At 26.7% G+C, this 57,671-nt stretch carries 53 protein-coding genes, 1 tRNA gene and 5 pseudogenes (2 of these 59 cut by a window edge); 22 read left to right on the top strand and 37 right to left on the bottom strand.

The genetic code is table 11. The features are described from left to right. A protein-coding gene (locus CVOLT_RS05965; protein WP_039665898.1) for a sodium-dependent transporter crosses the window boundary here: on the bottom strand, positions 1-233 show its start. Its footprint begins 1,105 nt before the window's first position; 233 of the gene's 1,338 nt are visible here — the first part of the coding sequence; its start codon is at positions 231-233; the stop codon falls past the left edge of the window. Positions 234-242: 9 nt separating this feature from the next. After that, positions 243-1,595, bottom strand: a complete 1,353-nt coding sequence (locus CVOLT_RS05970) for a sodium-dependent transporter (protein ID WP_039665899.1) — start codon at positions 1,593-1,595, stop codon at positions 243-245. A gap of 192 nt (positions 1,596-1,787) precedes the next feature. On the opposite strand from CVOLT_RS05970, the gene CVOLT_RS05975 reads away from it, so the two are divergent. The 5 genes and pseudogenes from CVOLT_RS05975 to cetZ form a co-directional block, all read left to right on the top strand. Next, positions 1,788-2,111 (top strand): F0F1 ATP synthase subunit C, encoded by a 324-nt coding sequence (locus CVOLT_RS05975; protein ID WP_039665900.1) that lies wholly within the window; start codon positions 1,788-1,790, stop codon positions 2,109-2,111. A 25-nt stretch (positions 2,112-2,136) separates the two neighbouring features. Continuing rightward, positions 2,137-2,222 (top strand) — tRNA-Leu (locus CVOLT_RS05980). Between the two features lie 20 nt (positions 2,223-2,242). Continuing rightward, positions 2,243-2,677: a hypothetical protein gene (locus CVOLT_RS05985; RefSeq protein WP_039665901.1), complete on the top strand. Its 435-nt coding sequence runs from the start codon at positions 2,243-2,245 to the stop codon at positions 2,675-2,677. Between the two features lie 176 nt (positions 2,678-2,853). After that, positions 2,854-3,471, top strand: a pseudogene (locus CVOLT_RS08245) (PAS domain-containing protein); the annotation flags it as partial. 153 nt (positions 3,472-3,624) lie between these two features. Next, positions 3,625-4,047 (top strand): annotated as a pseudogene (cetZ, locus tag CVOLT_RS08250) (energy taxis response protein CetZ); the annotation flags it as partial. A gap of 13 nt (positions 4,048-4,060) precedes the next feature. Here the strand turns inward: cetZ and CVOLT_RS05995 are convergent. From CVOLT_RS05995 to CVOLT_RS06035, 9 genes are all read right to left on the bottom strand, one after another. Beyond that, on the bottom strand, positions 4,061-5,233 hold the full coding sequence (locus CVOLT_RS05995; protein WP_039665903.1) for a dihydroorotase, subgroup IIa: 1,173 nt from the start codon (positions 5,231-5,233) through the stop codon (positions 4,061-4,063). Further along, complete coding sequence (locus tag CVOLT_RS06000) at positions 5,230-6,132, bottom strand: NAD(P)H-dependent glycerol-3-phosphate dehydrogenase (protein ID WP_039665904.1); 903 nt, start codon at positions 6,130-6,132, stop codon at positions 5,230-5,232. The genes CVOLT_RS05995 and CVOLT_RS06000 overlap by 4 nt, the downstream gene beginning before the upstream one ends. Next, complete coding sequence (gene gatB / locus CVOLT_RS06005; RefSeq protein WP_039665905.1) at positions 6,132-7,550, bottom strand: Asp-tRNA(Asn)/Glu-tRNA(Gln) amidotransferase subunit GatB; 1,419 nt, start codon at positions 7,548-7,550, stop codon at positions 6,132-6,134. Before gatB ends, CVOLT_RS06000 begins: the two co-directional genes overlap by 1 nt. Before the next feature lie 100 nt (positions 7,551-7,650). Beyond that, on the bottom strand, positions 7,651-8,331 hold the full coding sequence (locus CVOLT_RS06010) for a F0F1 ATP synthase subunit A (protein ID WP_039665906.1): 681 nt from the start codon (positions 8,329-8,331) through the stop codon (positions 7,651-7,653). 65 nt (positions 8,332-8,396) lie between these two features. Further along, entirely contained in the window at positions 8,397-9,902 is a 1,506-nt protein-coding gene (locus tag CVOLT_RS06015) for a phytoene desaturase family protein (protein ID WP_069106941.1), read from the bottom strand. After that, complete coding sequence (gene radA / locus CVOLT_RS06020) at positions 9,893-11,224, bottom strand: DNA repair protein RadA (protein WP_039665907.1); 1,332 nt, start codon at positions 11,222-11,224, stop codon at positions 9,893-9,895. The genes CVOLT_RS06015 and radA overlap by 10 nt, the downstream gene beginning before the upstream one ends. A gap of 30 nt (positions 11,225-11,254) precedes the next feature. Further along, positions 11,255-13,147, bottom strand: coding sequence for a motility associated factor glycosyltransferase family protein (locus tag CVOLT_RS06025; protein WP_039665908.1), 1,893 nt, complete (start codon positions 13,145-13,147; stop codon positions 11,255-11,257). After that, on the bottom strand, positions 13,144-14,010 hold the full coding sequence (gene ftsY / locus CVOLT_RS06030; protein WP_039665909.1) for a signal recognition particle-docking protein FtsY: 867 nt from the start codon (positions 14,008-14,010) through the stop codon (positions 13,144-13,146). The genes CVOLT_RS06025 and ftsY overlap by 4 nt, the downstream gene beginning before the upstream one ends. Further along, positions 14,010-14,546: a TlpA family protein disulfide reductase gene (locus tag CVOLT_RS06035; protein ID WP_039665910.1), complete on the bottom strand. Its 537-nt coding sequence runs from the start codon at positions 14,544-14,546 to the stop codon at positions 14,010-14,012. The genes ftsY and CVOLT_RS06035 overlap by 1 nt, the downstream gene beginning before the upstream one ends. Before the next feature lie 66 nt (positions 14,547-14,612). Here CVOLT_RS06035 and CVOLT_RS06040 point away from each other — a divergent pair, with 66 nt between their 5' ends. Genes CVOLT_RS06040 through CVOLT_RS06055 form a run of 4 tightly spaced genes read left to right on the top strand, consistent with a single transcriptional unit; the run spans position 14,613 to position 18,545 of the window. Next, positions 14,613-15,233, top strand: a complete 621-nt coding sequence (locus CVOLT_RS06040) for a 5-formyltetrahydrofolate cyclo-ligase (protein WP_039665911.1) — start codon at positions 14,613-14,615, stop codon at positions 15,231-15,233. Then, on the top strand, positions 15,166-16,719 hold the full coding sequence (gene rny / locus CVOLT_RS06045; RefSeq protein ID WP_039665912.1) for a ribonuclease Y: 1,554 nt from the start codon (positions 15,166-15,168) through the stop codon (positions 16,717-16,719). Before CVOLT_RS06040 ends, rny begins: the two co-directional genes overlap by 68 nt. Before the next feature lie 9 nt (positions 16,720-16,728). Then, positions 16,729-17,292 carry a DedA family protein gene (locus CVOLT_RS06050; protein WP_039665913.1) on the top strand — a complete coding sequence of 188 codons (564 nt, stop codon included), beginning with the start codon at positions 16,729-16,731 and terminating at the stop codon, positions 17,290-17,292. After that, positions 17,289-18,545: a ComEC/Rec2 family competence protein gene (locus CVOLT_RS06055; RefSeq protein ID WP_039665914.1), complete on the top strand. Its 1,257-nt coding sequence runs from the start codon at positions 17,289-17,291 to the stop codon at positions 18,543-18,545. The genes CVOLT_RS06050 and CVOLT_RS06055 overlap by 4 nt, the downstream gene beginning before the upstream one ends. Here the strand turns inward: CVOLT_RS06055 and CVOLT_RS06060 are convergent. Genes CVOLT_RS06060 through CVOLT_RS06070 form a run of 3 tightly spaced genes read right to left on the bottom strand, consistent with a single transcriptional unit; the run spans position 18,489 to position 21,385 of the window. After that, positions 18,489-19,301, bottom strand: a complete 813-nt coding sequence (locus CVOLT_RS06060) for a ribonuclease BN (protein ID WP_039665915.1) — start codon at positions 19,299-19,301, stop codon at positions 18,489-18,491. The genes CVOLT_RS06055 and CVOLT_RS06060 overlap by 57 nt on opposite strands. Next, entirely contained in the window at positions 19,301-20,683 is a 1,383-nt protein-coding gene (locus CVOLT_RS06065) for a gycolate oxidase, subunit GlcD-related protein (RefSeq protein WP_039665916.1), read from the bottom strand. Before CVOLT_RS06065 ends, CVOLT_RS06060 begins: the two co-directional genes overlap by 1 nt. Before the next feature lie 3 nt (positions 20,684-20,686). Then, entirely contained in the window at positions 20,687-21,385 is a 699-nt protein-coding gene (locus CVOLT_RS06070; RefSeq protein ID WP_052243186.1) for a plasminogen-binding N-terminal domain-containing protein, read from the bottom strand. Positions 21,386-21,518: 133 nt separating this feature from the next. Between CVOLT_RS06070 and CVOLT_RS06075 the strand changes: the two genes are divergently transcribed. From CVOLT_RS06075 to tpx, 3 genes and pseudogenes are all read left to right on the top strand, one after another. Continuing rightward, positions 21,519-22,679 (top strand): M23 family metallopeptidase, encoded by a 1,161-nt coding sequence (locus CVOLT_RS06075; RefSeq protein ID WP_456263933.1) that lies wholly within the window; start codon positions 21,519-21,521, stop codon positions 22,677-22,679. A 1-nt stretch (position 22,680) separates the two neighbouring features. After that, on the top strand, positions 22,681-24,024 hold the full coding sequence (gene mgtE, locus CVOLT_RS06080; protein WP_039665918.1) for a magnesium transporter: 1,344 nt from the start codon (positions 22,681-22,683) through the stop codon (positions 24,022-24,024). 10 nt (positions 24,025-24,034) lie between these two features. Next, positions 24,035-24,520 (top strand): annotated as a pseudogene (tpx, locus tag CVOLT_RS06085) (thiol peroxidase); the annotation flags it as partial. 29 nt (positions 24,521-24,549) lie between these two features. Here tpx and CVOLT_RS06090 read toward each other — a convergent pair. From CVOLT_RS06090 to waaF, 6 genes are all read right to left on the bottom strand, one after another. Beyond that, positions 24,550-25,935, bottom strand: a complete 1,386-nt coding sequence (locus CVOLT_RS06090) for a replicative DNA helicase (protein ID WP_039665920.1) — start codon at positions 25,933-25,935, stop codon at positions 24,550-24,552. Between the two features lie 9 nt (positions 25,936-25,944). Continuing rightward, complete coding sequence (gene cysK / locus CVOLT_RS06095) at positions 25,945-26,847, bottom strand: cysteine synthase A (protein WP_039665921.1); 903 nt, start codon at positions 26,845-26,847, stop codon at positions 25,945-25,947. A gap of 83 nt (positions 26,848-26,930) precedes the next feature. Then, on the bottom strand, positions 26,931-27,233 hold the full coding sequence (locus tag CVOLT_RS06100; protein ID WP_039666305.1) for an HU family DNA-binding protein: 303 nt from the start codon (positions 27,231-27,233) through the stop codon (positions 26,931-26,933). 85 nt (positions 27,234-27,318) lie between these two features. Continuing rightward, the gene (locus tag CVOLT_RS06105) at positions 27,319-28,401 is read right to left on the bottom strand and encodes a hypothetical protein (RefSeq protein WP_039665922.1); all 1,083 of its coding nucleotides are present in this window, start codon (positions 28,399-28,401) and stop codon (positions 27,319-27,321) included. An 8-nt stretch (positions 28,402-28,409) separates the two neighbouring features. Then, positions 28,410-29,909, bottom strand: coding sequence for an MBOAT family O-acyltransferase (locus tag CVOLT_RS06110; RefSeq protein WP_149104689.1), 1,500 nt, complete (start codon positions 29,907-29,909; stop codon positions 28,410-28,412). Further along, a complete protein-coding gene (gene waaF / locus CVOLT_RS06115; RefSeq protein ID WP_039665923.1) occupies positions 29,899-30,825 on the bottom strand; it encodes a lipopolysaccharide heptosyltransferase II in 927 nt (308 codons plus the stop codon). Before waaF ends, CVOLT_RS06110 begins: the two co-directional genes overlap by 11 nt. 46 nt (positions 30,826-30,871) lie before the next feature. Here waaF and CVOLT_RS06120 point away from each other — a divergent pair, with 46 nt between their 5' ends. Continuing rightward, the gene (locus tag CVOLT_RS06120) at positions 30,872-31,681 is read left to right on the top strand and encodes a glycosyltransferase family 2 protein (protein ID WP_039665924.1); all 810 of its coding nucleotides are present in this window, start codon (positions 30,872-30,874) and stop codon (positions 31,679-31,681) included. A gap of 4 nt (positions 31,682-31,685) precedes the next feature. Here the strand turns inward: CVOLT_RS06120 and CVOLT_RS08255 are convergent. The 13 genes and pseudogenes from CVOLT_RS08255 to CVOLT_RS06185 form a co-directional block, all read right to left on the bottom strand. Continuing rightward, positions 31,686-33,617: pseudogene (locus tag CVOLT_RS08255) on the bottom strand (motility associated factor glycosyltransferase family protein). Next, positions 33,605-34,369 carry a flagellin modification protein PtmA gene (ptmA, locus tag CVOLT_RS06130; protein WP_039665925.1) on the bottom strand — a complete coding sequence of 255 codons (765 nt, stop codon included), beginning with the start codon at positions 34,367-34,369 and terminating at the stop codon, positions 33,605-33,607. Before ptmA ends, CVOLT_RS08255 begins: the two are co-directional and overlap by 13 nt. Then, positions 34,369-35,076 (bottom strand): flagellin modification protein, acylneuraminate cytidylyltransferase, encoded by a 708-nt coding sequence (locus CVOLT_RS06135; protein ID WP_039665926.1) that lies wholly within the window; start codon positions 35,074-35,076, stop codon positions 34,369-34,371. The genes ptmA and CVOLT_RS06135 overlap by 1 nt, the downstream gene beginning before the upstream one ends. Then, positions 35,069-35,953, bottom strand: a complete 885-nt coding sequence (locus CVOLT_RS06140) for a glucosamine-6-P synthase, isomerase subunit PtmF (RefSeq protein ID WP_039665927.1) — start codon at positions 35,951-35,953, stop codon at positions 35,069-35,071. Before CVOLT_RS06140 ends, CVOLT_RS06135 begins: the two co-directional genes overlap by 8 nt. Continuing rightward, complete coding sequence (locus CVOLT_RS06145; RefSeq protein ID WP_039665928.1) at positions 35,950-36,981, bottom strand: glucosamine-1-P guanylyltransferase; 1,032 nt, start codon at positions 36,979-36,981, stop codon at positions 35,950-35,952. Before CVOLT_RS06145 ends, CVOLT_RS06140 begins: the two co-directional genes overlap by 4 nt. Continuing rightward, positions 36,978-38,138 carry a UDP-N-acetylglucosamine 2-epimerase gene (gene neuC / locus CVOLT_RS06150; protein WP_039665929.1) on the bottom strand — a complete coding sequence of 387 codons (1,161 nt, stop codon included), beginning with the start codon at positions 38,136-38,138 and terminating at the stop codon, positions 36,978-36,980. Before neuC ends, CVOLT_RS06145 begins: the two co-directional genes overlap by 4 nt. Beyond that, entirely contained in the window at positions 38,119-39,123 is a 1,005-nt protein-coding gene (gene neuB / locus CVOLT_RS06155; protein ID WP_039665930.1) for an N-acetylneuraminate synthase, read from the bottom strand. The genes neuC and neuB overlap by 20 nt, the downstream gene beginning before the upstream one ends. 1 nt (position 39,124) lies before the next feature. Beyond that, the gene (locus CVOLT_RS08130) at positions 39,125-39,256 is read right to left on the bottom strand and encodes a hypothetical protein (RefSeq protein ID WP_256375838.1); all 132 of its coding nucleotides are present in this window, start codon (positions 39,254-39,256) and stop codon (positions 39,125-39,127) included. Between the two features lie 63 nt (positions 39,257-39,319). Continuing rightward, on the bottom strand, positions 39,320-40,234 hold the full coding sequence (locus tag CVOLT_RS06165) for a GNAT family N-acetyltransferase (protein WP_052243188.1): 915 nt from the start codon (positions 40,232-40,234) through the stop codon (positions 39,320-39,322). Then, positions 40,224-40,898, bottom strand: coding sequence for a class I SAM-dependent methyltransferase (locus CVOLT_RS06170; RefSeq protein ID WP_039665931.1), 675 nt, complete (start codon positions 40,896-40,898; stop codon positions 40,224-40,226). The genes CVOLT_RS06165 and CVOLT_RS06170 overlap by 11 nt, the downstream gene beginning before the upstream one ends. Continuing rightward, complete coding sequence (locus CVOLT_RS06175) at positions 40,895-41,617, bottom strand: class I SAM-dependent methyltransferase (RefSeq protein WP_039665932.1); 723 nt, start codon at positions 41,615-41,617, stop codon at positions 40,895-40,897. Before CVOLT_RS06175 ends, CVOLT_RS06170 begins: the two co-directional genes overlap by 4 nt. Positions 41,618-41,644: 27 nt before the next feature. Further along, positions 41,645-42,652 (bottom strand): NAD-dependent 4,6-dehydratase LegB, encoded by a 1,008-nt coding sequence (locus tag CVOLT_RS06180; protein ID WP_039665933.1) that lies wholly within the window; start codon positions 42,650-42,652, stop codon positions 41,645-41,647. 84 nt (positions 42,653-42,736) lie between these two features. Next, a complete protein-coding gene (locus CVOLT_RS06185; protein WP_039665934.1) occupies positions 42,737-43,840 on the bottom strand; it encodes a hypothetical protein in 1,104 nt (367 codons plus the stop codon). 68 nt (positions 43,841-43,908) lie between these two features. On the opposite strand from CVOLT_RS06185, the gene CVOLT_RS06190 reads away from it, so the two are divergent. From CVOLT_RS06190 to CVOLT_RS08175, 4 genes and pseudogenes are all read left to right on the top strand, one after another. Then, on the top strand, positions 43,909-44,832 hold the full coding sequence (locus CVOLT_RS06190; RefSeq protein ID WP_039665935.1) for a glycosyltransferase family 2 protein: 924 nt from the start codon (positions 43,909-43,911) through the stop codon (positions 44,830-44,832). Then, the gene (locus CVOLT_RS06195; protein WP_039665936.1) at positions 44,833-45,759 is read left to right on the top strand and encodes a glycosyltransferase family 2 protein; all 927 of its coding nucleotides are present in this window, start codon (positions 44,833-44,835) and stop codon (positions 45,757-45,759) included. Between the two features lie 18 nt (positions 45,760-45,777). Then, positions 45,778-45,969: pseudogene (locus CVOLT_RS08170) on the top strand (glycosyltransferase family 2 protein); the annotation flags it as partial. 1,029 nt (positions 45,970-46,998) lie between these two features. Continuing rightward, positions 46,999-47,973 carry a capsular polysaccharide synthesis protein gene (locus tag CVOLT_RS08175; RefSeq protein ID WP_039666308.1) on the top strand — a complete coding sequence of 325 codons (975 nt, stop codon included), beginning with the start codon at positions 46,999-47,001 and terminating at the stop codon, positions 47,971-47,973. On the opposite strand, the gene CVOLT_RS06205 is transcribed toward CVOLT_RS08175, so the two are convergent. Genes CVOLT_RS06205 through waaC form a run of 4 tightly spaced genes read right to left on the bottom strand, consistent with a single transcriptional unit; the run spans position 47,970 to position 52,562 of the window. Then, positions 47,970-49,124 (bottom strand): glycosyltransferase family 2 protein, encoded by a 1,155-nt coding sequence (locus CVOLT_RS06205; protein WP_039665937.1) that lies wholly within the window; start codon positions 49,122-49,124, stop codon positions 47,970-47,972. The genes CVOLT_RS08175 and CVOLT_RS06205 overlap by 4 nt on opposite strands. Continuing rightward, positions 49,121-50,674 carry a glycosyltransferase family 2 protein gene (locus tag CVOLT_RS06210; RefSeq protein ID WP_039665938.1) on the bottom strand — a complete coding sequence of 518 codons (1,554 nt, stop codon included), beginning with the start codon at positions 50,672-50,674 and terminating at the stop codon, positions 49,121-49,123. Before CVOLT_RS06210 ends, CVOLT_RS06205 begins: the two co-directional genes overlap by 4 nt. Positions 50,675-50,682: 8 nt before the next feature. Next, positions 50,683-51,543, bottom strand: coding sequence for a lipid A biosynthesis lauroyl acyltransferase (locus CVOLT_RS06215; RefSeq protein WP_039665939.1), 861 nt, complete (start codon positions 51,541-51,543; stop codon positions 50,683-50,685). Continuing rightward, a complete protein-coding gene (waaC, locus tag CVOLT_RS06220) occupies positions 51,540-52,562 on the bottom strand; it encodes a lipopolysaccharide heptosyltransferase I (RefSeq protein ID WP_039665940.1) in 1,023 nt (340 codons plus the stop codon). Before waaC ends, CVOLT_RS06215 begins: the two co-directional genes overlap by 4 nt. 67 nt (positions 52,563-52,629) lie before the next feature. Here waaC and CVOLT_RS06225 point away from each other — a divergent pair, with 67 nt between their 5' ends. The 5 genes in view from CVOLT_RS06225 to pglJ are tightly spaced (at most 51 nt apart) and all read left to right on the top strand, a layout consistent with a single transcriptional unit that may run on beyond the window. After that, positions 52,630-53,415, top strand: a complete 786-nt coding sequence (locus CVOLT_RS06225; protein ID WP_039665941.1) for a 3'-5' exonuclease — start codon at positions 52,630-52,632, stop codon at positions 53,413-53,415. 51 nt (positions 53,416-53,466) lie between these two features. Continuing rightward, complete coding sequence (gene galE, locus CVOLT_RS06230; RefSeq protein ID WP_039665942.1) at positions 53,467-54,453, top strand: UDP-glucose 4-epimerase GalE; 987 nt, start codon at positions 53,467-53,469, stop codon at positions 54,451-54,453. After that, positions 54,447-56,141, top strand: a complete 1,695-nt coding sequence (pglK, locus tag CVOLT_RS06235) for a BC-type lipopolysaccharide transporter PglK (protein ID WP_039666309.1) — start codon at positions 54,447-54,449, stop codon at positions 56,139-56,141. The genes galE and pglK overlap by 7 nt, the downstream gene beginning before the upstream one ends. Continuing rightward, entirely contained in the window at positions 56,138-57,208 is a 1,071-nt protein-coding gene (pglH, locus tag CVOLT_RS06240) for a GalNAc-alpha-(1->4)-GalNAc-alpha-(1->3)-diNAcBac-PP-undecaprenol alpha-1,4-N-acetyl-D-galactosaminyltransferase (protein WP_039665943.1), read from the top strand. The genes pglK and pglH overlap by 4 nt, the downstream gene beginning before the upstream one ends. Beyond that, positions 57,205-57,671 carry the 5' end (the start) of an N-acetylgalactosamine-N,N'-diacetylbacillosaminyl-diphospho-undecaprenol 4-alpha-N-acetylgalactosaminyltransferase gene (pglJ, locus tag CVOLT_RS06245; protein ID WP_039665944.1) on the top strand. The gene runs 640 nt beyond the window's last position, so only the first 467 of its 1,107 coding nucleotides appear in the window; the start codon lies at positions 57,205-57,207; its stop codon lies beyond the right edge, outside the window. Before pglH ends, pglJ begins: the two co-directional genes overlap by 4 nt.

A 57,671-nucleotide genomic window follows, 5' to 3' on the forward strand; every position in this document is an offset into this window, starting at 1 on the left:
GGCGCTAAAGAATGATAAGCATTTACAGGATCTTTTTCGCTTAATTTTCCTATGCTAAGTTCAGCTAAAAAAATCACAAAAGCTACCCCGATAGTCAAAAGCAAATATACTATTACAAAAGCTGAACCACCATTATTTCCCACCAAGGTCGGGAATTTCCAAGCATTTCCAAGTCCTACAGCAGAACCAGCTACAGCTAATATAAATCCTATCTTAGAAAATTTATCATTCATTTTTTATCCTCAAAGAAAAAGTTGTTTTATCATAATAAACACGACTGCCAAAGGTGAGATAAATCTCACAAAAAAATACCAAATTTCAAAAAATATTCCTTTCATATAAGGATTAAACAAATTTTGTAAGGTTTCTTTTTTAAGCACAAAACCTACAAAAATAGCTCCAAACAATCCACCCAAAGGCATCATCAAATTCGAAGCAATAAAATCAAGTATATCAAAAAAACTTTTTCCAAAAAATTCTAAAGAATCTTTACTCCACTCAATACCTGAAAATATACATAAGCTTCCTAAAATATAAACAATAAAACCTATAAACACCAAAGCTTTTTTACGAGTAAAATTATAAGAATTAATCAAATAAAAAGTTAAAGGCTCTATCATAGAAACTGCTGAAGTAATGCCTGCAAAAAATAAAGCTATAAAAAATGCTACTGCTAGGATATTACCCAATGGTAAAAATCCTACTGGATCTATATTTGCAAATAAGCTCAATAAAGATACAAAAATCAATCCTGGGCCTTGCTGAGTAAGATCAGCACCAAATTCAAAAATAAAAGTAAATACAATAAGTCCCATCATAATGCCGATGATAATATTTATAATAATGATATTAATTGTACTACTAATAAAATTTGTTTTATCAGGCAAGCTCGCAGAATAAGTAATAATCGAACCAACACCTATAGATAAACTAAAACACGCAAGTCCTAAAGCACTTAAAAAAGCACCCACTCCAAGTTTTGAAAAATCTGGTGAAAATAAAAATTCACTTGCTTTAGAAAATCCATCCATACTAAAAGAATATCCAAGCATTAAAATAAGCAATATAAATAAACTTGGCATCATCCAAACATTAAGTTTTTCTATACCACTTTTAACACCTTTTGATACTACATAAAAAATTACTATAAACACAAAAGTAAAACATATAAATTGAGACAAAACATCTTTAGAAAGTAAATTTCCAAAGATAGCTCCGCTCTCATCTATACTTTTTGGTAAAGGAAATAATCCCAAATAAGCATAATTAACAATCCACCCTATAATAACACTATAAAAAGAAACAATTAAAATTGCCCCTATCATGGAAAAACCTACAATTGACCATGCTTTTTTATTTTTTGGCGCTAAAGAATGATAAGCATTTACAGGATCTTTTTCGCTTAATTTTCCTATGCTAAGTTCAGCTAAAAAAATCACAAAGCCAACTCCAAGAGTTAAAAGCAAATATAACAAAACAAAAGCTGACCCGCCATTTTGCCCCACCAAGGTCGGGAATTTCCAAGCATTTCCAAGTCCTACAGCTGAACCAGCCACAGCTAATATAAATCCTATTTTAGAAAATTTATCATTCATAAAAACACCTTAATTTAGCAATGTAAAGGATTTAATTTAGCTAAAAAAAACTTTAATTTGTTTTAAAATATAATATTTTGACTAAATTTCAATAATTTTAAAGTTATATTTTTATATAATTAAAGCTTTATTAAATCTCGAGTAGGGATACGCAAGCCGAAAGGATTTAAAATCTAAATCAAAGGATTAAATATGAAAAAAATCGCATTTTTAATGTTAGCTATGAGTACTTTTGTATTTGCAGCTGATGCAACTATGAATCAATGGTTAGCATCATTTTCTATTTTAGCAGCAGGTTTAGGACTTGGTGTTGCAGCTTTAGGTGGTGCTATTGGTATGGGAAATACTGCAGCAGCAACTATCGCAGGAACAGCTAGAAATCCTAGTCTTGGTGGTAAATTAATGACTACTATGTTCATTGCTTTAGCTATGATAGAAGCTCAAGTTATTTATGCACTTGTTATAGCACTTATTGCTCTTTATGCTAATCCATTCCAAGCATTGGTAGCAGCTTAATCAAACCCTCTTAAGAGGGTTTTATGCGGTTATGGTGGAATTGGTAGACACGCCATCTTGAGGGGGTGGTGCGCTCAGCGTGTGCGAGTTCAAATCTCGCTAACCGCACCATTTTTTAAGGATTTTCATAAATGGCTTTTTATATTCTTATTAGTGCTATAGCTTTTTTAATACTTTTTTTCGCAATCAAAAAATATACTTTAAATTTAGATGAGAAAGCTTTATTAGAACCTATAAAAACAAATTTATATCCTGAATTTTGCGATTTAATCAATGAAGAAATGAGAAATATCAAAAACCAGCTTTTACAAGATGAAATCAAATTAAAAGAACAAGAGCAAAAAGAACAATTTTTAGAAGCATTAAGTGATATGAGCAGAAAATTAAATCACCTACAAACCATGAATTTAAGTAAAAAAGATGATGCTTTATGGCAAGAAATGTTATTTAATTTTTTAAGCGAACTTGAAGAACTTAATAAACAATATCTCTTAAACGCTCAAGAGATTAACGATGTTATAAGAAATTCCTTGCAAGAAAAATTTGCTAATTTATCAAAAATTTAATTTACATATGATTTTTATTGTTTCCTTTTAGTTAAAATCCAAACATACAAATTTATTAACAAGTAAAGGATTTACAATGTTTGGTGGCAAAAAAAATGAGAACAAAATTCTCCAATTAGAACAATCAAACCAAGGTTTTCAAGATATCTTAAAATGCTATAAGCCGTACCATGGCTATGATAGAATTTGACATAAATGGTAATATTATAAGTGCTAATGAAAACTTTTTAAAAACTATGAACTATACCATTGATGAAATTCGTAACAAGCATCATAGTATGTTTTGTCTACCAGAAGTTGTAAAGTCGCCAAATTATGCTGAATTTTGGAGAGATTTAAGAAATGGAAAATCCAGAAATGGTCTTTTTAAGCGTATTGCAAAAGGTGGCAAAGAAATCTTTTTAGAAGCTAACTACATTCCAATTATCAATCCAAATAATCAAGTTTACAAAGTCATAAAATTTGCAAATGATATTACACAAAGACATTATGAAATGTTAGATTTAAAAAATACCATTGAAGCGGTAAATCGTTCAATGGCTATTATCGAATTTAACCCTCAAGGTGAAATTTTAACCGCTAATGAAAATTTCTTAAAAACCATGGGATATTCATTAAGTGAAATTAAAGGCAAACATCATAGTATGTTCTGTGATGAAAAATTTAGAAATTCAAAAGAATATACTTTATTCTGGGAAGAATTAAGAAATGGAAAGTATCAGTCTGGAAAATTTGTCCGTTTTGGTAAAAATCATAAATTAATCCATTTAGAAGCAAGTTATAATCCTATAAAAAATGATAATGGTCAAGTTTATAAAGTAATTAAATTTGCAACAGACATTACAGATCAAGTTGTAAGAGATGAAGAAAAATTAAAACTCATTAGTCAGCTAGCAGAGCAAAATGATAATTTAACCCAAGAAGGCGATAGCGTCATAGAAAATACCGTGCAAAATATCCAAAATATCGCAGAAATGATGAGCAATAGTAGCAATTTAGTATCTTCACTTAATGAACAATCTGAAGAAATTAAAAACATCATCCAAACCATTAGCGATATAGCTGATCAAACTAATCTTTTAGCATTAAATGCCGCAATAGAAGCAGCTCGCGCTGGAGATCATGGTAGAGGATTTGCTGTGGTTGCTGATGAAGTTAGAAATTTAGCTGAAAGAACTGGTCACTCTGTAAATGAAATAACCACAACTATTAATTCAATTAGAAATGTAACTGCTGAAGTAGTTCAAAGTATTAAAGATGGCTTACATGGAGTAAATCAAAGCGTAGATTTAGCAAAAGATGCAAGAGAATGTATGGAAAAAATTAGAAATAGCTCTGCTCAAGTTGCACAAGCTATGCAAAATGATTAAAAAAGTTTTTAGCTTAAATGCTAAAAACTTCTCCATTAATTATATGCATTTTTACTTGCCCTTGTAACAAATCTTTGCTATATAAACCTTTGCCTTCAAATACAACCTCATCATCAAAAACAAATAAATCAGCATCATAACCAATATCAATTTTTCCTTTATTAAGCCCTAAAAACTGAGCTTGATTATAACTAGTAAAATCACAAAGTTGCTTCCAACTTAATAATTTATTTTTTACAAAATAAATAAAACATAAACTCGCATACATATTTATACTATCTATGCCAAATAAAGCATCATCAAAGGCTATATTTTTTTTAGAATCAGATATTGGAGAATGTAATGAGGTTAAAAATTTAATTTTTCCCCCTATAAAATATTTTTGTAGTTTTTCCTGCTCTAATGGATCTTTTAAAGGAGGTAAAATTTTAGCCTTAGTGTTAAAATTTTCACATGCATTGTCATTTTTTAATAAATGATGTATTGAAATTTCACTATTTAAATTTTCTAAAAGATCAAAAGATCTAGTTAAACTTAAAGCATCAAAACCAATCTTGCTTTGATAAAATTGCGAAATTTCTTTCATTTTAGCCACTTCACTGCTTTCAGCTATATCACTAATTCCTATAAGTCCTAACTCAAAACTAACTTTTCCATCATTCATCACGCCATGATCGTCAAAATTTTCATCAAAACATTGCACAAAAACTATACTATCTTTCATTTTAGCATATTGCATACTTTGTCTTATAAGATTAGCTCCTATATTGCTTTGAATTTGTATTGCCTTTGCACCACTATCAAGCAAAATAGAAATATCTTTTAATTTATTTTCATTATCTAAAGCCTTAATGCTAGGCAATACATTAATCTTTAAAGTTTTTAATTTTTCAAAATATAATTTATATCCTTGAGTATTTAATCCTAAATTATCTCTTAAGATAATAGAACCAACTCCACCTTTTAAACACTCTTGTTCTAAATTTTCAAGCTTATCAAGATCAAATTTAGCATCTAATAAATTTACATTTAAATCAATAAAAGAAGGTAAAAGAGTTTTTTCTTTTAAATCTATGCTTTTTTCTGTACTATCATTAATGCAATCGTTAATTTGAGCAATTTTTCCATTTTGAATTTTCACATCTACTTTTTTTTCACCATAAATTTTTGCATTTTTTAAGATCATTGCATTTTCTCCTTTGATGACATCAAATCAATTACACAATCTTGAACTTTTTTTCCATTAAGTATAGAAACAATCTCATTAACAATTGGTGTATATATTTGATATTTTTGAGCTAAAGAATGTATAGCAAACGCAGTTTGCACGCCCTCTGCAACTTCTTTTAAATCTTGTAAAATTTGCTCTAATGATTTATTTTGTGCAAGATTATATCCTACTCTATAATTTCTAGAAAGTGAGCTTGAAGCAGTTAAAAATAAATCTCCAGCACCACTTAAACCTAAAAAAGTATCTTCTTGGGCTTGAAAAAATTGCCCAAAACGATGCATCTCTACCAAACCCCTTGAAACTAAAGATGCTCTAGCATTATTTCCTAAATTCAATCCATCGCAAATTCCGCTTGCAATAGCTAAAACATTTTTATAAGCTCCACAAATTTCAGCACCCTTGACATCACTACTTGTATATGTTTTGATATAATTTGGGAAAAATGAAGAAAAATTTTCACAAAGTTGCTGATTTTTACCGCTAATAACTAAAGCACAAGGCTTTTTTTCCAACACTTCCAAAGCAAATGAAGGACCGCTTAAAAAACAAATTCTATTCTCATCGATAAAATCTAAAAAAATTTCATCCATAAATTTTAAACTTTTAAAATCTATACCTTTAGAGGCTACTAAAATTTTATGATTATTATCTTTAAAATTATTTTTAAGCCACTCATGTGCTCCTTGAGCATACAAAGCAAAAACCAAATACTCACATTCTAAAGCTTTCTTGGTATCAACAAAATTTGCAATATCCTTAAAGTGATATGAGGTGATATAACATTGATTATTAACACTTAAAGCATCATATAAAGCACTTCCCCACTTACCAGCGCCAATAACCGCTATTTTCATTATCCAAGCTTTGCTTTTAAAATTTCATTAACTTTAGCAGGATTAAAAGCCCCTTTACCAGCTTTCATTGCTTGACCCACAAAAAATCCAAATAACTTATCCTTACCACTTTTATATTCAGCGACTTTATCTTCATTAGCACTTAAAATTTCATCAATTATTTTTTCAATAGCACCATCATCACTTACTTGTTTTAAACCAAGTTTTTCTATGGCTTCATCTACACTAATTTGAGTATTTTCAAAAATATAAGCTAAAATTTCCTTAGCTGCTTTAGCGCTTATTACGCTTTCTTCTATGCGTTTAATAAGTAAAGCTAATTTTTCAGCTTTTATAGGGGAATTTTCTATAGTAAGCTCGCCTTTTAAAAGTCCCATTAGCTCAGTTGTAAGCCAAGAAACACAAAGTTTAGGATTTAATTTTTGATCAATTAAATATTCAAAATATCTACAAAGCTCTAATGAAGAAACTAAAACTTCAGCATCACTTTCTTTAATACCAAATTCACTAATAAATCGAGCCTTTTTTTCATCTGGTAATTCTGGAATTTTTATATTCAACATTTCATCGCTTAAAATAACAGGTAAAAGATCAGGATCAGGAAAATACCTATATTCAGCAGAATCTTCTTTTCCTCTCATACTTTTAGTGATTAAATTACTTGTATCAAATAATCTTGTTTCTTGCACCACTTCTTGTTCATACACCCCATCTTCCCAAGCTTGAGTTTGACGATTTACTTCATATTCTATAGCTTTTTGTATAAAACGAAATGAATTTAAATTTTTTATTTCAACTCTTGTATAAAGTTTAATATCTCCTTTTGGGCGTATGCTAACATTAGCATCACATCTAAAGCTTCCTTCTTGCATGTTCGCATCAGAAATATCTAAAAATCTTATAATAGAATGCAATTTTTTAAGATAAGCAACTGCTTCATCAGAACTTCTAAGTTCAGGTTCGCTAACTATTTCAAGCAAAGGAGTGCCCGCACGATTTAAATCTACTTTTGAAAAATTACTCTCATGTATGTTTTTTCCCGCATCTTCTTCTAAATGAGCTCTTGTTATGCCTATGCGTTTGTTTTCTCCGTTAATATTTATAAAAAGTTCTCCATTTTCTACTATAGGTATGTCAAATTGAGAAATTTGATAGGCCTTTGGTAAATCAGGATAAAAATAATTTTTTCTATTAAAAATACTTTTTTTATTTATAGTGGCATTTATAGCTTTACCAAAAGCGATGGCTTTTTTAGTCGCTTCTTCATTTAAAACAGGTAAAGCACCTGGCAAAGCTAAACATGTAGGGCAAACATTAGTATTTGATTTTTCTCCAAAAGAAGTCGCACATGAGCAAAAAATTTTAGTTTTAGTATTTAATTGTGCATGGACTTCAAGTCCTATAACCACTTCAAACATTAATAGTTCCTTAGAGTTTTTATTTATTTTATCGTTTTTTATTTCAAAAAGAGTTTAAAAGAAAAAGAAGAATTTATAAAAAGTAGATACTTTTTATAAATTAATGATGTTCATCTATAGTAGTAGCACCACCTAAATAAACATAAGTTAAAATCATAAATATAAATGATTGTAAAAATGCCATAAAGGTTAATAACATATAAGCTGGTAAAGGTGCTACCCAAGGAACAAGCGCTAAAATAACAGCTAAAAATAAATCATCCCCTTTGATATTTCCAAATAAACGGAATGATAAAGATATAACTCTTGAAATGTGAGATACTATTTCGATTGGAAACATTAAAGGAGCTAAAATTTTTACAGGCCCCATAAAATGGGCAAAATATTTAAAAAATCCTTGAGTTTTTATACCCTCATAGTGATAATAAAAAAATACAATAATCGCTAAAGTAGCACTAAAATTTAAACTTGCACTTGGTGCTTCAAAACCAGGAATAATACCAATTAAATTGCTAAAAAATACTATAAAACCTATAGTAGCAACTAACGGAAGATATCTTCTTGCTGCTTCTTCACTACCCATAGTATCTTTTCCCATGCTTAAAATTCCTTCCATATAGGCTTCAGCCAGATTTTGACTTCCCCTTGGAACTATTTGCATGGATTTTGTAGCAAATTTAGCTAACAATATAGAAATAACAACTACTATACCTAAATGAAAAAAATAAGCAAAAGTATGACTAGAATCTATAAAAGAACTAAATAAAAATAAATCTTTCATCAAAAGTCCTTAGTGCAATTTAAAAACGCTCATTATAGAATGATTTTGCTTATATTTTAATGAAATCATTTAAGTATTTTATTAGCAACCAAATATCCTCCTAAAGTAGCACCAGTAAATCCGCCACCTGGAAAAATAAAAGCATTTGCAAAATATAAATTATCTAAAACTTTACTTTTATAATGCAATCTATAATCAATCCCTTCTTTATCTTGAGAAAAACCATATATAGCTCCTTCGTAAGCTCTTGTGTATCTTTGTATAGTTTTTGGAGTAGCTAATTCTTTATGAATTAAATAATCACTTAAATTTGGAAAAATTTCATCAAGTCTTGACACAACAGCATTTAAAACCTTGTCTTTTTTAGCTTTATATTCTTCTTTTGGTAAATCCCATTCATCATAATTAGAGCTAAAAGCTACAACTCCTACGAATTTATCATCGCTTAAACCACTGTCAATTTTAGAATAATTTATAAAAGCCATAGGTCTTTTTGTGATATCTATTTTTAATATATTTGTATCTTCATAAGAACCTTCTAAAAATTCATCTTCAAAAATAAAAGTAGAATAATCCATATCCTTATAAATTTCAGATATATTTTTATCATATATAAAATAAGCACTTACTAAAGATGTGGCTCTTTTTTTAGAATTTAATTTTTCAATTTCTTTGCTTAAATTTAAATCTTTTAACAAATCTTTATAAACTATCAAAGGATCACAATTTGCTATTATTCTATCAGCATAAACATTTATTTTTTCATTGTTTTTTATATACTCAACTCCACAAGCTTTATTATCTTTTGTGATAATTTTTACAACTTCGGCTTTAGATAACACTTCTCCTTTATTTTCTTTGACAATTTCAGCTAAAGCATCGCTTAAAGCACCTGAACCACCTTTTATATAAACTCCACCATCGTAATAATGCTTTTGAGCAATACCATGATAAGAAAATATAAATTCTTTACTATCATGATGATAATAACTTAAATTTGCATTTAATATCTTTTTTAATTTATCACTTTTTATATAAGAATTTAATACATCATAAACTTTTTTATTTGTAATTTTATTTTTCAAAAAAATCCAAGCTGTAGTAAAAGGAAACAAAAAAAGCTCCATAAAATTCATATCCCAAGGAAATCTTCTTACTGAACAAGCTTGTAAATATATATCTTTGAAATATTTATCTATGCCATAAGCGTCATCTTTAAATTCTTTTTTTAAAATTTTTTTAACATTTTCTATACCATGAGGCAAGGTTAAGCTATAGTTTTTACTTTTTATGGTCCAAGCTGTTGGTAATTTTACTATTTTGATTTTATCTTTTAAACCAAGTTTTTCAAAAATCAAATGTTTCATATCAGTTTTTGGATCTCCAAAATCCATCTCATGCAAACCTGCATCTATTAATACACCTTTTCTCTTAAAGCAAGTTGCACAACCACCTATTAAAGAATGCTGTTCTAAGATTAAAACCTTTTTACCATTTTTAGCTAAATATGCACCAGCACTTAATCCTCCAAGCCCAGAGCCTATTATAACAACATCATATTTTACATCCATTCTAAAACCTCTTTTAATTCTTTAGTTATAAAACATTTTATATCTATATTTTCAATAGGTTTATTAGGTATTATAGCGTTTTTAAATTTTTGAGTTTTTGCTTCTTTTAATCTTGCATCTAAAGAAAAAACTTCTTTTATTTCACCATTTAAACTCAACTCACCTATAAAAATACTATCCTTACTCAAAGGACGATTTTTAAAGCTAGAAATAATAGCTGCGACCACAGCTAAATCAGCTCCAGTTTCGCTTATCTTAACCCCACCACTTACATTTATAAAAACATCATATCTACCAAGTGGAATTTCAAGCTTTCTTTCAAGCAAGGCAATAAGCATATCAAGACGATTTTTTTCATATCCTGTAGCACTTCTTTTAGGATAAGAACTCTCACAAACTAAAGCTTGAATTTCAAGCACTAAAGCCCTGCTTCCTTCCATAATAACTCCTAATGCGCTTCCGCTTATGGCCTTAGTTCTTGTAAAAAATCTATTAGAAACATCCTTAGCGCTAATTAAACCCTTATAAGTCATTTCAAAAATACCAACTTCACTTATATTTCCAAAACGATTTTTAAAACTTCTTAGTATTCTTATTTCTTTATTTGCATCACCTTCAAAATAAAGCACAACATCTACCATATGTTCTAAAATTCTAGGACCTGCTATAGCTCCATCTTTTGTTATATGTCCTATCACAAAAGTGCTTATATTGTTTGCTTTAGAAAAACGCATAAGTTCAAAAGTTATTTCTCTAACTTGAGTTATACTCCCAGCTGCTGAAGTTATTTTATTAGAATATATAGTTTGTATAGAATCTATGATTAAAATTTCATAATTATTATTAGATAATTCATCTAAAATATCTTCTAAACAAAGCTCGGTTAATAAAAATAAATTCTTGTCATTAGCTTCTAGGCGATTTGCTCTTAATTTTATCTGCGTTTTACTTTCTTCTCCACTTACATACAAGACTTTTTTACCACTTCTTGCTAAATTTGAAGCTATTTTTAATAAAAGTGTAGATTTACCAACACCTGGCGAACCTCCTATTAAAACCAAAGAACCTACTACCAAACCCCCACCCAAAACCAAATCAAGCTCACTATCTTGAGTGCTAAGTCTTTGAAATTCTTGTATAGTAACATCTTCTATGCATAAAGCCGTGCTTGGTTTGCTTGAAACTTGTTTTAAAATTTTAATTTGCTCTTGTTTTAATTCTATAAAACTATCCCAAGAGCCACAATCAGGACATTTTCCAAGCCATTTATTTTGTTGGTTTCCACAAGCTTGACATTCAAATAAAATTTGTTTTTTAGCCATTTAATCACCTAATTTTTAAAAAATTATATATTAATTAGCTTTTAAATTTCTTTTTACAAGCTCTTCTTTTAAAGGATTTATATTGCTTTTAATCTCTTCTTTTAATAATTTAATATTTGCTATTAAAACCTCAAACAAAAATACATGATCTTTAATCCATGTTGTATTTTTGCTAAGCCATTCTTCTTCATTTTTAGGGTTTAAAACATAAATTCTTGCTAAATTAAATTCAAATTGCTGCAAAAAAGGTCTAATAAATTCATATAAAAAAGTTTTGCAATACTCATCAAGTTTTGTTTTATAAATATCTAAATCATTTATACTTTTAATTATCAATTCTTTCTTGTCTTTAAATGCTGCCAAAGTTTGAATTTTATTTTCTATTTGTATTAGATTTTCAAAATAAAGCTCAAATTTTTTAATAAATTCATCGCAAATTTTTAAATTATCATTAATTACTTTATAACTTTGTAATAACAAATCATCTTGAGCATTCTTATCTAATGGCGATGGTTTTTCAAAAGGCTTTGTTAAATTTTCATCTAAAAATTCTTCACAACACTCTTTAAATGGTTTTTCTATAGTTCCTTCTATCCTAGCTCCACCTTCTGTAGCATTATAAAATTTAAAACCTTTTTTATTAGCTATATAATTTTGTATAGTAAGTCTAAATGTATTCCAAGTACTATGAGTAAAAACTTCGCCATATCCTCCATAAGCTGTAGATAATTCTTTTGTCATATTACTTTCATAACCTGCACCATAAATGTAATCTTTAGGATGCGAACTTCCATCTTCTCCATATGCTAAATCTTGACCTATAAAAATGATATTTTCATGATTAAAATCACACGCTAATTGCAAAGCATTATAAGCAACAGTTCCTCCAGATGGAGATTTTCCAAAATCAAACAAATTTAATTTATCAAAAAATATAGTAGGATATGGGATTAATAAAAATTTTCTATCAGTATTTTCTAAATATTTTATTGTTAAAGGATGTACTAAAGATAACAATATAAATACAATATTCTCATCTATATTTTCATAATTTTGTTTTAATAATTCAGATGTTACTTTAGTTCTTTCACTCATTAAAACAAAATCAGGCCTAATATCATTTTTTGCTAATATAGAATAAGCACTATCAACACAAAATATACTAAATTTATCTTGATATTGCTTAAGCAAAGGAAGTTGTTTGCTTAAAGATGGTCCAGTAGATACTATAATAGCTGATTTTGCTTTTTTATTTTGCTTTAGCCATAAATTTCTTAAAGGTGAATTTTGTATCATTTTAGGTAAATTATAAATAAATTGTATTAAACCTTGTAAAGCATCTTTTATATCATTACCCTGATAAAAAATTACATTTCTTATAATATTGATAATTTTTTCATTTAAATTCAATATATTTTCATGGTATATTTCATAATATTCATTATGCAAATGCAAATCATAAAGTCTTAAAAAGTTAAAAAACGGGGGAGTTTGAAAAAAATTCATTAAATCTAACTCAGAAATATCACTATTTAAAATTATAAGTCTTTGCTCTTTTAATTCTTGAGAAAAATCTATAAAATTAAAGGCTAAATATAAAATTTCAAGTTCATCTTCAAAAACAACTATATGCTTTAAATGATGATTTTGCAATAAACTTTTATATAAAATTCCATTGCCAAAACCATAAAAATACAAAATAGGATATAAAAAATATTTATCATTATAAAAAGAAATTTTTTCTTGCAAATGCAAATTTGGATTTTTATAAATTGGAGTATTGGTTTGTATATTTAAAAAATTTAATTCTATTAACCCCCCCCCATTTTCTATTTTTTGAAATTGATTTATCTTTATATCTTTTAATTTATTATACAAATAAGGATTATTTAATGCGGCTAAATTTTTTGATAAAAAACTCATTTAAAAATAGGCTCCAAAATAGCTTCTAAGTATTCTTTAACATTAAATTCGCAAATATCATCCATTTTTTCACCCACTCCTACATAAATAATAGGCAATTCAAGTTCTCTTGCTATACTAAATAAAGCACCACCTTTTGCAGTTCCATCAAGCTTTGTAATCACCACACCATCTAGCTTTACAAGCTCATTAAAAGCCTTAGCTTGTAAAATTCCAGCTACTCCTTGAGTCCCATCTAATACTAAAATTTTTCTATGTGGAGCTCCTTGCATCGCTTTAGCGCTAATACGAACAATTTTTTCTAATTCATTTGCTAAATTTTTTTGATTTTGTAAGCGCCCTGCAGTATCAAGCAAAACTCTATCATATCCTTTTGCTAAAGCTTTTGATATAGCATCATAAGCAACAGCTGAAGGATCATGTCCTTGAGAAGTAGCGATGATATCCATATCAAGTTTTTGAGCCCAAAGTTTGAGTTGTTCTATAGCTCCTGCTCTAAAAGTATCACATGCTCCAAGTATGACTTTTTCATTATTTTTTTTATGCAAATTAGCCATTTTAGCTATACTTGTAGTTTTACCAACTCCATTTACTCCCAAAATCAAATCAACAAAAGGTTTAGCGTTAATAGTTTGTGGTTTATCATATATAAAATAAGTTCCCATTACGCGCTCTAAATCAGCTTTTTTAACCTCGTCATTTGGTGGTAAATAATAAATAATTTCTTCTACTATTTCATAAGCCACATCAGCTTCTAAAAGCATTTCTTCTAAAAGATCTTTTGTGATGACTTTATTATCTGCTTTGACTAAATTAATACTTTCTAAGGTTTTTTTTAAACCATTTTTTAAAAATCCAAACATTACATTATCACTTTTTGTATATCTATATCTAACATTTCTTCAGGAATCATCCCTAAATACTCTCTTGCTTTTTCACCCTTTGTGTTAAATAAAACCATAGTTGGAACAGAATTAATATTTAATACTTTAGAAAATACTAAATTATTCTCGCCCAAAGTTGCCAAAAAGGCCATTTTATTTTCTTGGATAAAATCAAGTATTTCTTGATCTTTGTTTTCCTCTAAAAAAACTGCAATAATTTCTAGTTGATCTTGATATTTTTTATATAAATTATTCAAATGAGGAATTTGTGCTTTACATGGAACACACCAAGTAGTAAAGAATACAAACAATTTTGCTTTAGAATTATCATCAAAATCAAATTTTTGATCATTGTATTTGACTAATAATTTTTTGCCATCTAAAAAATTTAAAGTAAAATGGATATTTTCACTTTGTGAGATACTCGCACTTTCTTCTTGTACATTTTCTTTTTCGCTAGAACAAGCACTAAAAAAAATCAATACAAAAACAAATAATAAATTTTTTATATTCAAGCATTTTCCTTATGTTTTGTTAAGCTTAAAAGTATAACATAAAAAGTTAAAAACTTAAGGAAAAGCTTGACAAAAAACACTTTTAGACAAATACAAAAAAATAAAATCAATCAATTTACAACACATCAATACAAAAAAGATTTTTTAGTTTTTAAAGAAATATTTAAAATTTTAAAGTCTTTAAAAACATGCAAAAACATTCTCATATACATACCTTTAAAACATGAAGTTGATATTTATAAATTCAGACGCTTTTTTGCGAAAAAATATCAAATTTTTGTTCCATTTATGCAAGATAAAAGTTTAAAGGTAGTAAAATTAAGATTAACTCTTGAAAAAAAAAGTTTTGGAGTGTATGAGCCTAAAAATTCTTTTTTGCAATCTCATATAGATGTAGCCATTGTTCCTGTATTAGGAGTTGATAAAAACTTTAAAAGAATAGGACATGGAAAAGGATTTTATGATAGATTTTTTGCAAATTTAACTCATGATAAGCCAAAAATTATTTTTACACAAATAATTAATGGCAAAAGTGAAGAAAAATTATGTCAAAAGCATGATATAAAAGGTGATTTTTATATCAATTTTTATAAAAAATATTTTAGGAAAGTAAGTAAAAATGATAGAAATTATAGTCGCATTAATAGCCGTTTTTATAGGCGGAGGGATTGGATATATAGTCGCTAAAAAGATTAATGATGCCAATTTTAACATCTTTTTAGAACAAGCAAAAGCAAAAGCAAAAGCTATAGAATACGAAGCTGAATTAATATTAAAAGATGCTAAAAATTCAGTGGCTGAAGCAGAATTTAGCGCAAAGAAAAAATTTGATGAAAAATTACAAAAACTTCAAAAAGAACATTCTAGTAAAATAGAAGATTTAAACAAAAAAGAGCAATTTTTAAATCATCAAGAAAAACTTCATGAAGAAAATAAAAATCAACTCATCAAAGAAAAACAAGACATAAAAGCTCTGATAGAAGAAAATGAGAATTTAAAACAAAAATACACTCAAAAGCTCAATGATGTTTTAAAAATTCTTGAACATTCAGCTGGGCTCACTCAAGAAGAAGCTAAAAGTATAATCTTGCAAAAAACAGAAGAAAAATCAAGAGATGAAATCGCACATATAGTTAGAAAATACGAAGAAGAGGCTAAAAATGAAGCTAAACGCAAAGCTAATTATATCTTAGCTCAAGCTACTTCAAGATTTGCTGGTGAATTTGCTGCTGAAAGGCTTATTAATGTTGTCAATATCAAAAATGATGAGCTAAAAGGACGCATTATAGGCAAAGAAGGAAGAAATGTAAAAACTTTAGAAATGGTTTTAGGAGTAGATATCATCATAGATGATACACCTGGAGCTATTATAGTAAGCTGTTTTAATCTTTACAGAAGAGCCATTGCTACAAAAGTCATTGAGCTTTTGGTTGAAGATGGCAGAATTCAACCTGCAAGGATAGAAGAAATCCATGAAAAAGTTTGCAAGGAATTTGATGATAGCATTTTAGAAGAAGGCCAAACTATAGTGATGGATTTAGGGCTTAATCATATCCATCCTGAAATTATAAAACTCATAGGAAAATTACGCTATAGAGCAAGTTATGGGCAAAATGCTCTAGCCCATTCTTTAGAAGTAGCTCATCTAGCAGGTATAATAGCAGCAGAATGTGGCGGTGATGAAAAATTAGCGCGTAGAGCTGGAATTTTACACGATATAGGCAAAGCCTTAACGCATGAATTTGAAGGCTCTCATGTAGATTTAGGAGCTGAACTTTGCAAACGATATAAAGAACATCCTGTGGTAATTAATGCAATTTATGCTCATCATGGCCACGAAGATGCTACAAGCATAGAATCAGCAGCAGTTTGCACGGCAGATACACTAAGTGCAGCTAGACCTGGTGCAAGACGCGAAGTTTTGGAGGCTTTCTTAAAAAGAGTTAGCGAACTTGAAGATATTGCAAAAAGTAAAGAAGGGGTTAAAAAAGCATATGCAATTAATGCTGGAAGAGAAATTAGAGTCATAGTCAATGCAAAATTAATAAATGATGATGAATCTATACTTTTAGCTAAAGAAATTGCTGAAGAAATTCAAGAAAAAGTTCAATATCCTGGTGAAATTAAAGTTAATGTTATCAGAGAGATAAGAGCTATTGATTATGCAAAATAAGGTCTAATTATGCAAGAAATGATTGATAATCTTAGCACTTATGGATATTTGATTTTATTTTTTTATTCTTTTGGTGGTGGTATGGTTGCTATACTTGCAGCTGGAGTGCTTTGTGCTAGTTCAACAAAACTAGATTTGCATTGGTGTATTTTTTTAGCATTTTTAGCAAACACACTAGGTTCTACTTTGCTTTTTATACTTGGCAAGTATTACAAAAAAGACATCATGCCTTATTTTAAAAACCACAGAAGAAAAATCGCTCTTGCAATGATTAAAATCAAAAAATATGGTGATTTACTCTTAATCATTCAAAAATTTATATATGGAGTAAAAACCATAGTACCTATAGCAGCAGGTCTTTGTAAATTTAGCTTTTTGAGATTTGTAATTATTAATACCCTAGCAAGCTTGATTTGGGCAGTTGTTTTAGGATATGCAGGATTTATTTTTGGAAATACTTTAAAAGAAATGTTTGAAGCTCTTTCAAACTATCCTTATATAGCACCTGTTTTTATAATCACACTAGCTTTAGTTATATGGCTATATTTATCGCGTTTTTCTAAGAAAAAATGAATTTAAAATTCTCTTATCATTATAGAGAATTTTTTATTTTATTTTTGTGTTTTTTAGCTATATTTTTACTCAATATTTTTTATGAATATAAAAACTATCAAAATTTTAAACTCACAAAACATCTTTATCTTAAAGATAATATGATTTTATCAAGTTATACAAAAGAAAATAAATATGGTAAAAAATATCAAGTATTAAAACTTAAAAATTCAAATTTCAACTTTTACACCATAAGCTATAAAAATTTAACTTTTGATAAGAACAAAACACTATCACTTAGAATCATCACTAAAGATATTAGTTTTAAAAATTATCTTAGTAAAAGTTTTTTTGCACCAAGTTATGATTTTAATCAAACTAGCTATATTCAAAATCAAAACACAATCATCAATTATTTTCTAAACCAACATACAAATGAAAAAATCAAAGAATTTTATGGGGCTTTATTTTTTGCAAAAGCTATCTCTAAAGATCTAAGACAAGATGTAAATTTTTATGGCATTGCACATTTAATTGCAATTAGCGGATATCATTTGGGGTTATTGTTTAGCTTTTGTTTTGTGGTATTTGCACCATTGTATGCATTTTTTCAAAAAAGATATTTTCCTTATAGAAGTTTAAAGTTAGATCTTAGCGTATTTGCTTTTGTGCTTTTAATCGCTTATATGTTTCTTATAGATTTTACTCCTTCTTATATAAGGGCTTTGTGTATGGCGTTGTTTGGATTTTATCTTTATAGTAAAAATGTAAAAATTCTAAGTTTTAAATTTTTAGTTTTAAGTATAGTTTTATGCATTAGTCTTTTTCCAAAATTATTATTTAGTGTAGGATTTTTATTTTCTGTGCTTGGGGTGTTTTATATTTATTTATATTTACATCATTTTAAAAATAAATTTTCTAATTTAACCCATATTATTTTTTTAAATTTTTGGACATTTTTAGCTATGATTATACCCGTTTTGTATTTTTTCCCTTTACTAAGCTTGCAACAATTTTTAGCTATACCTCTTAGTATTTTATTTATAATTTTTTATCCTATGGTACTATTGCTTCATATTTTTAATTATGGAAATTTATTGGATTTTTATTTGTTAGATTTTTTTAATATTAAATTTCACAGCATAAATTTTAAAATATCTTTTTGGGTTTATATAGGATATTTATTTTTATCACTACTTAGTATTTTTAATAGATATTTAGCTCTTTTTGTAATTTCTCTTGGGTTTGTGCCCTTTGTTTTCTTGCTCAAATAAAAGATATGCTTTTAAACCCAAAAGATAAATAATCCATGAAATATAAATCCACAAAAAGAAAAATAAAATCACAGAAAAAGAACCATATACATTTAAATATGTTTTATTATATACAGCATAATACACAAAAATAGTTTTAGAAATATACCATATAACAGATGCTCCAAACGAAGTTATAAGAAGTAATTTTAAATTACCTTTTTTACTTAAAGAGCTAGAATATGAAATAAAAAATAAAATCCAAATAATCACATAAGGTAAAATTTCAAAAAAATTTATTCCTATGTTAAATTCATCCAAGGTTTTTTGTATAAGTCCTGAAATATAAAAACTCAAACCCAACCCTAAAGGTGTTAAAGTCACCAAAGTCCAATAAGAACTAATGCTATACCAAAGACTTTTGCTTTCTTCTTGTAAAAGTTTATTGATTACATAATCATATCCTGAAAAAAAAGCTAAAGAAGTAATAGCCATAGCTAAAAGCCCTATTAAGCCTATATTTACACTATTTTTTAAAAAAGTATTGATATAACCTATGATTAGATCTTGCTGAGTTGGGATTAAAAAAGTAAAAATTAAATTTTTTATCTTTTCTTGATACATCTCAAAACTTGGAATTTGAGTAAAAACCCAAAAACACAAAAAAAGCAAAGGAATTAAAGATAATATAGTATAAAAACTTAAAGCTGCAGCATAATTTAAAATTTCTTTATCTCTTAATCCTAAAAGAATTTTTACTATATTTTTAAAAACCATCAAAGTCCCATTTTAAATGGATTTAAAATGTTATTAGGATCAAATGCTTTTTTGATATTTCTCATTAACTCCATTTCAGCTTCACTAAAAGCAAGCTTCATAAAAGGAGCTTTAGAAAGTCCTATTCCATGTTCACCGCTTAAAGTCCCGCCTAAAGATATAGTTAGTTTAAATACCTCTTCTACTGCTTCATATCCTTTTTTAACCAACTCAGGGTTGTTTTTATCACTTACCATGACATTAGTATGTACATTTCCATCACCTGCGTGGCCAAAACAAGGAATTTTAAAACCATATTTTTTAGAAATTTGCTCTATACCTTTTAAAAGTTCAGGCAGCTTTGATCTTGGCACAGTAATATCTTCGTTTAGTTTTAAATTTCCATACATTGTAATACTTTGAGAACAATTTCTTCTTGCAAACCAAATATCTGCTGATTCTTGTTCATCTTTAGCTACTCTAAATTCTCTTGCTTTAGATTCTAAAAAATTTTGTTCTAAAATTTGTAAATCTGCTTTTATAGCTTCTTCTACATTACCATCAACATCAGCTATTAAAATAGCACCTGCATCAGTTGGTAGTCCTTTGTTGAATTTATGTTCTAAAGCTTGTATGCTCAATTGATCTAAAAATTCCATAGAAACAGGAGTAACACCTTTTGATAAGGTCTTATAAACTGCATTCATAGCATCATCAATATTATCAAAAATTCCCATTGCAGTTTTTTTAAATTTAGGCAAGGCTACAAGCTTAAGAGTGATTTGAGTAAGCACAGCCAAAGAGCCTTCACTTGCTATTAAAATTCCAGCTAGATTGTAACCTGCCACATCTTTGATGGTTTTTTTCCCAGCTTTTATGACTTCACCATTTGGTAAAACCGCTCTTAAAGCCATGACATAATCTTTTGTGATGCCATATTTTGCTGCTCTCATACCACCTGCATTTTCGCTGACATTACCTCCTATTGAAGAATACTCCATACTAGCAGGATCAGGAGGATAAAACAAACCAAATTCACTTAAAGCTTTTTGCAAATTTACATTAATCACTCCAGGTTCTACCACAGCTACTAAATTTTCAAGATCAATTTCTAAAATTTTATTCATATGCTTTTCAAAGCTTAAAACCAAGCCACCATTAACCGCTAAAGCCCCGCCTGTATAACCTGAACCTGAACCTCTTGGGATAATAATGATTTTTTCTTCATTGCAATATTTTAAAATTTGGCTAACATCTTCTTCATTTCTTGGAAATAAAACCCCATCGGGCAAATAATGCTTTTTAGTCGCATCATAGCTATATGCTCTTTTATGAACTTCATCAAAAAAAGCATTATCATTTCCTAGTAAATTTTGAAAAAAAATTTTATGTTTTTCTTGCATTGATTATTCTCTAGTTAAATTAATCAATTTTTCATAATAAATATAATAATTTCCTATACTTTCATCATTTAAACTAAAAATATCACTTTTATAACCTGTAATTCTTGAGTAAAATGGGATTTGCAAACTTTGAGCTTGAGGAATTTCAATTTCTTGTAATTTTTCAAAATCTTGGCAATCAACCAATTCAGCTTTTTTTTCTAAAGCTACTACCAAAAGTCCTACAGCATTTTTTGAACAAAATGATCTAAAATCTGATCTTCTTGGAGTTTGGCGATATTCTTGTATCATATGAGCACCAAATAAATCAGGGTGTAAAAAATACAAATCACTAAATTTTTGTGCTATATAGTCATAAACTTTTTTATCAGGAGCGATGATTAAAGCTCTATCATATAAATAATTTAAAACAACTTTATCCCCAACTTCAGGCAAAACATTTGGCAAAGGCATAGCATCTTGAGTAAGCATATCAAAAACTTTAAATTGTAATTTCACAAAACCATTTTCACGGCCTATTACACTAGCTCTTGCTACAATTGTTTTTTGATTTTCAATATTATGTACAACTATACCACTTGAGTGCATCAAAATTTTAGGATCATCTTTTACATAACCATAAATATCTTCTACTTTTTCTAATTTTGTTTGTATTAAATCAAAACTTTTTGCATATGAAAATACTATAAAACAAAAACACATTAGAACAATTTTTATCAATTTTATTCTCCTTTTTTTGGATTAAAAAATAAATTATATTGTTTTTTCCTTACAAAATTGTAAGAAAAATTAAGTAAAATACAAATTTATTTTATTTTGAAGGCTTGAATTTTTAATGATGAAAAAAATTTTTATATCTTTAATTTTATCTATAAAATTATTTGCAATTTCAAGTGTAGAAGAGCTTTCTTGGGAAAATGGTAAAACTTTGCTTGATTTTTTACAAGATCATTCTATACCACTAAGTTTATACTATAATCTAGATGCTGAAGACAAAGAATTAAGTGCAGAAATTTCAAGTGGAGTAAAATATCAAATGCTAAAAGATGATCAAGGCGAGCTTGAGCAAGTTTTAATCCCAATTAGCGATGATTTACAAATTCATATTTATAAAAATATAGAAAATAAATTTGTATTAAGTTTTACTCCAATTTCTTATACAAAAGAAACAAGAACCTTACGAGTGGCCATAAACAACTCAGCCTATCAAGATGTATATGATGAAAGCGGTAGCGTAACTTTAGCTAGAGCTATGGTGCGAGCTTTTAAAAATAGTGTGAATTTTAAAAATGTAAAAAAAGGCGATAGTGTAGTTTTAATCTATGAGCAAAAAAGAAGACTAGGAAGGCTTTTTGGAGATATTAATATCAATGCAGCCTTGGCAAATATAAGAGGAAAAGATTATTTAGTTTTTTTATATAAAGATTCTTATTATAATGCTCAAGGAAAAGAATTAGAAAATTTCTTTTTAATAAAACCTGTTCAATACACAAGAATTTCAGATCGTTTTACTAAAGCAAGATACCATCCTATATTAAAAAGATACCGAGCGCATTTAGGTATAGACTATGCTGCTCCAACTGGAACTCCTGTTAAAAGTGCTGGTGAAGGAGTGATTAGTTTTGTTGGTAATAAAGGTGGTTATGGAAAAGTAGTACAAGTAAAACATATATCAGGCTATATGACTTTATATGCTCATCTACATCGTTTTGCTAAAATAAAACGCGGTCAAAAAGTAAAACAAGGTCAAGTCATAGCCTATGTAGGATCAACTGGTATGAGCACTGGACCACATTTACATTTTGGCCTATATCTTAATAACAAAGCTATAAATCCTGAAACCATAGTAAAAATTCCAAAATCAAGCTTAAGTGGTAAAGATAAAGAGGAATTTTTAAAAATCTCTAAAGAATATCAAAATAAACTTTATAGTGTAACAGAAGATTTTAAAAATCCACCAAAAGAACAAAATATAGAAAATTCAATGGAGCTTTGATATGTCTAGTGATTTTTTAAAAGCACAAGAACTTTTAAAAAATATTTCTAACAATCAAAGTACATATGAAATCAATGAAGCTTTAAAAACCATCAAAAGACACGATGAAAATCTTTTTTTACAAACCCTAAATTCACTTGATACTTTTACTTTGGCAAATATTGCCACTATAACACCTGAGTATATACTTGAAGATATTTTAGAACATTTAAGCATCGCAAAAATAGCTAAAGCAGTTGAAGAACTCGAAAGCGATGATGCGACTGATTTAATCAAGCGTTTTGAAGAAATAAATCCTCAAAAAACTCTCACAATTTTAAATCGTCTAAGCTCAGAAGATAAAGAAGAAATTTTACGCTTAAAAAATTACGATGAAAATACAGCTGGTGCTTATATGCAAACTGAAATTTTCACAGCTTCTTTAGATGAGAGTATAGAAAAAGCAATAAAACGCTATAGAATTTTAAAAAAAAGTGAAAAAATAGATCAAATTTTTCAAATTTATATCACCGATAAAGATGGAAAGCTTTGCAATTCTATCAATTTAAGTGATCTTTTGCTTTGGGACTTTAAATTAAGCTTTGCTGATATTATCAAAAACAATACCAATAAATACAAAAGCTATAGTGTAAAAGATTATGATGATATACAAATGGCTATTGATATGGTAGAAGATTATGATTTGAGTGTGTTAGCTGTGGTAAATGAAGAAGGTGTGCTTTTAGGAAGGATTACTTATGATGATATTCATGATTTAATTCAAGATAATGCAACCGAGCAAATCTACAACCTAGCAGGTGTTGATAAAGAAGTAGAAGAAGAAAGTGCTTTAAAAGCAGCCAAAGCAAGAGCTTTTTGGCTTATGATTAATCTCACTACTTCTTTAATTTCAGCCAATATCATCAGTCTTTTTTCAGGGGAAATAGAAAAACTAGTAGCCTTGGCTGTGTTGATGCCTATTGTAGCTTCTATGGGAGGAAACACAGGCTCTCAAGCTTTAGCTGTTACGGTTAGAAAATTATCATTAAATGAAGTTGAATTTAAAGATGCCAAAAAAGTTATATTAAGAGAAAGTGGTATATCTTTACTCAATGGCTTTATTTTTGCAATTATTATGAGTATCATAGCTTTTATATGGTTTAAAACTGCTATGCTAGGACTTGTGATAGCTTTATCTATGCTTATAAATTTGGCTTTAGCAGGTTTTGTAGGCTCTTTTGTGCCACTAACATTAAAAAAATTTAAAATTGATCCAGCAGTTGGCTCAAGTGTTGTCATTACTGCAATTACCGATGCATTGGGATTTTTTAGTTTTTTACTTTTAGCAAAAATGATGTTATTATAGGTAGGTAAATATGGCAATTGTAAAATTTAAAAATCAAGAAATTAAGTTATTAGGAAACGAGTTAAATATAGGAGATAACGCCCCAAAACTCACACTAAAAACTAAAAATTTAGCTTCTATAGAGATAGCCCCTGCTGGAAAAACTCAAATTTTATTAAGTGTTCCAAGTTTAGATACTCCAGTTTGCTCTAAACAAGCTAAAGAAACAAACAAAAAACTTGCTTCAATGAAAAATATAGAAGTGATTTTAATCAGCATGGATCTTCCTTTTGCAATGGATAGATTTTGCGCCACAGAAGGCATTGCTAATATAATGTTTGCTAGTGATTTTGCATTTAAAGAATTTGGTTTAAAATATGGCACTTTAATAGGCAGTAGCATCTTTGCTGGGCTTTTAACTCGAGCTATTTTTGTAGTAAAAAATGGTAAAATTGTTTATAAGCAATTTAGCAAAGATGTTATGGAAAAACTTGACTTTAAAGATTTAGAAATATTTATGTATGAAAATTATGGCTATAGCTTACCTCATTCTTCAAAATTAGTCACAACAAATTCTTCTTTAGGAGCTTCTATGAAACAAGATTTTTCTTTTAAAAATAACAAATCCACATGACCTACTGGACCATTTCTATTTTTACCTATAATTAACTCAGCTTTTTCTTGAACAGGATTTGGCATAAATCTTCTTTCGTAATTTTTTCCTTCCATTTTTGCTTTATTTTCTCGCTCTTTTTCTTCTTGTTCTCTATATACTTCGTCTCTATATACAAACAAAATAGTATCAGCATCTTGCTCTATAGCACCACTTTCTCTTAAATCGCTAAGCATAGGACGCTTATTTGCTCTACTTTCTAATGAACGATTAAGCTGAGATAGCGCAATTACTGGCATATTTAATTCTCTTGCTAAAAGCTTTAAGCCTCTTGAAATTTCACTAACTTGCAAATGTCTATCATTAAACGCAGAATTACTCATCATAAGACCTATGTAATCAACCACACAAAGCTCTATACTTTCATCTTGAGCTTTGATTTTTCTTAAAATCGAGCGAATATCAGCTATACTAGCATAACCACTATCATAAATATAAAGATTTTTTTGAGAATACTCATTGCAAGCATCACCCACCCTACTCCACTCATCATCATTTAAATCTGCAATTAAAATTTTTTGCAATGGAATAGATGTTTTAGCACTTATTAATCTTTGCATGATTTGGGTTGCAGGCATTTCTAGTGAAAACATCACTACGCCTTTGTTTTGTCTTAAAGTTTTTTCTATAAAATTTAGACAAATTGTAGTCTTACCCATACCAGGCCGTGCAGCAATGATGATAAGATCTCCTGCTTTAAAGCCCTTTGTCATTTTATTAAGCTCGCTAAAACCTGTATCAAGTCCTAAAATATCTTTAGTTTCTGATTCTTTTAATTTTTTAAATTCTTCCATTAATTCAGACATAACCATAGTTACATCCTTAATGCTACTAGAATTTACTCTATTGGTTAGATTAAAAATTTCCTTACCAATTTCATCGGAAATTTGAGAAATGCTTTTATCTTCATTGACTCTAGTTGGAATGGTATAAGCAAAATTTAAAAGTTGTCTTCTGATTGATTTTTCTTTTAATTCATGAGCATATTTACTAACATCAGCTATAGAAGTGGTTGCTAAAATTTCAGCTAAAATTTCCTCATCAACCTTTTTATGTTTTTTGATAAAGCTAATGCTAATTGGCTCACCAGCATTCACACAAGCTAAAATGGCTTTATAAATATCTTGATGAGCTTTTAGTGAAAAATCATTGATTTCAATATCTGAAGAAATGCTAAAAAAAGAATCTTCACTATAAATACAAGAACTAAGTATAGCTCTTTCTAAATCCAAATCAAAATGCTCATTATTTTGACTCATCAATCACTCCTATAAATTTAAAAACAAATCTGTTGATAGATATCTCTCAGCTGTATCGTTTAACATAGTTAAAACTTTTTTATCTTGATTTTGTTTTGCAATTTGCGAAGCTATAAAAACATTAGCACCACTTGAAATTCCTGCCATAATACCAATTTTTCCAAGCTCTAAAGCAGTATTTATAGCATCTTCATTGCTTACACACAAAATTTCATCTATGATATCTTGATTTAAAATTTTAGGGATAAAATTTGCTCCTATGCCTTGAATTTTATGGCTTGAAGCTATTTTTTGACTCAAAAGCGGAGAAGACTTGGGCTCTATAGCAATGATTTTAACATTGGGATTTTTCTCTTTTAAAATTTCTCCTACACCACTAATTGTCCCACCTGTGCCAAAACCTGCAACAAAAATATCAACATCAGGCATAATATCTAAAATTTCTAAGGCTGTTTTATTTCTATGTGCATTTTTATTATTAATATTTTCAAATTGGCTTATTATAAAAGAATTAGGTATTTCTTCTAAAAGCTCATTTGCTCTATCTAGAGCTCCTTGCATACCTTTACTAGCAGGAGTTAATTCAAGCTTTGCCCCAAAAAAACTCATCATTTTTCTACGCTCAATACTCATTGATTCTGGCATAGCAATAACAAGTTTTAGTTTCAAACTTGCACAAATCATTGCTAGGGCAATACCTGTATTTCCACTACTAGCTTCAATGATGGTTGAATCTTGATTTATCTTTTTTTCTTTTAAAGCTTGGCTTATCATTTCAAAAGCAGCTCTATCTTTGATAGAATGGCTTGGGTTAAAATACTCACATTTTGCATAAAGATTTGGTGAAAATTCTTTCAAAGAAACTATTGGGGTATTTCCTATACATTCTAAGATATTATTATAAATTTGCATTTTTTTCCTTTTAATATTTTAAAAAACAATATCAAAAGAATATTAATAGAAAAGTGCAAGAGTTTAAACTCTTGCTTGAAGAATTATTTTTTAGCTTTTTTAGTAGCTTTAGCAGCAGCAACTGAGTCTTTAAGATTTTTACCTACTTTAAATTTAGCAACTTTAGTAGCAGGAACATTGATAGTTTTTCCTGTGCTTGGAACTCTAGCTGTTCTAGCAGCTCTTTCAGCTACTGAAAAAGTACCAAAACCAATGAAGCTAATGCTATCGCCTTTTGCTAATACATCACTAATAGTAGCAATAACCGCATCTGTAGCAGCAGCTGCATCTTTTTTAGTTAGCCCTGCAGTCTGAGCAACTTGAGAAATAAAATCTGCTTTAGTCATAAAAGCTCCTTTTTTTAAAATGATTGCTAAGTTTAACACATTTAAACAGCTTTTGCAAGGGTTTTGAGCAATTTTAATTAAAATATTATTTATTTTTATTAATTTTTTCAATAATAGGTTGCAAATCATAAGATATTATTTTTTCTTCCATAATTTTAAAATATTCATCTATATTTTCGGTTGTTAAAATATGAGTATTATTTTTTATAGCATCAAGTTGCATTGAATTCATATCTATATTATAATGAACAAGATCTTTATAATTTGCTATATCATCAGCATAATCTAAATCATCAAAACCATAAATTTTGACATTTGGATAATATTGACTTTGCTGAACAATAAACTGTATATTTTTATAAAATGAAAAAAAATAATTCTCTACAGAACTATCAAAATAATCTCTATATTTTTTTAACTTATAAAATATTCTTGGTTGAGTAGGAATAATCAAATGAAAATTAATATTTGTTTGTTGAAACATTTTCAATAAAAAATTACTAATATATTGAGTATTATTGGTATAATTGCATTTTTTCAAAAAACTAGTTGTTTCAAAAAAAATATTATTTTTATTATTTAGAAGTAATGTGCTTAAAGTATTTTTATCTTTTTTCCAACGTAATAAATAATCAACTTTTATATTTTTTCCAACGCATTGTTCTTCTTGAGAAAATGTTATTGCACATAAAATAAAATGTTTATTTAAATATATTTTAAAATCATTAAATTTATTTTTATCATACAAAAAATGGAATCTTTTTATATTTGGTTGAATTTTATCACCATTTACTAATGTAAATCCATCTAAAGAATAAATAATGTTCTTTAGATTTTTTTTATCAATTAAATATTTTAAAACAATAAATCTTTCACTGAAAGTACTAGCCGCTATAGACAAATTAATAAAATTAGCATTTAATTTTTCAGAAGCTTCTTTGGCTGAAGTATTTTCAAGCATAGATGAGCCAATTATAACAGAATCAAAATCATTATTATCAATAATACTTTTTGCCTGAAGTCTTATGTCTGAATAATATGTATCATCTCTAAACCAAGGCTTATGATAAAGTCTTAAAGGGTCATAAACATAAAGCAAAATTCCTAATGTAAAAATAATAGGTAAAGGTATTAAAATAGATAAAAACACAAATTTTTTATAAGTCATTTTAATCCTTAAAAATTAAAATATATAAATTCCACATAAGGAACTGAAAATAATGTTATTAAACTAACATACAAAGTAAAAGCTGTTAAAAATACAAATTTATAATTTGCTTTAAAATTATCTAAATAATAAATACTATTTTTAAGCCATAAACATAACATAAAAGCGACTATAGCGTAAAAAAATGTTTCATTATTACCACCTATAGCTTCAAAAGTCTCTCTTGTTCTATGCCATTTAATCGGTAAATCCACCCAAACTATACCAAACATTGATTTTAATAAATTTATAGCGCCTTGCAAATTTTCACTTCTAAAAAAAATCCAAGATATGTTTATAAAATTAAATGTTATAAACCAAGCAAATATTTTATAGATAATATTTTCTTTAAATTTTGTATTTGGGGTTATGAAAGTATAAATTCTATGTATAACCATAGCTAATCCATGTAAAATTCCCCATATAACAAAACCCCAGCCAGCTCCATGCCAAAAACCACTTATAAAAGCTACTATAAAAAGATTTCTCAAGTTTAATATTTTAGAAACCTTATTTCCGCCAAGTGGTATATAAACATAAGTTTTTAAAAATCTTCCTAAAGTTATATGCCATCTTCTCCAAAAATCAGATATATTTAAAGCTTTGTATGGCGAGTTAAAATTTATAGGCAATCTTATACTAAAAAACAAGCCAAGCCCAATAGCCATATCACAATATCCACTAAAATCAAAATAAAGCTGAAAAGTATAAGAAAAAGATACAAACCAAGCTGCGATGATATTTAAAAATCCATCATTTTCCACTATAGTAAATCCAGCATTTGCCCATTTAGCAAAAGAATCAGCTATGTATATTTTTTTAAAAAAACCTATAGAAAATATAAATAAACCTTTTGCCATATTTTCCCAATTAATAAAAGTTTTATCTGTTAATAAAGTATGAAATTGGGGTATCATTTCTTTGTGATGAACTATAGGACCTGCTATTAATTGTGGAAAAAAAGTTATAAAAAGAGAATAATCTATGATATTTATTTTATATCCATTTTTATCTTTTAAGTCTTCTATGTTATCTTTTTTATAACAATCAACCAAAAATGCGATTTGTTGAAAAGTAAAAAAAGATATAGCAAGTGGTAAAAGTATGTGTGGTAATGGTATATTAAAATTTAAATTTGCTAGTTTTGAAAAAGTATTGAAATTTTCTAGTAAAAAATCACTATATTTGAAAAATCCAAGCAAAGTTATGTTAAATATTACACCAAGCCATAATATCCCCCCCCGTAAATTAGTATTTTTTAATAATAAATTTGCAAAGTTGTAATTAACAAACATTGAAAATAATAATATAAAGACATATTCGACTTTCCAAAATGCATAAAAAAACAAACTTGCCAAAACTAAAAATATCTTAGCTAAATTTATATGATTTGTTTTTTTGAGAACATAAAAAATTATGAGCGTTATGGGTAAAAATATAAAAATAAACTCATATGAACTAAATATCATTTTTTAATAAATCCTTTGCTTTATCTATAACAATTTGTGGTTTTAAATCATTCATACAAGCGTGATGCTTTAATGGACAAATTCTTTTCATACAAGGCATACAAGCTAAATTTAAATGTGCTAATCTTGCATTTTTTTGCCAAGGTGATGTTTGATGAAAATTAGTCGATCCAAAAATAGCTATGGTTTTTATTCCATAAGCTGCGCCTATGTGCATAGGTCCGCTATCGTTAGTGATTAAAATATCTAGCATAGAAATGTTTTTACATAAAGTAAAAATGCTAGTTTTTCCACATAAATTTTTAGCTTGCACCCCATCTTTTAAAAGTAAATTTTGTATTTCATCGCATATTTTTTGTTCGGTTTTTACACCAAAAATTATTATTTTATGAGTAGATGCAAATTCTTTTGCTACTTGTGCAAAATACTCACTATTCCATCTTTTAGCACTTCCATAGTGAGCTCCAGCATTTATCCCTAGAATTTTTTTCGTAGTTTTTGCTTTTATGGGTAGTTTTAAAGAATTTGAATTAGCTTTAAAATTTAAAGAATTTTCTATAAATTTTAAGTATTTTAAAACTTGATGTTCATTTTTATTTTGATTTTTATCAAAATAAAATCTTTTTTTTGCTTTTATTAAATTTAATATTATCTTACTTGAAAAAGCCGATCTAAAACTAATAGCAAGATCAAATTTACCAAGTTCTTTTCTGATTTTAAAAATTTGAGAAAATCTTTGTTTTTTATTTTCTACTAATATTTTTGAATTTTGTAAATTTTTAAAAAGTTCTGTGCTAACAAAAGAACCATAAAATAAAAAATTAGCATCTGGACATTTTTCTTTTATAGCATAAATTGTCGCACTTACCATAACAGCATCGCCAAGCCAAGTAGGTAGATTTATAAAAATTTTCATTTTATTCCTTAAAAAGATATAATTTTACCATAATTAAGGGCGTAAAATGAGTCAAATTTCTATCATACTTCCAACTTATAATGTAGAAAAATACATAGCTAGAGCATTAGATAGTTGTATAAAACAAAGTTTTAAAGATATAGAAATCATTGTAGTAGATGACCTTGGAAATGATAAAAGCATAGATATAGCCAAAGAATATACTAGTAAAGATGAAAGAATAAAAATCATACACAATGATAAAAATTTAGGCACTTTTGCAAGTAGAAATATAGGTGTGTTAAATTCAAACTCACCTTATATGATGTTTTTAGATCCTGATGATTATTTGGATTTAAAAGCTTGTGAGTTAGCTTTAAAATATATAAAAAATGATGTTGATATGATTATTTTTGATGCTTTTGTTCATAGAGTTAAATTTAAAAAATTTTATAGATTTCAAAATAATGAATATTTTAATAAGGGTAATTTTTTAAATTTCTTACTCAATCAAAAGCATTTTTGCTGGAGTGTTTGGGCTAAGCTTTATAAAAAAGAAAATTTGCTTAAAAGTTTTGATTATTTTGATATATATGAAAGATTGTGTTATGGTGAAGATGTGTTTTTTAACTATATAAATTTTATGATTAGTGAGAGTTTTTTTGTATCTAAAGAATGTTTTTATCATTATAAATTTAATGAATTTGGAAGATATGAAAATAAAAATAAAGCAATTTTATATCAAAATTATAAAGATAAAAAAAGAAGCTTTGAGCTTATAAAAAAGCTCTCATGTGATTTTGATTATAAAGAATTTAATGAAAAATTACTTGAAAATTTAGAAAGAGATTGGATAAATTTAAAAAATAGATTATAAAATATCAAAAATTAACATTTTCTAAAGCTCTTTGCTCGATTTTTTCTACTAAATTTAGAAAACCTTTTTCTATAAGCTCATCTTTAGTTGTAACTATACTTCTTTGCAAAACTTCCTTTTGAGAGTCTATATGAGCTATGATTAATTTTATCCAATCTAGGTGTTCTTTTATCCAAAGCATTGATTTATTGTAGCTATCTTCTTGTGTTTTTGGATTTAACACATAAATTCTTGCTAAATTTAATTCAAATTGCCTGATTAAAGGTCCATTCAACAAACCACAACGATATATGCTAGTTTTAATTTCATCAATTTGTTTTAATATTAATTCAAATATATGTATAGAATTTTGAATATCTAAATTATCAATATGTAATAAATTTTTATTTATAGATATATTTCTTTCGCATAATTCTTTTTTTAAATTTTCATATTGCCTAACGCTTTTTATAATTTTGAAATATGCTTTTAATAATAATTCATTTTGTTTATTTAAATTTAAATTTTCAAGTTTTATAAAAGGCTTATTCAAATCTTTTTTTAACAATTTTTCACATACTTGCTTAAAAGGCTCTTCAATGGTTCCATTTATTCTTGCTCCACCCTCAGTGCAGTTATAAATTTTTATATTCATCTTATTAAAGGTAAGAATATCATTTTCAAGTATTTTTTTAAAAAAAATCCATGTTTTATGTGTTTTAACATGGCCTATTCCACCATATCCTAACACATCTATATGTTCATAGGTATCAGTTTCGAAAGTAGATGAATTTTGATAATCTTTTGGATGAGATTCTCCTATATCATTATAGGCTAAATCTTGCCCAATAAATATTATATTGCCATGTTTTAAATGAACCGATAAATAACAGGATATGGGCAACACTCCATCCCATGTTAAAATACCCAAAATCATTTAAAGAGCAATATTTAAAAAAATATTCTGGAGTTGAAACTATCATATATTTTCTTTTATTTTTTTCTAAATATTTAATAGTATTTGGATGAGTGACTGATTTAATAACAAATAATATATCTTTATCAAATTCACCAAAGTCATTATTAAAAAATTCACTGGTAAAATCAGTTCTCTCAAGCGAAAAAACATAATCAGGTTTAATATTTGCTTTTGCAAGTATAGGATAAGCACTATCAGCACAAAATATACTGGCTTTGTTTTGGTATTGTTTTAAAAGTGGAAGTTGTTTAGTTAAGCTAGGTCCTGTTGAGACTATGATAGCTGTATCGCTTAAATTTTTTCTTTTATTTAATAATTCTTTATAACTTGGATGAGCTATCATTTTAGGAATATTTTGTATAAAATGTTTTATGCCTTGTAAAGTATCCAATGGATCATCACCAATAGAAATTATATTTTCTTTTATAGCATCTTGTATTAAAGAATTTAATTTTAAAATTTCTTCTTGATACTTGCCATCATAATAATCACAATGTATCTCTAAAAAATAAGTCCTTAAAAAATTAAATATCAAATTGTTTAAAAATAAATTTTTTAAATCATTGATATTTTCATTATTTGGATCTAGTAATAATAATCTATTTTCTTTTAATTCTTGAGAAAAATCTATCACTTTAAACATAGTATAGATTATATTTACATCAGGTTCAAATACTAAAATAATCTTATGATTTGGATTTTGCAAAAGAGCTTTGTATAAAATTCCATTTCCAAAACCATAAAAGAACAATGCGGGATATAAAAGATATTTATCATTGTATAAATTTAATGTTTTATTCAATTCTTCTAGCGGCTTATCATAAAGCTTATACCCCCCCCGTCTATGATATTTATATCTAAATTATCATTACCTTGTATTATTTGATAAGTTTGATTTACTTTTTTTAATTGCTCTTTTAAATTATGATCAAATACTGCATTAATATTATTTTCTAAAATACTCATCAAAGTCCCCATCCATCATCTACTATTATAGTTTGTCCTGTTATAAATTTAGAATAATCTGACATTAAAAACATCAAAGTCCCGCACACATCATTAGCATCTAGCATACCTTTAGAAGCACAACACTTTCTATAAGAATCTAAAAACACTTGAGGTTGATTGTCTTTTATACCACCAAAGGCTACGCTATTTACTCTTATATTTGTATTAAAAAGCTCTTTAGCAAGCCAAACACCAAGATGATTAATGCCAGCTTTTATAACACTATATTCTAAAGAACTTTGCATAGAAGTTCCTTTATAATTTTCAAATTTAGGCGCATAAACACCCATAATCGAACTTAAATTAATAATATTTCCAAAGCCTTGTTTTTTAAAAAATTTTACCATTATATTAGCTATAAAAATAAAACTAGCCAAATGCAAATTCAAACTCTCACAAATTTGTTCATAACTTGCTTCATAATAAGCAATTTTCCCCCAATCTTTACTCACAGGATAAGCACAATTAACAAAAGCATCAATTTTTCCAAATTTTAAAACAGCTTCTTTTAAACAATCTTCAATTGCTTTTTGATCATTTATATCAATTTTTTTGCTTAAAATACATTCTTTGTTATTTAATTTTAATGCTAAGTGAAATAATCCTTCCTCGTTAATATCTGCAATGATAATTTTTCCATTATGCTCTAAACACGCCTTGCTCAAAGCACTCCCTATACGACCACATGCTCCTATTATAAATACTACTTTATCTTTAATCATTAAAAATCTTCCTGTTTTAAATTAGCCTTTTTGATTAAAAATTCTACTATTTCAAAATCAAACTCACTATCTATATCAAAAGCTGTTTTTTCATCCATTATATACAAACTCGTATCTTTTCCAAATAAAGTATCATTTTTTAACAATTTTTCCCTAGTAAAAATATAAATACTAGCATTCATATCATAACATTTTGGAGCACTTTGACGTGTAGTAAAATTTCCTTCTTTAGATTTTTTTACCTCATCGTTATCTACTTCTATTAGATTAAAATATGGGTTGCGTCTTGCTGGAGTAGCTGTAATTAAATTTGATTTTTTTTCTTGTTTAAAAAGCTCATATGCTTTGCAAATATCTTTACTATTTCGCAAAGGTGCAGAAGCATCAAGATCTATTATAGTGTCAAATTTAGTATTAAAATATTCTTCACTTTTTATTAAAGCATCTTTTATAACAGGCAATTTAGCACTATCATCTTTTGCCAAATTTTCATCTCTTTTAAAAAAAACTTCTCCGCCGTATTTTAAAGCAACTTGTGCTATTTCATCGCTATCTGTGCTAATTACTATATGCTCAAAAAGTTTAGAATTTTTAGCTTGGATTATGCTATAAGCAATTAATTCTAAATTATTAATTTTTTTAATATTTTTATTTTTTACTCCCTTGCTTCCACCCCTTGCACAAATAGTGCATAAAATATTATCCATTTTTAACCTTATCGCATAGTTTTAAAACTTTAAAAGCCTCATTTAAAGTGCATAAATTTTCATCTTTTTTTAAAATTGCTTTGTGCATATTTTTTAAAGTATTGATTGTATCATTTTCGTATTTTTTTTCTTCTATTAAACCATTTTTATCAAAAACAAATAATTGATTTGAAATCAAATCAACTTTGTAAGATTTTTCTTTAGAGCAAAATACAATTTCTCGTTTAACAAATTTAGAAAAATAATCAAGTCTTATATGAATTAATTTTTTCTTAGCTTTTAAAGCTAAAAAAGCAAAATCATCGCTATTTATTTTAAGCTCTGAAATTTTTAAATTTTGACTATATAAAAGTTTTAAATTATCAAAAAAATAAAAGGCTAAATCTAACTCGTGAGATAAATCTAGTAAAACTCCACCGCCTAATTCTTTTTTAGCACTATAATTTTTAGTATAATCAACATCGCGCCAATTTGGTAAATATGACGAACAAACAAATTTGGCAAAATAAACACCCTTATCTTCACACAATATATTTTTTAAATCTTTCACCAAGGGATTAAACCTTAAAAGATAAGCTATGTAAATTTTATTATTTAAACTAGGTATGAATTTTTTATATTTTTCAAATAAAGGTTTTTCGACTAAGATAATTTTATCTTTTACATTTTCATCTATGAATTTTAAAGTTTTAAAATGCTCTGTTGTTATATTTGCTATGATAAACAAATCATATTCTTTTAAATTTACTTCACTTATATGAAAAAAATTTCTTTGCTTATAAGTTTTAGAAACTATATCAACTTCATATCCAAGCTCTTTTAAAGCTGTAAAATGCTTTTTACCTATACTTCCAAAACCTATAATCAAAGCTTTCACTTAAAATCCTCACTAGCTTTTAAAAACTCATCCATTCTTCCTATATCAATCCAATAATCATCAATCACAAATGAATTTACCTTGCCTTTTTGCATAATTATTTTAATCAAATCAGGCATATCAAGGTATTGATTTTTTTCTAAAAATGAAAGCACACAAGGCTCACATACATAAATTCCTGCACTAACTAAAAATTTATAAGTTGGTTTTTCAGTGATTTTAGTGATAAATTTATTTTCAAGTTCTATAACACCATAAGGAACTTGATAGCTAAATTCTCTAAGAGCTACGCTCATTAAAGCCTTACTTTTTTTATGTGCTTTTAATAGTTTATTAAAATCAAGTTCAGTTAAAATATCAGCATTCATTACAATAAAACTTTCTTTTAAATCTTGTTTTATTAAGCTTAAAGCCCCTGCTGTGCCTAATTTCTTTTCTTCAATTATATAATCAATATTTACACCAAATTTAGCCCCATCTTGAAAATATTTTTGGATGATATGTTTTTTATAGTTTAAACAAAGTGTAAGATTTTCAAATTTTTGTTCATTTAATCTTGTGATAATAGTTTCAAGTATAGGTCTATTGCCAATTTTTAGCATAGGCTTTGGAGTATTTTTAGTTAGCTCTTTTAATCTAGTACCTAAGCCTCCTGCCATTAAAATAACTTGATTTTTGTTTTTATTTTTGTTTAGTAAAGAAGCTATGGATTTAATTTGAATGATCTTACCATGCTTATTAATAACTGGAAAATCATAAATATCGTATTTTGCACTTAAATTTAATAAAGATTTTTCACTAGTTTTCTCATCAACCACAATAGGATTTTTTGTATAAATTTTTTCTATGCTATCATTTAGCTTATAACCATTAATCAATGCTTTTCTAATATTAGAATCGCTAATAATACCTAAAAATTTATCCTTTTCATCTACTACCACACCAAGTCTAACTCTTAAATTCCCTATGGTAGCTAAAGCTTCTTTGATGCTAGATTTTTCTTTAAGTTTTAATTTTTCTATATTCATAAATCCACAAACTCTTTAAATAATAATGATTTTAAATTTTGCTCTTTTAAAATTGTTTTAATTTTATAACTAGAATTTTCACTTGCAAAAGGATTTATCATCGTTTTTAATTCATCTTTATATGATTTTGAATTAAATATTTTCCAAGCTTTATCTAGATCATTAATACCAACACTAATAACATTTTTAGCAAAAATTCTACCCTTTTGTCTATCTCCTATATTAATACACGGGGTTTTAAAAAAAGGACTTTCACAAATTCCACTTGAACTATTTCCAATCACTGCTTTAGCAATTTTCATAAGACTTAAATATTTTAAAGAGCCTAAATTATCAAACAAACTGGCCTTATTTTTATTTTCATCACAATATTTTTTTAAAATTTCATTAATCATCAAGCTGCTTTCATCAGCATTTGCCTTGGTAAAAATCAAAGTAGCATTGTCTAATTGGTCTAAAAAATTTAATAAAATTTCAATTTCTTTTTGAGTTGATTTTAAATTTAAAGTTTGTGGATGATAGGTAATTAAATATATATTTTCATTAAATTTTAAATTTAATTGATTTTGCAACTCTTCTTTGCTCAAAAATTGCATATTTTGTATGATTTCTCCACCTATTGAGCCCACATTAAAAACTCTTTTAGAATTTTCTCCAAGTTGAATAATTCTTTTAGCATAAAGCTCTGTACTTACAAAATGCAAATGCGACATTTTAGTAATAGCATGTCTTATGCTATCATCTATAGCACCTAAAGTTAATTCTCCTCCGCAAAGATGCACTAATGGAATTTGCATCATCAAACAAGTGCTTGCAACTACTAGCATTTCATATCTATCACCTAAAATTACTACAATATCTGGCTTTAATTCCTCAAAAGCCTCACATAATGAAATTTGCAAAAGCCCCATACTTTTACAAATACCTATACTATCATTTGAGCTTAATAAAATATTGATTTTTTTATCTATTTTAAATTCTTTTTCTATATCTTTATAAGTTAAGCCAAAATCATGACTTAAATGAGAAGCACTTACTATAAGCTGAAGTATTAAATCTTTATCATTTTTTATTTCTTTACATAAATTTTTTAACAAATACCACTCAGCTCTAGTCCCACTTACTACACAAATTTTTTTATTCATTAATAAGCTCATCTTCTTGATAATTTTTTTGTGCTATTTTTCCTATGTATTTTTCATAGTTCATCGCACAAATTCCATTTCCTGGACGCTTTGTGGTAAGATTTTCTTTACTAAAATACTCACCTTTTTTAATAGTTTTTTTAGCTACTAAAGATTTTCTAACTATATCGATATTTTTCATTTCACTTTTACTTGGCTTTTTAACCCCATCTCCTAAAGCTTTCTCTATATCCTTAATGCTTTTTACCATAGCTTTTAATTCATTTATATCTAGTGAAGCTTTATGATCTGGCCCTTGCATAGTTTTATCTAAAGTAAAATGCTTTTCTATCACGCAAGCCCCCATAGCCACAGCTGCTATAGGTACACTTATACCCAAAGTATGATCAGAATATCCCACAGGCAAATTAAAAGTTTCTTTTAAAGTTTGCATAGCTTTTAAATTTACATCTTCAAATGGTGTTGGATACTCGCTATTACAATGTAAAATAGTGATTTTTTCTCTTTGAGTGCCATTACTTGTTAAAACATTTAAAGCATTTTGAATCTCTAAAAGTGTAGCCATACCTGTTGAAAGAATGATATTTTTATCATATGAAGCAATTTTTTTAAGATAAGGATAATTTGTAAGCTCACCACTTGGAATCTTAAATAATTCCACATTTAATCTAGCCAAAAGCTCTATACTTTTTAAGTCAAAAGGAGTTGAAAGAAATTTAATACCACACTTGTTACAATGCTTGATTAATTCTTCATGTGCTTTTTCATCAAGTTCTAGCTTTTTAATCATATCCAATTGGCTTTGGTTTTTATCTGTATTTGCAAGTTGATAAGAAGCTTTTTTAGCTATTTTACTCACACAATCACTAGCTATAAAACTTTGAAATTTAACATAATCAGCCCCAGCTTCACTAGCTGCTTTAATAAGTTTTTTAGCTATATTAATATCACCATTATGATTAACTCCAGCTTCAGCTATGATTATGGTTTTTTTCAAATTATTCCTTTATGCCAATATATATAAAATGATGAGCACTTCCTTCATCTTCAAAATCAAAAATATTAATAGGATCATACTCTCCTAAATATAAAGTTTTAAATGACATCACACAATAATCACAATATATCATCAAATTTTCCTATTAACATTAATATTGTAATCATCTTACCTAAAATTTGTAAAATTTGAATATCTAATTTCTATATTTTAAAAAATAATTATTATCGTATTTTTCACACATATTGTTATATACTTCATCATTAATAACAATTCCACCTATGCAAAAATAAGTAAATTGTTTTGAAAATTTTGATTTAAACGCAAACAAACTATCATCATCTTTTACTCCACCCCCTAAAATACATTTTTGTTTTCCTTTTTGATTTGAAAATTCAAAAAAATGATCCAACAATAAAGCATTTGCATTATTTTTAAGAGTATTTGCACTTAAATGATAATAAGTTATTTCTTCACCCATGAAAAATGAAGCAAAAGCTATATCTTCATTATTTAATCGCGCCTTAAATACTACATAATCTTCAAAATTCCACAATTTCTCAAAATATTCTTTATTAAAAAAATAAAATTTACTAGCATTATTTCTTAGCATAGTTTTTTGATAAAGCTCATAAAAACTTAATGTTTCATTTTTGTCACATTGTAAAATTTCAATCAATCTTCTAGCTTGATTCACAATACTTTTCATTCTCAAACTATAATTCTTTCGAATTGAAGCAATAGTATTTGTAGTATCTACTATGATTATCTTTTTTTCTTGTCTAAAAAAATTTAAATATTTTTTATAAATATCTATGTTTAAATCAAAAGGATGAAATCTAATAAAAAAGGCTATGATGTTTTGTTTTTTAGCGGTGTTTTTAAATTTTATTATACTTTGCTTGATAAAATTTTCATCATTGCTATTACAAGATAACCCCCCCCCATAACCATATACGCTTTGTAAATCAAAATACTTAGAAGATTTTATTGGATATTTATTTGCAATGATTTTAAAATATTTATCGCCATCGAAATTTTCAAAGACAAACACTTCTCCATACAATTTCACATAGTTTTCATTAAGATAAATATCATTATTAAACTGCAAATTTTTTACCTTCTATGATTAATAATTCATTATAGATAATTCCATTATTTTCGCAGCTAATTTTATGCAAATGTTCTAATACAAAATCATTTGCACTGTAAAGCTCTTTAGAGCTTAACTCATCATCACAACGCAACAATCCTACACCTGTGTAAATACCCTCTTTGATTTCTTGAAGATCAAATTTATGTTTATCAAAACCAAAAGTGTTACTTCCTATAGTTGCTGAAATAAATTTGCCATTTGGTTTTAATTTTTTTATACTTTTTTTAAAAGTTGCCTTGGTTTTCTCTCTTTCATTGCAACACCATGACAAATTTTCTATGATACAATCAAAACTCTCATCTTCAAATTCATCTAGCTTTTCAAAATAATCACCAATTTTTATATCTTTTACAAAGTTTAATAAATTTTCTTCTTTCATTCTTTTTAAAAATCTATCTACTCCATTTTGACTCCACTCTATACCGCTTACACTAAAACCTTCTCTTGCGCAAAACCATAAATTTGCTCCTGTACCAAGTCCTAGTTCTAAAATATTAATATCTTTTCTATTAGAAACATTATAAAAATTTCTGGCTATAAAGCGTATCAAATATTCACTTGGGTATTTACCCCATTCTTTATTTGCAAATATATTTTCCCAAAGTTTCGAATTATTCATAATTTACTTCCTTCTATGATATAAAGCTCTTTTTCCACAATATCTTTTTCTTTTGAAATTAAAGTTTTAACACAATCAACTTTATAATTTGCTCCATTATACAATGATGTAATATCCTTATCATCACAATATCTAATTTCTCCAGTAAAAGCATCAGGACCTTGAGTAGGCTTACAAGTATGATAAGCTAAATTTTCATCATGATAAAATCCAAGATTATTAAAACTTGGCGTTGCTGAAATAAATTTAGCTTTTGGTTTTAATTTTTTCATAACTTTTTCAATAATTTGTTTTGTTTTATCAAAATCATTATAAGCTAAAGAATAATTATCTATAAAACAATCAAAACTCTCATCTTCAAATTCATCTAGCTTTTCAAAATAATCACCAATTTTTATATCTTTTACAAAGTTTAATAAATTTTCTTCTTTCATTCTTTTTAAAAATCTATCTACTCCATTTTGACTCCACTCTATACCGCTTACACTAAAACCTTCTCTTGCGCAAAACCATAAATTTGCTCCTGTACCAAGTCCTAGTTCTAAAATATTAATATCTTTTCTATTAGAAACATTATAAAAATTTCTGGCTATAAAGCGTATCAAATATTCACTTGGGTATTTACCCCATTCTTTATTTGCAAATATATTTTCCCAAATTTGAGAGTTATCTCCTAAATTCTTTGAAATTTCAGAATTTAAAATAAATTTATTTTCCACAAATACTCCTTTTTTTAATTTGTATGTCTAAACATTATAAATATCGCTTTTATATTTTTTTAAATTTAAAGGATTGCTAAACCATTCTATAGTTTGACTTAAACCTTTTTCTATGTCATATTGAGGTATAAAATTAGTAAGATTTTTGATTTTACTATTATCACATCTAAGTCTAAAAACTTCACTATTTTCAGGTCTTATACGCTCATTTTCTATGATAAATTCCACATTTGAATTCATAAGTTTTTTAATAAGCTCTAAAGTATCTTTAATACTAATTTCATAATTTGAGCCTATATTTACCACCTCGCCTATGGCATTTTTACATTGAGCTAGCTCTAAAAATCCCGCACAAGTATCTTTTACATAGTTAAAATCTCTAGTAGGCGTTACATCTCCAAGCTTGATCTGTTTAGCCCCATTTGCAATTTGCGTGATGATAGTAGGTATAACCGCTCTTGCACTTTGTCTTGGACCATAAGTGTTAAAGGGTCTTGCTATAGTTAGTGGAAGATTAAAAGCATTATAAAAACTCATCGCCATTGCATCAGCACCTATTTTACTAGCTGAATAAGGACTTTGTGCTTGCAAAGGATGCTTTTCATCAATAGGCACATACAAGCCAGTGCCATAAACCTCACTCGTGCTTGTATGGATGATGCGTTTTACATTATTTTCAAGCGCACCTTGACATATGTTTAAAGTCCCATTGATATTAACTTCCACATAAGATGAAGGAGCGATGTAAGAAAATGGTATAGCAATCAAAGCAGCCAAATGAAAAATGATTTCTACATCTTTAGTGATATTTTTACAAAAAAATGGATCTCGAATATCCCCACAAACTACTTCAATATCTTTTAAACACTTGATATCTTCAAGCCATCCCCAATGATTAAAAGAATTATACTGGCTTAAAGCTCTAATCTCATATCCATAAAATGACGACTCTTGCATTTTGCTTTGCTCATAAAGCATTTCAACCAAATGCGAACCTATAAAACCATCTGCACCTGTGATTAATATCTTTTTCATGATTTTTCTTTAATTTTTTGTGTAATGATAGCATTTATATGAAAAATTTCGATACAACAACATAAACTATCAAAATTTTCATAGTTAATACAATGTGAAAATTGATTTTATTTTTTTCAATTTATTTTTAATTCTCATTCTAAAATCATATATGCTTTTAGCAATCTTAAATTCTTTTTTTCTTTGATAACTTATTTGAGTATTTTTATAACTAAGAATATCTACCATAAAATGCAAAATATTTTCAAAATCTTCTTTATCTAATGATTTTACATTGTAATTTTCTACATAATCTTCATTATATTTTTGTACAAATAATGATTTTTTATTTGGAAAAAAATGTTTTCTCACATACTCATTGGAATTAAGAAAATAATTATAATATAATTTATAAATTTCTTTAGGAGGGTAAAGTTTTAAAGATTTTTTATCAGATTTTGCAAAATATTTATCTACAAACATCAGTATATCCTCGTACCTAGTTAAACAATCATCTTTCCATATATTATAATGATTAAATGTTTTTACAATTTCCATTCCTAAAATATTCAATGATTTATTACTATTTTGAGGAATTTTAAATTTATCATCCCATTTTATATTAAGCGTATGTAAAAAATCTTTTAACAAATCATTATCAACGAAACTATCTTTTTCAAAAATTTTAACAATTAAATTTTCTTTTCCAAAAATTTTTTCATATCTTTTAAGCGTTTTTTTATAATTACACAAGTCTAATGCTTTCTTATTATTCCATGGTTCTAAAAATAAAAAATCACTATAATGATCATCTTTTATAGCTTGCGATGACATAGAAAGATATAAATCTAAAGGATTTCTTAAATATATTAATATATAAACCTTTGAAAATCCCAAATCATATAAAAAATTTTTCATATCTTTTATTAATTTAATATTATTTAATTTCCATTGTATATTCTCAGCAGAAATTAATACATTCTCTATATTATGCTTAAAAAGTTCTTTTTGAAATTTTTTAATTACTTTTGTTTTGTTATTTTGCATAATATTAATGAATACATTATGGTCATTCAATATACTTCCATTTTTAATAGAAATAGGATATAAAAAATTTTTATTTATCAACAACTCTCTATTTACAAAGAAAAAATCTTGTATAGTAGAGGTGCCTGTCTTCATCACACCTATATGCAAATATAAATTCACTTTTTTCCTTAATTTATTAATTTTTAAAAGATTGTTAATATAATTATACTAAAAATAAGGACAAAATAATGTCACAAATTTCAATAATACTTCCAACTTATAATGTAGAAAAATATATAGCTAGGGCATTAGATAGCTGTATAAATCAAACCTTTAAAAATATAGAAATTATAGTAGTAGATGATTGTGGAAGTGATAAAAGTATAGATATAGCTAAAGAATATGCTAGCAAAGATGAAAGAATTAAAATCATACATAATAAAGAAAATTTAAAATTACTAAGAGCTAGATATGAAGGAGTAAAAGTGGCAAATTCTCCTTATATAATGTTTTTAGATCCAGATGATTATCTAGAACTTAATGCTTGTGAAGAATGTGTAAAAATACTACATGAAAATAGTGACATAGATTTAATATGTTTTAATTATCGTAAAATTTACAAAAATATGAAATTTGATGATGTATATTATTCAAAATGTTTTTACTCATTAAAAAACTTTTACGCGTTTTTGTTTTTAAAATATCCTTATATACAATGGAGTATTTGGGGTAAAGTTTTAAAGAAAGAAATATACTTAAAAACAATCAAATATTTAGATCTTAATAATGATGAAAAAATAAATATTGCGGAAGATGTTTTAGTATATCTATTCTATTTAATGCAAACTACAAAAATCAAAACAATAAATAATATTCTAATAAACTATTTCATCAGAGATACATCATTAGCCAATGGAAATAATTCCGAACAATTGCTATATATTATTCAAGGACATAAAGATATTATTTTAAAACTAGAAAATTTAAATAAATCAATCTTTTTTGATAGCAAAATAAATAAAAAATTATATAATTATTTCATTTATATTCTAAAAAAAGAAATGTACCAATATTATTTTAATTATCTCAAAACAACTAAGCAATATAAAATACATCATAGTATTTTAAAAAAAATTTTAAAATTTAAATACTATTTTTGGAGAAAATTTTAAATGAGTCAAATTTCTATCATACTTCCAACTTATAATGTAGAAAAATATATAGCTAGAGCATTAGATAGTTGTATAAAACAAAGTTTTAAAGATATAGAAATAATTATAGTAGATGATTTTGGAAATGATAAAAGCATAGATATAGCTAAAGAATATGCTAGCAAAGATGAAAGAATTAAAATCATACACAATGATAAAAATTTAGGCACTTTTGCAAGCAGAAATATAGGTGTGTTAAATTCAAACTCACCTTATATAATGTTTTTAGATCCTGATGATTATTTGGAACTTAATGCTTGTGAAGAATGTGAAAAATATTTTAATAGCGGTTTTGATTTTATATGGTTTAATCTCAAATATGATAATAAATTGCAGGAAAAAACTTTAGATGATCTTTTTTTAAAATATGAGGAATATATAAAATATGTAATAATAGAAAATATACCATATTTATGGAATCTTTGTTCAAAATTAATAAAAAAAGACATTTATATAAATGTCTTAAATACAATAAAAAATCCTTATATAAAATTAAGAATGGCCGAAGATGCCTTAATGTATTATTTTATAGTTTTAAATTCTAAAAATATAAAAACTAGTTCAAAAACAATATATAATTATATGAGCAACAATACAAGTGCAACACAAACTAAAAACTTATATCTAATAAAACAGAATATTAACGATGAAAAGATTATAATTTCACTTATATTGGATTATTTAAAACATCATGCTTTAGATAATACTACTTATATTTTTTCAAAATATATATTATATAGATTATATATATCAAATATTGGAAAAAAGATAGAATTTCATAGAAAAACAAATTATATTTTATATAAGTTTGTATATAAGTTTTTATATAAAAATAAAAAATTGTTTTTTAAAATAAAATGTTTTTTACTTAAGAAGAATTTTTTATAAAACAAAAAGAAAGTATATATGAACAATCCTTTAATTACAATTATTATACCAATTTATAATGTAGCACCATATTTAAGAGAATGTTTAGACAGCGTAATCAACCAAACATATAAAAATTTAGATATTATTTTAGTAGATGATGCAAGTACAGATGAGAGTTTAAATATAGCTTTAGAATATTTAAATAAAGATGAAAGAATATTTTTAATTTCTAAAAGAAATGGTGGTTTAAGCTCAGCTAGAAATACAGGATTAGAATTTATAAAAGGAGCTAAACTTAGAGCTTTTTTTGAAGATAATAATGAAGAAGATATAATCTCTTTTACTTCAACTCATACTTTTGAAAAAAATACAAAGATATTAAAAAAAGAAGATATAAAATTAAATTTTGTGCAAATCCAAAAAAGATACATAAAAACAAACTTAGAAAATATAAATGATTTTATAATCCAAGAACTACCAAATACTATTATACATTTTTTAGATAGTGATGATTATTTATTACAAGATTGTATAGAACTTTGCGTAAAAGAGATGATTGAGAAAGATTTAGATATTTGTGCGCATAATTTTGAAAAATTTCCAAAACAACATTTTAATAACACTTCATGTTTTAACGAGACATTTTTTGCAGATAAAGCTATTAAAATTCTTATAAAAAACAATCTATATAATTTTGCTTTTGCTTGGTACGGTTCTTTTAAAGTTCATATTTTAAATCAATACAATCTTCGTTTCACTCATGGAATTTATCATGAAGATCATGATTTTGGAACGATACTATTTTGCTTAGCTGGTAGTATATTTTATATAAAAAAACCTCTAATGATTTATAGAATTAGAGAAAATTCTATAACAAATTTTAATAAGAATAAATTTCCAAAACAACTACCAAAAAATCTTAATATTTTACAGCCGTATTTTAGTAGCTATGAATATTTAAGAGAATATTTTCGATCATATTGTTTTTGTCTTATTGCCTTAAATATTTACAATTTTTATATTAAAACAAACAATCTCGATTCTAAAGAAAAAAAATTTTTGAAAAAAACTTGCAATAGATATAATTATCTTTATATTGAAAAATATTATCCCAAAGATTATTTGGGTTTCATAAAATTACTGAAATTAAATGGCTATAAAAATTTATTTTTGACCAAAATATATACTGATATAAGATTTATTTTAAGACAACCTAAAAAGATTAATTTATTTTTGACAAATAAAATAACAAATAAAATATATTTTTACAATAGCTTTACAAAAAATATAAGTCAACTAATACCCATTAAATCATTAAGAAGAAAAGTAAGAAATCATATAGCATATAAAATGGAACATCCAAAAGTTTCAAGTTATTTGCAAATAAATTATATAAATCCTTTTATAAAAGGAGAAATTCCGCAATTTTCTTTTGAAAAAAAATACCATTTTAAAAATGATAAAATCATTTGGCAATTTTGGTACCAAGGTAAAGATCAAACTTCTTTAGCTATACAAAAATGTTTTAAGTCTATACAAAAACATATGGGGGATGAATACACAATCATTATACTAGATAAAGACACTATAAAAGATTATCTTGATTTTCCGCTAATTATAGAAGAAAAATTAAAAAATAACTTTTTTGGAGAAAAAACTATAACCTTTTTTTCAGATCTTTTAAGGGTTAGTTTGCTTGCAACATATGGTGGAATTTGGTGTGATGCAAATATTTTTTTAAGCGAGAAAATTCCACAAGAATTATGTAAAGAGGATTTTTTTGCTTTTGAAAGATCAAAAATGAAACCGAGTAAAGAAAGATTAGATAAATTAGTAAAAAGCGGGTATTTTTCTTATGGATATTTTAATTGGAATGAAGATTTTAAAGTTAAAATTTTAAATAGCTTTCTTATTTCAAAACCAAATAGTAAAAATACGCAAGCAATGAAAGATATATTAATGTATTATTGGCTAAATGAGCATGATAAAAGTAATTTTTATTATTTTACTTTTCAAATTATTTTCGAACTTTTAAAAAACTATAACTACACCAATAAAACTTATAAAGATATGAGTGATATAGAATGTCATTTATTGCAATTTTATGCAAAGGAAAAATTTGATGAAAATTTATGGAAAAGCATTCAAAATCAAAGCTTTTTACATAAACTAACACATTTTAGAACCATAAAAAAAGATTCTATGATAGATAAAGTTATATTACAAAGCTAACGAAATATTTTAGAAATTTTTTGCCAAAATTTCCAAATATCATAAGGAAGCTTTGTTTGTATAAAAGGCTTGATTAAGACTAATTTTTCTTTTAAATTTAAAGGATCATTTTTAAATTTTTTAATCATCAAAGCTTTTTTGGCATAAAATGGTAAAAATACTTCTTTAATTGCTTGTGCATTTTCATCATTTTGTGTTTTAAAAAATTCTATTAAAGCTAAGGCCGTGATCATCCTACTAGCGGCTTTAAGATACTCTTTTGTTTCTTTTGCATTTTCATCAAAAGCTATATAAATATCTTGAAAATAATACACCACATTTTCTTTTGTAATTTTTTTATCGTGATTTGATATACTATTTGCTCTTAAACGACATAAATATAATTTTTGTGGCAAAACATAAATTTTATCAGCTCTAGCAAACAAAATCATTCCAAAATGTATATCTTCATTGATGATTTTATTAATAAATTTAAGCTTGATAGATTTTAAAAAATTAAAATTTATCATACCTCCCCAGCTAAAAGAAATATCCCTAGATCCTATTTTTAAAGCTTTCATGGCATATTCTTTTGGAGTGATTGCGCATTCTTCTTTAAAATCAAAAATTTCCATTCTTGTTTTTTGGTGTTTATCTTTTATATTATCCTCATAAATGCAATCATGATCAAACCAAAGCACATCTACATTTGACATTTTCTTTACACACTCATCAATGCAATCTAACTTCCAAAAATTATCACTATCTAAAAATATTATATAGTCTATATTTGGAATTTCTAAAGCATTATTTTTAATAGCATTTTGATTTTTATAAATTTTTTTAACTTTTTGCAGATTATGATTTGTAATTTCAAAAATCCCAAAATCATCTTCTTTACCAATAAAAGACAAATCATATTCTTTATAAAAAAACTCAATTCCTGTATTTCTAGCTGAACTTAAACCTCCATTTTCTTTATCAAAAAGAGTTATTCTTTCATCTTTTAAAGTATATTCTTTTGCAATATTAAGTGAATTCTCATCAGTGCTTCCATCATTTACGAGTATAATTTGTAAATTTTTATAAGTTTGATTTATTACACTATCTAAACATTCTTTTAAATATTTTTGAACATTGTATATAGGGATTACTACACCGACTAGTTTCATTTTATCTCCCAATTTATATTTTTATTTTTTATAGTATTTAGATAAATTTGATGATTAATTTCTAGCATATTTTTAGAATTTTCTTCATGGTAAATATGATAAGCCAAGGCATTGAATTTTAATCTTTTAAAAATTCCATTATTAAACAAAAACCTAGCTACAAATTCGCTATCTTCTCTTCCCCATCCTATGAAATTTTCATTAAAACCATTTATAGCTTCAAAATCGCTTTTATAAAAGCTCATATTGCACGTTTTACTACCCTTGATTAAAAAAGATTTTTTAAAAAACTTTTTATTGATAGTAGAAAATTTATAAATCAATCTTGCTAAAAAAATATTTCTTTTGTTTTTTAAGCTTTTTTTGTCAAATGCTAAATGAAAATTCATTTCATTTAAAATTTCTTCGCTTTCTTTTTCATTTAAAATTATTCTTGAGCCTTGCAAAATAGTCTTTTTTGATGAAAAATTTAAATGATCTTTTATAAAATTTGTATCTAAAATCATATCACCATCTATTAAAATGATATATTCACTTTTAGATGCTTTTATAGCTTTATTTCTACTAGCAGCTGCACGAAAACCATCATCTTCTTGCCAAATGTGTTTTAAATTGCAAGGAAAGTATTTTTGGTATTTTTGTATGAGTGCTGCTGTGTCTTCTTTGCTTCCATCATCTGCTATTAAAACTTCATCAGGTAAAGGATCTAAATTTTTTACACTATCTAAAACCAAGGCTAATCTTTCTTTTTGATTATAAGTTGTTATGATTAAAGAGCAAGTTTTAGGCTTTTGTAGTTTTAATTCGTATAATTTTATATATTTAAAAAATGCTCCAAGTCCATTACAAATACTAATAATAAAACCTTTATAGCCATAAAAAATTCCTTTTTTTAAAAAATAATTTCTAAAAAAAGTCCAAAATCCTTTTAAAATAGCCTTAAAAATTCCACTTTCTTTTTGTAAATTCTGCTCAGCCCAAAGACTAGAATATCTTTGAAGTTTATCTAATAATGAAGAAATATCCTCAAATGCATAGTGTAAAATAGCATTATTTAGTCTTATTTTTTTTGTATCATTCTTTATTATCAAGCTTTCATGAACCAAATTTTCATTAAATAAGGTATGATTTTTATTAAAAATTCTAAAAACTCTATCAGGCCACCACCCGCAAGCTTTAATCCAAGTGTTACTATATAAATTTTTTCTAAGAAAGCTTAAAATGTTATTTTGATTGATTTTTATAGTTTTTAACTCTTCTAAGGCTTCTTTTTCTAAAATTTCATCAGAATCTATGTTAAAAATCCAATCATTACTAGTATAAGAAATAGCTAGATTTTTTAAAGGACCAAAACCTATAAATTCGCTTTCATAAATTTTTAAATTAATATGATTTTCTTGAAATTTTTTAGCAATTTTTAAAGTATCATCCGTGCTTTTATTATCAAGCAATATTATCTCACCAAAATCTTTTATAGAATTTAAACATTTTAATATTGTATTTTGAGCATTTTTGACTATTATTACCACGCTTATTTTTTTTATATCCATTTTATACCTTAATATACATTTAATTGTTTAAATCTTTTATGAAAGAAAAAATATTCATCAGGTTTGAATTTTATCATTTCTTCGCAAGTTTTTGCTTGGTATTTTGTAAGCTCTTCTATAGAATGCTCATTTGCATCCATAGGATCAAAAGCTTTGATAAAAAATTTATCATCCTTTTGGTAGATAAAACAAGGTAAAATCACCCCTTTTACTTTTTTAGCAAGCACACTAGCTCCTGAAATAAAATTTACTTCTTGATTAAAATATGTAATTTTTATACTTTCATTTTCATTTGCGTATTGATCAGTTAAAAGTCCTAAAGATCTTCCTTCTTTTAAGGCTTTTAGCATTTTTTTAATACCACCTTTTTTTTCTATAAGCTCTATATTAAACTGAGTGCGATTTTTGCTTAGAATTTTATCCATTATTTTACTATCTAAAGCTCTACCTACTATAGAAATTCCTTCAAACTTAGCTCCAAAAAAAAGCGCTAAAAGTTCCCAGTTTCCATAATGAGCCGTGGTTACGATCAAAGGAATATTATTTTTTAAAATAGTAGTTATTTTTTCTTCATCATCAAAATGAATTTTATTGATGATTTCTTCTTTGCTTGCATTTTGATTTTTGATAAAATCTATACCAAATTTAGCATAGTTTTTATAGATATCAAGACTAGTTTGATCACGCCAAATTTTATCTTTATTCGGAAAACAAATTTGTAAATTTATGTCGATGATTTTTCTATGCTTTTTATTAATTTCATAGCTTATATAAGCTATGAAATTTGCAAAAGCATAAAGTGCATTTTTAGGAAGAATTTTGACTAAAAATTTCAAAATATAAAAGGTGATTAAATAAATATAATTCATTTTTTTTCTAAAAGCTCACAAGCTAAAGCAAAAATATCATTTTCATCGATATTTTGTATGCAAAAATCACTTTTATCTATATGTTTTGATGAAAGTATTTTTTTACCCGCATTTATGGTTTTATTTATCGTAGTTTCATAGGTATTTCTTTGACTTGGAGTAGCCCCAAATATACTAATTGAAGGTTTATTTAACGCAAAAGCAAGATGAGTTGGACCACTATCATTCCCTATGATTAAATCCATGCTTTTAGTCAAAGCACAAAGCTCACTTAGACTTAATTTTGGAGCTAAATCTATTTTTAAATGCTTTAAATTTATAACTATTTCTTTAGCGAAATTAAATTCTTTCACACTACCCCAACCTAATAAAATCCTAGCATTTGCAAAATGCTCTAAAAGCATTCTACACAATAGAGTCAATCGCTCTTTAGGATAAATTTTATTAGGCATTGAAGATCCAACATGGATTAAAATATTTGGAGTAGTTTCCTTCAAATAAAGAGTTTGTTCCAATTCTTCTTTCAAATCATCATTAATATCAAAGCAGCTTTGTTTTAATCTAATATCTTCATTATCAAAATGCTCATTTAAAACATATGCAACCAAAGAAAGATTACGAATGATAATATTTTCTTCATAATTGCAAGCGAATTTATGTGTATAAAAATTACTAGCAAAACTTTCTTTAATGCTATCTTGATCAAAACCAAAAGTGTTAGAGCATAAAATTCTACTTACCAAGGCTGATTTAATCAATCCTTGTAAATCAATTACAACATCGTATTTATTTTGTCTAGCTTCTAAAAGTATAGAAAAACACTCTTTAATTTTTCTCTCTTTTAAAGGCAAAGCATAAACTTCATTAATCATTGAATGATCTTGCAATAACCCCGCAAATCGCTTATCGACAAACCAGTCAATCTTAGCTTTTGGAATGTGTTTTTTTATAAATTGTAATACAATAGCAGCATGGATAATATCCCCTAATGCTGATAATTTTACTAAACCTATTTTCATTGATTGTTTTATTCTTACTTTATTTTTGTTATGATTTTATCAAATATTATTTAAAAAAAGGTTGATAATGCAAGAATATATTTGTGTTTTTGATTGTGAGAGCATTCCTGATGTAGAATTAATAAGACAAATTTATAGATTTGATGGAGATGATTTAAGTATCAGCAAACAAGCTCTAAGTCAGCAAAAAGAAGAAAGTGGAAGTGAATTTTTACCTTTACCTTTTCATCAAATAGTTAGTATTTGTGCAGTGATTGCAGATAAATTTGGAAATTTCATCAAAGTTAATAAAATCAAAGGTGAAAATGAAAAGCAAATGCTAGAAGAATTTTTTAATTTTATAGAAAAATACCAACCACGCCTAATAAGCTTTAATGGCAAAAGCTATGATATGCCTTTACTTGTAATTAGAGCTTTAAAATACAATGTCAATGCAAGTGCGTATTTAGATACCACTGATAAATGGAACAATTACAAAAGCAAATACGCAGAAAACAAACACTGTGATTTGTTAGAATCTTTAGGTAGTTTTGGACAAAAAGGGTTAAAGCTAGACATACTTTGCTCTATGGCAAATTTACCTGGCAAATACGATGTAAGTGGGGATCAAGTTTTAGAACTTTTTTATAACAATCAACTAGATAAAATTCACGAATACTGCGAAAGCGATACCTTAAATACCTACATGCTTTTTTTAAAATATGAACTAATCAAAGCAAATATCACTAAAGAAGACTATATAAACATTTTAGAGCATTTTAAAGAAGAATTAGTGCAAAAACATTCTCAAAAAAGCTATCAAATACCATTTTTACAGGCCATAGAAAAAGAAAAGGCGATAATTTTGAATTAATTAATAAATGTATATTACAATAATCTTTACATTTTAACAAAAAGGAAAGGTATGAAAATATTAATCACTGGTGGTGCTGGCTATATAGGCTCTCACACCTTAAGACAATTTTTACAAACCAATCATGAAATTTGCGTTTTAGATAATCTTTCTAAAGGAAGTAAGATAAGTCTTGATGAGCTTAAAAAAATAAGAGATTTTAAATTTTTTCATCAAGATTTAAGCGATTTTGCTGGTATAAAAAAGCTTTTTCAAGAAGAAAAATTTGATGCAGTAGTACATTTTGCAGCTAGTATTGAAGTACCTGAAAGTATGCAAAATCCTTTGAAATATTATATGAATAATACCGCAAACACAAGCAATTTGATCCAAACTTGTCTTGAAAATGGTGTAAATAAATTCATCTTTTCTTCAACAGCTGCTACTTATGGAGAACCGCAAACTCCTATAGTAGATGAGCAAAGCCCACTTAACCCTATCAATCCTTATGGCAATAGTAAATTAATGAGTGAGCAAGTTTTGCGTGATGCAAATATGGCTAATCCTGAATTTAAATATTGTATTTTAAGGTATTTTAATGTAGCTGGAGCTTGTATGGATTATCCTATAGGACAACGCTATCCAAAAGCTACATTACTTATCAAAGTAGCTGCTGAAGTAGCTTGTGGAAAAAGAGATAAATTATACATTTTTGGAACAGATTATAACACTAAAGATGGTACTTGTATTAGAGATTATATCCATGTTGATGATTTATCTAATGCTCATTTAGCAGCACTAGATTACCTACAAAATAATCCAAGCGATACTTTTAATGTTGGATATGGACATGGATTTAGCGTAAAAGAAGTAGTACAAACTATGAAAGAAGTAAGTGGGGTTGATTTTGAAGTTGAAGTTGCTCCAAAAAGAGCCGGAGATCCATCAGTGTTAATATCCAATGCTGATAAAATTAAAACTTTAACTTCATGGAAACCAAAATATGATGATTTAAAATTAATTTGTAAAAGTGCTTATGAGTGGGAAAAGCAGTGTTAAAAAAACTGTTTTTCATTCTCAATACTCAAGATAAAAGATTTTTATTTGGCTTACTTATATTTTCTATTTTTATAGGATTTATCGAAAGTTTTGCCATATCTTTAATCATGCCTTTTGTCTCAGTGGCAAGTAATTTTGAGCTTTTGGAAAAAAGCTCATATTTTAAGCCAATTTATGAGTATTTAAATTTACCCTCATATAAGCTTGTAGCTTATTTTGGCTGTATCTTAATAGCTTTTTACATATTTAGGGCTTTTTTAAATGCTTTTTATTTTCACCTTTTAGCTAGGTTTTCTAAAGGACGCTACCATACTTTTGCTTGTAGAATTTTTAACAAATATTTACACCTTGAGTATGAAAATTTTACTAATAAAAACCAATCTGAACTTTTAAAAACCATCACTCAAGAAGTTTTTCACTTAAGCACGCTAATTAGTGCATTTTTACTAATGCTAAGCGAAAGCTTTGTAGTATTTTTACTTTATACACTTTTATTAATCATAAATTATAAAATTACTTTGGCTTTGAGTGTTTTTTTGCTTTTAAATGCATTTATTTTGATTAAAATTCTTTCTCCTTTGGTAAAAAAAGCTTCCATTGCTAGAGAAGAAGCGATGAAAAATTATTTTGAAATTTTAAATGCGAATTTAAATAACTTTAAAATTATCAAACTAAAAACAAAAGAACAAAGCACACAAAAACTATATGAAACTCAAAGTGGGCTTTTTGCTAAAGCAAATATTAGCAACGAAAGTATGTCAAGCATACCTAGAATTTACCTTGAAGGTATGGGTTTTTGTATGCTTTGTTTGATCATAGTTTATTTGGTGTTAAAATATGAAAGTGATATTTCTTCTATTTTAGCAACGATTACTATATTTGTTGTAGCACTTTATCGTTTAATGCCTAGTGCAAACCGTATCATCACTAGTTATAATGAAATAATTTATTATAAAAATTCTTTAGATATCATCTATAACATCCTAAATGAAAAAGAAGAAAAATTAGGTGATGAAAAAATAACTTTTCAAGATAAAATAGAATTGAAAAAACTCTTTTTTGCTTATCAAGGCAAAAGAAATTTATTCAAAGGCTTAAATTTCACACTCAAAAAAAATGAAAAAATTGCTTTTATAGGTAAAAGTGGTAGTGGAAAAAGTACTTTGGTTGATCTTATAATAGGACTTTTAAAACCAAATGATGGAGCTATTTTTGTAGATGGAGTCAAATTAGATGAGAGTAATATAAAAAGTTTTAGAAGTAAAATTGGCTATATACCTCAACAAATTTATCTTTTTAATGATTCTATTGCAAAAAATATCAGCTTTGGCGAAGATATCGATGAAGAGCTTTTACATCAAGTAATCAAACAAGCCAATCTTGAAAGCTTTGTAAAATCTTTAGAACATGGAGTGCATACTAAAGTAGGAGATTCAGGCTCATTTTTAAGCGGAGGTCAAAGACAAAGAATTGCCATAGCAAGAGCACTTTATCAAAAACCTGAAATTTTAGTTTTAGATGAAGCTACTAGCGCTCTTGATCAAGAAAGTGAAGCAAAAATCATGGAAGAAATTTATAAAATTTCAAAAGATAAAACTTTAATCATCATCGCTCATAGACTTTCTACCATACAAGGATGCGATAGAGTGTTTGAAGTCGAACGGGGTATTTTAAAGGAAAAAAGATGAAAATAACTTTTATCATCGCTACTTTAAATTCAGGTGGGGCTGAAAGAGTTTTAGTAACTTTAGCTAACGAGCTTTGTAAAAATCATGAAATTAATATCATCAAATTTCACAAAGAAGAATCTTTTTATAAACTAGATCCTAAAATAAAACTTTTTACTTTAGAACAATTTGACTTTTCTACTCTTTATAATAAAATTGCCTCACGCATTAAAAAATTTAAAGCTTTAAAACAAGCTTTAAAAGAACACAACTGTGATGTTTTTATATCTTTTTTAGATACAACTAATATTGCTTGTATTTGGGCAAAAAAAGGACTAAATACTCCTTTGATTATTAGCGAGCATAGCTCACATGCTTATTTAAAATCAAAAATTTGGAAATTTTTGCGTGATTTTAGTTTTCCTTATGCTGATGCATTAACCGTGCTTAGTAATGATGATAAAAGCTATTATGAAAAATTTGTCAAAAAAGTCATCAATATGCCAAATCCTTGTCATTTTACTCCAAATACTAGCAACTTAGAAAAAGAAAATATTGTTTTATTTGTTGGAAGATTAGATCATAATAAAAATCCTTCAATGTTTTTAAAAGCCATAGCAAGACTAGATAAAAATTTACAAAATCAATACAAATTTTTAATCGCAGGAGATGGGGAGTTAAAACAAACTTTAATCAATCAAGCAAATGATTTAGCTATAAAGGTTAAATTTTTAGGAAAAGTTTCTAATATGCAAGATTTATACGAAAAAGCAAAAATCATTTGTCTTTGTTCTTATATTGAAGGTTTGCCTACTGTTTTATTAGAAAGTTTATACTTTCAAGTTGCTCGCATTAGCACGAAATATACAAGTGGTTATAAAGATTTAATAAACGATGAAAAAGATGGAATTTTAATTGATATTGATGATGATAAAGCTTTAAGTGAAAAACTAACTTTACTAATGCAAGATGAAAATTTAAGAAAACAAATCACCATAAATGCCTTGCAAAGATGTCAAGACTATGAAGTAAGCAATGTAGCAAATAAATGGATAAAATTAATCAACGAAGTAAAGGCTAAATCATGAAAAAACTTGCAATTTTTATATACTCTTTAGGTAGTGGTGGGGCTGAAAGAGTTGTTTCTACTTTACTTCCTATGTTAAATTTAAAATATGAAGTGCATTTGATTTTAATGAATGATAAAATTTCTTATGATATACCACAAGTTTCCATACACTATCTTGAAAAATCATCACCAAACGAAAGCAATTTGGCTAAATTTTTAAAACTTCCTTTGCTTGCTTTAAAATATAAAAAATTATGTGAAAATTTAGACATCAATTTGCAATTTGTTTTATTAAATAGACCAAACTACATAGCCTTGATGGCTAAAATGCTTGGTTTAAAATCTACTTTGATAATCAATGAATGCACCACTCCTAGCGTGATATATAAACATAATAATCTTAATTCTTTTATCAATAAATTTTTGATTAAAAATTTATACAATAAAGCAGATTTAATTTTGGCAAATTCTTTAGGAAACAA

Source organism: Campylobacter volucris (genome assembly GCF_008245045.1).
Lineage (GTDB): Bacteria > Campylobacterota > Campylobacteria > Campylobacterales > Campylobacteraceae > Campylobacter_D > Campylobacter_D volucris.

What these genes read in the sequence shown, in the direction of transcription:
- CVOLT_RS06135 (WP_039665926.1), bottom strand. Translation starts at nt 35,076, where the DNA reads ATGGATAATATTTTATGCACTATTTGTGCAAGGGGTGGAAGCAAGGGA.
- CVOLT_RS06180 (WP_039665933.1), bottom strand. Translation starts at nt 42,652, where the DNA reads ATGAAAAAGATATTAATCACAGGTGCAGATGGTTTTATAGGTTCGCAT.
- CVOLT_RS06145 (WP_039665928.1), bottom strand. Translation starts at nt 36,981, where the DNA reads ATGAATATAGAAAAATTAAAACTTAAAGAAAAATCTAGCATCAAAGAA.
- CVOLT_RS06060 (WP_039665915.1), bottom strand. Translation starts at nt 19,301, where the DNA reads ATGGTTTTTAAAAATATAGTAAAAATTCTTTTAGGATTAAGAGATAAA.
- CVOLT_RS05975 (WP_039665900.1), top strand. Translation starts at nt 1,788, where the DNA reads ATGAAAAAAATCGCATTTTTAATGTTAGCTATGAGTACTTTTGTATTT.
- CVOLT_RS05985 (WP_039665901.1), top strand. Translation starts at nt 2,243, where the DNA reads ATGGCTTTTTATATTCTTATTAGTGCTATAGCTTTTTTAATACTTTTT.
- CVOLT_RS05995 (WP_039665903.1), bottom strand. Translation starts at nt 5,233, where the DNA reads ATGATCTTAAAAAATGCAAAAATTTATGGTGAAAAAAAAGTAGATGTG.
- CVOLT_RS05970 (WP_039665899.1), bottom strand. Translation starts at nt 1,595, where the DNA reads ATGAATGATAAATTTTCTAAAATAGGATTTATATTAGCTGTGGCTGGT.
- CVOLT_RS06205 (WP_039665937.1), bottom strand. Translation starts at nt 49,124, where the DNA reads ATGAAACTAGTCGGTGTAGTAATCCCTATATACAATGTTCAAAAATAT.
- CVOLT_RS08130 (WP_256375838.1), bottom strand. Translation starts at nt 39,256, where the DNA reads ATGATATATTGTGATTATTGTGTGATGTCATTTAAAACTTTATATTTA.
- CVOLT_RS06025 (WP_039665908.1), bottom strand. Translation starts at nt 13,147, where the DNA reads ATGAGTTTTTTATCAAAAAATTTAGCCGCATTAAATAATCCTTATTTG.
- CVOLT_RS06075 (WP_456263933.1), top strand. Translation starts at nt 21,519, where the DNA reads ATGATGAAAAAAATTTTTATATCTTTAATTTTATCTATAAAATTATTT.
- CVOLT_RS06010 (WP_039665906.1), bottom strand. Translation starts at nt 8,331, where the DNA reads ATGAAAGATTTATTTTTATTTAGTTCTTTTATAGATTCTAGTCATACT.
- waaC (WP_039665940.1), bottom strand. Translation starts at nt 52,562, where the DNA reads ATGAAAATAGGTTTAGTAAAATTATCAGCATTAGGGGATATTATCCAT.
- ftsY (WP_039665909.1), bottom strand. Translation starts at nt 14,010, where the DNA reads ATGTTTGGATTTTTAAAAAATGGTTTAAAAAAAACCTTAGAAAGTATT.
- CVOLT_RS06225 (WP_039665941.1), top strand. Translation starts at nt 52,630, where the DNA reads ATGCAAGAATATATTTGTGTTTTTGATTGTGAGAGCATTCCTGATGTA.
- CVOLT_RS06100 (WP_039666305.1), bottom strand. Translation starts at nt 27,233, where the DNA reads ATGACTAAAGCAGATTTTATTTCTCAAGTTGCTCAGACTGCAGGGCTA.
- CVOLT_RS06015 (WP_069106941.1), bottom strand. Translation starts at nt 9,902, where the DNA reads ATGGATGTAAAATATGATGTTGTTATAATAGGCTCTGGGCTTGGAGGA.
- CVOLT_RS06105 (WP_039665922.1), bottom strand. Translation starts at nt 28,401, where the DNA reads ATGACTTATAAAAAATTTGTGTTTTTATCTATTTTAATACCTTTACCT.
- CVOLT_RS06195 (WP_039665936.1), top strand. Translation starts at nt 44,833, where the DNA reads ATGAGTCAAATTTCTATCATACTTCCAACTTATAATGTAGAAAAATAT.
- CVOLT_RS06090 (WP_039665920.1), bottom strand. Translation starts at nt 25,935, where the DNA reads ATGAGTCAAAATAATGAGCATTTTGATTTGGATTTAGAAAGAGCTATA.
- CVOLT_RS06170 (WP_039665931.1), bottom strand. Translation starts at nt 40,898, where the DNA reads ATGAATAATTCGAAACTTTGGGAAAATATATTTGCAAATAAAGAATGG.
- CVOLT_RS06000 (WP_039665904.1), bottom strand. Translation starts at nt 6,132, where the DNA reads ATGAAAATAGCGGTTATTGGCGCTGGTAAGTGGGGAAGTGCTTTATAT.
- CVOLT_RS06215 (WP_039665939.1), bottom strand. Translation starts at nt 51,543, where the DNA reads ATGAATTATATTTATTTAATCACCTTTTATATTTTGAAATTTTTAGTC.
- gatB (WP_039665905.1), bottom strand. Translation starts at nt 7,550, where the DNA reads ATGTTTGAAGTGGTTATAGGACTTGAAGTCCATGCACAATTAAATACT.
- CVOLT_RS06050 (WP_039665913.1), top strand. Translation starts at nt 16,729, where the DNA reads ATGCAAGAAATGATTGATAATCTTAGCACTTATGGATATTTGATTTTA.
- ptmA (WP_039665925.1), bottom strand. Translation starts at nt 34,369, where the DNA reads ATGATTAAAGATAAAGTAGTATTTATAATAGGAGCATGTGGTCGTATA.
- CVOLT_RS06055 (WP_039665914.1), top strand. Translation starts at nt 17,289, where the DNA reads ATGAATTTAAAATTCTCTTATCATTATAGAGAATTTTTTATTTTATTT.
- CVOLT_RS06070 (WP_052243186.1), bottom strand. Translation starts at nt 21,385, where the DNA reads ATGTGTTTTTGTTTTATAGTATTTTCATATGCAAAAAGTTTTGATTTA.
- CVOLT_RS06120 (WP_039665924.1), top strand. Translation starts at nt 30,872, where the DNA reads ATGAGTCAAATTTCTATCATACTTCCAACTTATAATGTAGAAAAATAC.
- CVOLT_RS06110 (WP_149104689.1), bottom strand. Translation starts at nt 29,909, where the DNA reads ATGATATTTAGTTCATATGAGTTTATTTTTATATTTTTACCCATAACG.
- mgtE (WP_039665918.1), top strand. Translation starts at nt 22,681, where the DNA reads ATGTCTAGTGATTTTTTAAAAGCACAAGAACTTTTAAAAAATATTTCT.
- galE (WP_039665942.1), top strand. Translation starts at nt 53,467, where the DNA reads ATGAAAATATTAATCACTGGTGGTGCTGGCTATATAGGCTCTCACACC.
- radA (WP_039665907.1), bottom strand. Translation starts at nt 11,224, where the DNA reads ATGGCTAAAAAACAAATTTTATTTGAATGTCAAGCTTGTGGAAACCAA.
- neuC (WP_039665929.1), bottom strand. Translation starts at nt 38,138, where the DNA reads ATGAGCTTATTAATGAATAAAAAAATTTGTGTAGTAAGTGGGACTAGA.
- pglH (WP_039665943.1), top strand. Translation starts at nt 56,138, where the DNA reads ATGAAAATAACTTTTATCATCGCTACTTTAAATTCAGGTGGGGCTGAA.
- waaF (WP_039665923.1), bottom strand. Translation starts at nt 30,825, where the DNA reads ATGAAAATTTTTATAAATCTACCTACTTGGCTTGGCGATGCTGTTATG.
- CVOLT_RS06210 (WP_039665938.1), bottom strand. Translation starts at nt 50,674, where the DNA reads ATGGATATAAAAAAAATAAGCGTGGTAATAATAGTCAAAAATGCTCAA.
- cysK (WP_039665921.1), bottom strand. Translation starts at nt 26,847, where the DNA reads ATGCAAATTTATAATAATATCTTAGAATGTATAGGAAATACCCCAATA.
- rny (WP_039665912.1), top strand. Translation starts at nt 15,166, where the DNA reads ATGATAGAAATTATAGTCGCATTAATAGCCGTTTTTATAGGCGGAGGG.
- CVOLT_RS06065 (WP_039665916.1), bottom strand. Translation starts at nt 20,683, where the DNA reads ATGCAAGAAAAACATAAAATTTTTTTTCAAAATTTACTAGGAAATGAT.
- CVOLT_RS06190 (WP_039665935.1), top strand. Translation starts at nt 43,909, where the DNA reads ATGTCACAAATTTCAATAATACTTCCAACTTATAATGTAGAAAAATAT.